This window comes from Pedobacter changchengzhani, assembly GCF_004354365.1.
In the GTDB taxonomy this organism is placed as follows: Bacteria; Bacteroidota; Bacteroidia; order Sphingobacteriales; family Sphingobacteriaceae; genus Pedobacter; species Pedobacter changchengzhani.
On the sequence record NZ_SJCY01000004.1, the window covers coordinates 288,357 to 346,027 of the forward strand.

Below are 57,671 nucleotides of genomic sequence, written 5' to 3' on the forward strand. Positions count from 1 at the left end.
TTTGTCTATATTTGCAACAACCAATATTTAAAAAGCATGCAGAATGAAAAATTTGATAACAACTCCATTGATGCTTCTGAACTTAGTTTTAACGATTTCAAATCTATTGTAATAAGCGATTATACAGTTGCTTACCAAAGTAGGCAAGCTAGTGTTTTGGGCAGGAGGGAAGTGTTAACAGGTAAAGCCAAATTCGGTATTTTTGGTGATGGGAAGGAAGTGCCACAAATTGCGATGGCCAAAGCTTTTAAAAAAGGAGATTGGCGATCGGGTTATTACCGCGATCAAACTTTTGCTTTTGCAACTGGCATATCGACTATTAAAGAGTTTTTCGCTCAATTGTATGCAAATCCTGCGCCTGATGCGGATCCGTTTTCTGGTGGTAGGCAAATGAATTGTCATTTTGCAACAAAATCTATTAACGAAGATGGAAGTTGGAATGATTTAACGCAAATTAAAAACTGTTCTTCAGATATTTCTCCAACTGGTGGTCAAATGGCTCGTTTGGTAGGTTTGGCTTATGCTTCAAAATTATTTAGAGAAAATAAGGAATTAGATTATTTAAAGCACTTTTCTGTTAATGGAGATGAGGTAGCTTTTGGTACTATTGGCAATGCTTCTACATCCGAAGGTGTTTTTTTCGAAGCCATAAACGCTGCGGGTGTGTTGCAAATTCCAATGGCTGTTTCTGTTTGGGATGATGCTTACGGCATTTCTGTACCGGCAAAGTATCAAACTACAAAGGAAGATATTTCAGAAATATTAAAGGGTTTTCAGCGTGATGAAAATAATGCTGGCTATGAAATTTATAAAGTTAAGGGTTGGGATTATCCATCGCTTTGCGAAGTTTATGAAAAAGCAATTAATGTTTGTAGAGATGAACATGTACCTGTTTTAATCCACGTAACCGAGCTTACTCAACCTCAAGGTCATTCAACTTCTGGCTCTCACGAGCGCTATAAATCTAAAGATAGATTAACTTGGGAAGCAGAACATGATTGTATTTTGAAGATGAGAACGTGGATGCTGGAATCTGCAATTGTATCAGAAGAGGAAATTATAGAATTAGAAAAAAGTTCAAAGATTATTGTTCGCAATGCGCAAAAAGAAGCATGGAATGAATTTTTAGACAGTATTAAACAGGAACAAAAATTAGTTGTAGATTTTATTTATGATTTGGCGAAACATCAACCCGAACTTAAAAAAATAGGCGATCAATTGGCTTCTACCGCAGATGCGCAACGTAAAGAAGTTTTTACTGCCGCTCGAAAAGCAATTCGTTTATCAGCTAATTTTGATAGTAAGGAAAGAAATAATTTTCTACATTGGTATAAAAATCAATCTGAATTAAATTTTGATCGATACAATTCTAAATTATTTACAGATGGAAAAGAATCTCCATTAAAGGTAAAAATTATTGATGCCGAATACGATCAACTTTCTAAAATGGTTGATGGTAGGGAGATTTTAAATGCTTGTTTCGATAATAATTTTAACAGAGATCCTCGGTTGGTAGCAATTGGGGAAGATTTAGGCAATATTGGCGATGTAAACCAAGGTTTTGCAGGTTTGCAGGCAAAATATGGTGAAATAAGAATTACCGATACTGGCATTAGAGAAATGACCATTATGGGGCAGGGTATTGGGATGGCAATGAGGGGTTTAAAACCTATTGCAGAAATTCAGTACTTAGATTATTTAATTTTCGCGCTAAATGTTTTAAGTGATGATTTATCGACTTTATCATACCGTACAAAAGGAATTCAGAAAGCACCAGTTATTGTTCGTACCCGCGGACATAGATTAGAGGGGATTTGGCACTCTGGGTCTCCAATTGGAATGTTGTTAGGGTCGTTGCGAGGGATGCATATTTGTGTACCAAGAGACATGACGCAGGCTGCAGGAATGTACAATACTTTATTTAGAGGTGATGAACCTGCGGTGGTTATAGAGTGTTTAAATGGTTATCGTTTAAAAGAAAAATTACCAATTAATGTTGGCGAGTTTACGGTTCCGTTAGGCATTGCAGAAGTTTTACAAGAAGGTACGGATATTACAGTGGTTTCCTACGGTTCTACGTTAAGGGTGGTAGAAGAAGCTGCCGAGGAATTGATTTCGATGGGTATTTCTCTCGAAATTATAGATACCCAAACGCTGTTGCCATTTGATACCACGAAAGTTTGTGCTTCATCCTTAAGCAAAACGAATAAATTACTTATCGTGGATGAAGATGTTCCAGGTGGTGCTTCGGCCTATATTTTGCAGAAAATTGTAGAGGAGCAAAAAGGATATCTTTTGTTAGATGGACAACCGAAAACATTAACATCAAAAGCACATCGTACACCTTTTGGTTCGGATGGTGATTATTTTACCAAGCCATCTGTTGATGATGTTATAGAAGCAGTTTATGCAATGATGAATGAAGCAAACCCAGAAAAGTTTCCTAAATTGTTTTAACTAAAACCTTTTTTGAATAATAGTTATTGCGCTAATTTGGTTTAGTAGTATTTTTTGGTTTTTACATCCATTTTCGAGTGTTTTCGATTGAAGTGCTATGGGATACGAAATTTTTTATTTAATCCGTTAGTGGAATTTAGAGATTTCTTTGCTATTTCTGTAAAAAAGAATTTATACTGTCTTCTGTCTGATCTGCATCGGCTTCGCTTTGATTTTTCTTAAGTTTATTAATCAAAAGGTTTTTAAATTTTGAATTCTGACTGGCGCTAAGAATAATCAAGTCTGTACATAATCTGAAAACGATAATCATAAATGCAGCAGCAATAGAACCTTTGATTAGCATCATAAAAAATACGGCGATAATGGTTACGAATTGCTGTATAAAAATGCGAACATAAGGTTGCATAAACAGTTTTGAAACTGTTGCTTCCTTATAAATGCCGGGTAAAAAGAAATCCTTTAAAGTGATAGCCACATTACTAAACACTAGTGCGAGAAAGGCCATTAAAACATCATGCTGAGCGAGCAAATAAGCGTAGTTGCCAAAAACATTAAATGGTGTACTACCTTTTGGCAGGATATCACTTATCATCAAAAAAATGAAAACCGACTGTATAAAAATGAAAAAGAAATAGTGGAAAATAAAGAAAGGAATTGCCGCAAAGCCAGTTATTGTATTGCCTGGGGTAGGCGTATCAAACCTTTGTGCGTTGCTGTAGAAAAGTACAATTAACATTTTGAAAACATGTATTACGCCAATGATAATTGTTTCTAGAAAATAAGCAACAACCACTACTTCGGGTTTCCACCCAAAATGAAAAACGCCAACCAGCATCACTATGGCATTTAACCAGATAAAAATGTTTTTGAAGCTGGGAATGAATGCCTGCAATAAACTATTTTTCATCAATTTATACTTTAAAATAAGTTATTAAATAATTGTCGATTTTTAATGTTTCTTTCCGCCTGTATAAATTTTCTCGCCAGCTGTAATGCTCATTTGTAAATTATTATCTTCAGGCGGAGCCGGACAATTATAGCCGCCACCGTAAGCACAGTAGGGGTTGTAAGCTTTATTAAAATCAATCTCAATTTTGTCGTTCTTAATTTCTTTTTCACTTAAATCAATATACCGGCCACCACCATAAGTTTCATTGCCATTTGTTTGATCGGTAAATGGTAAAAACAATAAATTTTTATACATTGGATTATTTGCCAATGCCACGCTCTTATATAAAGTCATGGTTATTGGCTGATCATTTAAAATAAAGTTTATCAACGCGCAACGATAAAAATTTTTACTCGTACCATTGTAAGTTGGCATTTTAAAAACTTTTTTGTTTTGTAAAATTTGCACTTTTGCAGAAACCTTATAGGTGCTATCAGCATCAAAAAAATTTAAATGTTGAAGATCTTTTTGTTTCAGGGGAGAATTATCCTCTTTTAGAAACGCCGCTTTGTATTCGGTTCTATGTTGTTCAATTTCAGCTTTAAAAGTTTGAGCAGTTGCTGAGGATGTGATTAATAATAAGATAATGATAAATTTCATAACATATAATTTAGCCAAGTGCAAATAAAACTATGATGAAGGTAATACTTTAGATGGAATGTTGGTTGCGCTAATTTCCCTGGGCCAATTAGCTCTAAATGCCTTTACGATGTAAAATAGCGAAAATGCAACTACGCATAATTTAATTACAACCATTGCCGAAGCGGAAAAAGCACCGATAAAACTAAGCGAAAAAATAATTGCTGCAATAATTAAAACCACTAAAATATGCTCCAATACAAATTTCCAAATAGGTTTGCCTGCATAAAATTTACAGTTTGGGTTTTGTTGGCTTACATTTAAGGCTAAATTTTTTATAAATTCATTATATTCAATCGCCTTATCTTCAAAATTTGCAAACGATACATAGCTTACAGAAGAGATTTTCATTTTTGAAGGTGGATTAAGAAAATCCATTTCGCAAACATAATTGTTGGTTTTCATCCGAGTTGGAAAATAAAATAACCGAACTGATTTTAAGTTTTGATATACACAAAGTGATTCATGAATACCATCGTAACTTATAGTTAATCCCTCTGAATTTGTTTTCCAGGTTTCGGGTTGTGTTAAAACACTTCGTCTAAAAGTAAAACTTGCCATTTATCATTTCTTTTAATGTAAAATTCGGCAAAATTATTTACCATAGAAATACCTTAAAATACTGATTTTTTAGGCAACTATTTTTTTGCAAATACTATAATCGATTGCTTCTTTGTCTCAATAAATGATCGGCTACCACCAATGCGGCCATTGCTTCTACAATAATAACGGCTCTTGGTACAACACAGGGATCGTGCCTACCTTTTCCCTTAATTTCTGCGGCCTCGCCCAACGAATTTATAGTTTGTTGATTGTGCATAATTGTAGCAACTGGCTTAAAGGCGGTTGTAAACGTAATGTCCATTCCGTTTGAAATGCCTCCTAAAATGCCCCCTGCAAAGTTTGTGGTTGTTTTAAAATTATTTTCATCCATCGCTTTTGGCTGTGGAATATCGTTATGTTGCGAACCTAATAATTCGCTACCAGCAAAGCCAGAGCCATACTCAAAGCCATGCACAGCATTTATACTTAGCATTGCCTTGCCTAAATCGGCATGTAATTTATCAAAAACAGGCTCTCCTAAACCAGCCGGACAACCCTTGACAATACAGCTAATTTTTCCACCTATGGTATCGCCATCTTTACGAACATTATCTATAAACTCAATCATTTCATCAGCAGATTGTGGATCTGCACAGCGTACAATATTTTGTTCTCTAATGTTTAGCAAAGCGGATAAATCATTAATTTGCAATTCAGGTGCATTTATTTTGCCTACTGAAGTTACATGGGCAAAAATTTCAATGCCCTGTTGTTTCAAAAATAATTTGGCGATTGCGCCAGATGCTACTCGTGCTGCAGTTTCTCTTGCAGATGATCTTCCGCCTCCACGATGATCGCGAATGCCATATTTTGCATCATATACATAATCTGCATGACTTGGGCGATACACATTTACATTATGGCCGTAATCCTTCGATCGCTGATCCTCATTCGGGATAAGTAATGAAATAGGCGTGCCCGTACTTTTCCCTTCGAAAATACCTGACAAAATTTGTACGGTATCACTTTCTTTTCTCTGCGTGGTAATTTTTGATTGCCCTGGTCTCCGTTTATCCAATTCCGACTGAATAAATTTCATGTCGATATCCAAATTTGCCGGACAGCCATCGATAATTACACCAATGGCTACGCCGTGAGATTCGCCAAATGTGGTTATGCGAAATAATTGTCCGAATGAGTTACCTGCCATTTTTGAGTTATGAGTTATGAGTGCTGAGTGATGAGTTTTTATTGAGTATCATCATTTCCACGCCTCGTCTTAAAGTATATTTATTCGTTGCTCTTTGTTTCTTTATTCTTGCTCTCTAACTGAGAATCCCGCCTTCTTCAAATCTTCCCAAAAATAGGGATATGATTTTTCTACAACTTGCATTTCTTCAATTTCAACTTCATCGATTAATAGCGCAAGCGGTGCAAATGCCATTGCCATACGGTGATCTTCGTAAGTTGAAATCTTTATTTTTTCGGGGAAGTGAAGTTTGTCGGTGTTTAAAGTATAAACTAGATTATCTTCGGTTAAAGTAACGCCAATTTTTGCCAATTCGGTTTGTAGGGCCAAAACTCTGTTGGTTTCTTTAATCTTTAAAGTCTCTAAACCTGTAAACGACATGTTTTTGCCTAAAGCAGCAGTAATAACTATAATGGTTTGAGCCAAATCAGGGCAAGTTTTTAAGTCTAATACACCTAAAAGTCCTGAAGGGGCTTTTGCTTTACTTAACGAGATTCCGGTATTGGTTTTAGTTGTTGCGATACCAAAAGCTGTCATTATTTGCTTAATCTGACTATCGCCCTGCAAACTTTTATCTTTTAATGCTGGTAAAGAAATTTCAGCATCATCGGCCAAAGCGGCTATGCTATACCAATAAGATGCAGCACTCCAATCGGGTTCTACGATTAATGTTCCCGATTTAAAATTTTGTGGTTTAATAGAGATTGAATTTCCATCCCACGCATTTGCAATACCAACTTCGGCCAGCATATCTAAAGTCATATCTACATACGGTTTAGAAGTAAGTTCGCCCTCTATTTCTAAAGTTAAACCTAACGGAAGTTTTGGTGCAATCATTAATAAAGCAGAAATATACTGACTGCTAACATCACCTTTAATTTTCACATGTCCATTTTGTTGATTTAATGGACCAACAATATTCAACGGAGGGAAGCCTTCATTTTCTGCATAAGAAATATTGGCGCCAATGGTTTTCAAAGCTTCTGCTAAAATCCCGATAGGGCGTTGTTTCATCCTTTCGGTTCCTGTTAGCAAGAAATTACCATTTTTGGCAGATAAGTATGCAGAAAGGAAACGCATGGCCGTTCCAGCAGGACCCACATCTACCGTTTTTGATTCCTGAATTTCTACGTCCAAATCATTTTCCAAGTGATTTAAAATTCCATCAAGCGTAACCGTATCTGCAGCGTTTGATAAGTTTTCTACCTTAACTAATTTCTTACTTAAAGCGCTAATAATCAAAGCTCTATTGCATTCGCTTTTTGAGCCAGTTAATTGTATTTCCGTATTAATATTCTTGGTTCCTTTAAAAGAAACTAAGGCATTTTTTGACATTTTATAGCCTCTCTCTAACCCTCTCCTTAATGGAGAGGGCACTTTAAGTTTTAAATTTAATTTTTATAAGATCCGTTACTTTGAACCTAAATCTTTCGCTTTTAAGCTTTGGACTTTCCGCTTTAAGCTTTTTACTTTAGGCTTTAAGCTCGCTATGTTGTTCAGCAGCAATTCCTTTATCGGCTTTGCCAGCGTTCATTATTTCTGTTTGCTTACGGATAGATTCGCTGTGAACCAATTCTAAAAACTTTTCGGTAAAGTTTAAATCCAACTTTAAAGCTTTAGCAAAAGCGTGTCCTTTCTGAAGGATAGAATCCCAACGGTTAACCTGTAAAATGGTAACTTGATTATCGCGTTTAAATTCACCAATTTTTTCAACGATAGACATACGTTCGCCTAATTTCTGCATTAAAATATCGTCAATTTTATCAATTGATTTACGCATTTCGGCTAATTTATCTGCAGAAACTTCATTTTGAACTTCAGGATCGCGGATGGTTAAACGGTCTGCTAATTCTGCCAAAGCAGCCGGCGTTAACTGTTGCTTAGCATCTGTCCAAGCAGTTGATGGATCAATGTGAGCCTCAATCATTAAGCCTTGCATATCTAAATCTAAAGCTTTTTGTGATATATATGGGATTAATTCGCGATTACCACAAATATGACTTGGATCGTTTAGAATTGGTAATTCAGGACATAAAGTTTTCAATTGAATAGCAAGTTCCCACATTGGTTCGTTACGGAAAGAACTCTTTTCGTATGATGAAAAGCCACGGTGAATGGCACCAATTTTAGTTATACCTGCACGGTTAATGCGCTCAATTGCACCAATCCATAATTGTAAATCAGGGTTAATTGGGTTTTTAATTAAAACAGGTACATCATGGCCTTGTAAAGCATCAGCAATTTCTTGTACTGTAAACGGATTCACGGTAGAGCGAGCACCAATCCATAAAATATCAACACCTGCAGCTAAAGCTTCTTCAACATGTTTTGCGTTGGCAACTTCAACAGCGATTGGTAAACCAGTTTCTGCTTTAGCACGCTTTAACCATTCTAAGCCTATACTTCCAATACCTTCAAACTCTCCCGGACGAGTACGTGGTTTCCAAATTCCAGCTCTTAAAACCGATACTTTACCAGTTGCTGCAAGCAAATGCGCTGTAGTTAATAATTGTTCTTCAGTTTCTGCACTGCATGGGCCAGAAATGATTAATGGTTCGTTTTTTACCGTTAACCAAGTGTTTAATGGCTGAATGTTTAAATTTAATTTCATGACGTTTTAGGTTGTTTTTAGTCCGAAAGTCCGATGTAAGAAGTCCGAAGTTATATTGTTTAATTGTCTATTTTTTTATGGTATTTCGTAATGCTAAAATCGTACTTTGCTTACACTTTATCATTTTTTTGATATTCTCCGAGGATGTTGAAATTGCTGGTGTATTTTAACGCTTTTCTCACTGCCTTATCGTACTTTTCGGTAGTTGGCCATTCTAAGTCAACATAAAAATAATATTCATTTCTTTTACCTAAAACTGGCATAGATTGTATTTTGGTTAGCGTAACATCTTGCTCTGCAAAGATGTTTAGAACGGTTGCCAATGAACCTGCTTTATGGCCAACTTGAAAACAGATGGAAGCTTTGTTGATTTTTTTTCCTTCGTCTGTTTTGTCTTTTTTTAGAATATGAAAACGGGTGTAGTTTTTTTTGTTAGATTCTACACGTCGTTCTAAAATATTTAAACCGTATAACTCTGCTGCTAAACTATTTGCAATAGCCATTGTGTCCGTTAATTTTTCTTCTTGAATCCGTTTTGCGCAAGCTGCAGTATCGTTGCTTTCTACAATTTTAATATGTGGGTAATCGTAAAAGAAATCAACACATTGGCGTATAGCGATGGGATGTGAGGTTACAATTTTAATATCTTCAAATTTAACACCGGGTAAGGCCATTAAATGTAGTTGAATAGGTAAATAAACTTCACCTACTACAGAAAAACCGTAATCTCTTATTAACGTGTAATTTGGTAATAAACTACCTGCAATTGAATTTTCGATCGCCATAATGACGAAGTCTGCTTCATTTTTATCGAGTTTATCGCAAGTTTCTTTAAAGGAATTGCATTCTAAAGTTTCGATATTTTTACCGAAATATTTAAAAGCTGCTTCTTCATGAAAAGAGGCTTTAATTCCTTGAATAGCTACACGTTTAATCGTTTCCATTTTTTATTTTTAAACAAAAAAGTCCCGGCCATTGGCCGGGACTTTTTATACATTTTAATATTTTATATTATTTTGCATATTAGCCCCGGCTCTCACTAAAATAGTAAAAGTAACCAAAGTAATATGTGTTAAAGTTTTTCATTTTTTTTTCGTTGAGCCAAATGTAGCAACAAAATTTAATTTGTCAATAGGAAAATGAAAATAAATTTAATTTTTTTTGAAATAGACCGTTTTCGGTACTGGTATGAATTGTATAAATTTGGGTAATAGGAATTGCATTTTTATAAACTATCAATAATTTTTTGAATATCTGCTTTTGTTATTGTCGCTTCTTCAGATTTGTCGTAAATATAAATTAAGTTCACCTGGTTTTCTGTTTGAAGATAAGTGATAACGCGATAACCCCCACTCTTACCCTTTCCTTTACTTTTAACGGCCAGTCTAATTTTAAAAACGCCATTTCCTAAATCTATGCCAAGTTTTAAATTTTTGGATAATTCAAGCTCTAGATGATGTAGTTCATTAACTAATGATGGATGCTTTTTCTTTAACTGCTTTGCTTTTTTTATAAAAACTTTTGAATATACAAAGCTTACATTTGACATTATATATCCTTTAAAGATAGAGGCTGCAGCTTTCCTTCGCTAATTTGTTTAGCTTCTTGTAGGCCTTTTTTTATGCCGTCTAATAAATTCTCTTTTTTTGAAGTTTTCACAATTTTGCCATTAATCCTTTTCAAAACCTGTAAGAGGAAATCGGTATCTTTATCATCTACCTGAATTGTAAGTGTTGTCATGTCGCAATAAATTGTTTATTCAAAAATACAAAATATTTACAAATTAGTTTTATTATCTATTTTTAAAGGTTCGTAAATTTGATGATTGTTTTATTTCAGTCGAAAATTGTCCGATGAAACACAATCTTTGTTCCTAAACCCGATTGCAACGGAAAGCCTCAATTTTTCATTGAGCTTGAAGTGTAAAGCGGGACTTTCGGCCGCCAAAAACCACTTACTTTCGTTTCCAAACCCGTCAAAAATATTGTTAAATTAATTTTCCAGACTTTCTTGTTCGAGTAATTCTTTCTGCATAATTTTTGCAATTTTTGTGCTTCCGTCATGGCTCCAGCCCGGTGGGTTTACAATATATTTAACCTTATCCATAAAAGTCGGTGCTTTTTTAACATCAGCGGTTAAAGCTATAAACTCGTGGAAAATAATATTTACTGCTCCAGTATCTGTTGGTTGTGTGGTTAAACCATATTTAATTTTATCTTCGGGCAATTCTGCTTGGAAAGTGCCAAACCACCTATCCCAAAGTATTAAAACCATGCCCATATTTTTATCTAAATAACGCACATTACTTGCATGATGAACGCGGTGGTGAGATGGTGTTACAAAAATATATTCGTACCATTTTGGTAACTTTATATTGTATTGCGTATGCACTAAGTTGCCGTAAATTTGGGTAACTAAATAGGCAAAAAGAATATCCATAGCGGTAAAACCCATAAACGCTAGGGGCAAGTAAAAAAATACGCGGTAAAAAGGTTCGAACACGGTAGAGCGGAAACCTGTTGTTAAATTAAAATGTTCTGACGAGTGGTGCGTTACGTGCATTGCCCAAAAAAAGCGTACATAATGACCAACACTATGCAAAAACCAATACAAAAAATCTTGTGCAAGGATTAAAACCAACCAGTAAAACCAAATATTAGAAATTTGAAACAAACGAAATTGATAGCAATAGGCTAACAAAAAGAATGTTGCGGTTTTCATGGTTAGGTTAATTACAATAGCCGAAACCATTAAATAAATGTTTGTCCAAGTATCGCGTTTGGTATATAATTTCCTGTCGTGGGCATAGCTAAAATACATTTCAACCAAGGTTAAAACGATAATAAAGCCAAATAATGCGCCTACAGAAAAATCACTTCCGGTGTATTTCATTTTATAAATTGTTATAATAATCTAAGCTGCTTAAAATATCGGCTTTGCTTACACGGCAGTTAAACGTGCATTTTCCTATTGTTTCTAATAAAGAGAATAAAATATTGCCATCTTCGTTCTTTTTATCGCTTTTCATTAATTCCAAAAGCGCATCAAAACTTCCTTTTTTGATTTCATATTTTGGGTATAATGATAAAATATAATTGCCGATATCTTTTAGTTCATCTTTTGTTAAGCCACTGTTTTTAATTGAAAGCGCAGCTTCGCATACAAAACCGATGGCAATTGCTTCACCATGGGTAAGTGGGTTTTTGTCGTTAGCTAAAGAATAACCTTCTATTGCATGACCAATCGTGTGACCGAAATTTAAGATTTTCCGTAGATTTTTTTCATGCGGATCAATCGTAACCACTTCGTTTTTAATTTCTACCGAGCGGTAAATATCTTGGGCAGATGGGGTTAAATAGTCAGTGGTTTTTAATTTTTCGTAATAAGCTTTATCGTAAATTAAACCATGTTTTATCATTTCGGCAAAGCCTGATAAAAGCTCGCGTTGAGGCAAGGTTTTTAAAAATTCGGTTTCGATAAAAACCATTTGGGGTAAAGTAAAAGTACCCACCATATTTTTAACGTTATCTATATCAATCCCAGTTTTGCCACCTACAGATGCATCAACCTGCGAAAGTAGGGTAGTAGGCACGTTTATAAAATCGATACCACGTTTGTAGGTTGATGCAATAAAGCCACCCATATCGGTAATTACACCACCGCCAAGGTTAATGATTAAACTTTTTCGGTCGGCTTCGAAATCTAGCAGTGTTTTCCAAATGCCAATGCAAAAATCTATATTTTTATTTTCCTCGCCTGCGGATGTTTCAATTAAATCGAAATCAGAAAAATCATCCATTAAGGATTGAAAAACCGGTAAGCAAATCTCGCTCGTGTTTTCATCAGCAAGGATAAAAACTTTACTGTATTTATTACTTTCTAAAAGTATTTTTAAGGCTTCTAAGTTGCTTTCGAAATAAAGCGAATGGCCTGCGCTTGTTAAAGTTTCCATTAAATTACTTCAATTTTATCTTGTTCAAAAGTGATAATGTCGCCAACCCTAACTTTATACCGCTTGCGAAACTCCACTTCGCCATTGCATTTTACCAGACCATCCATCACTACTGCCTGCGCATCGCCACCTGTGCCCACCATGCCCGTTGCCTTTAACAGTTGGATAAGGGGAATAAACTCGCCTTCTAATTTGAATTGTATCATTTGGTTGCAAAAATACAATTAATTAAATATTTTTATCTTCCAACAGCGAACGGAATTTATAATTTTGCACGCAAGTGACTTAATTTTTAAAAAATGAACGTTTCAACCCCAAATCAACCAAATTTTGACAATACAGAAATTGCTTTTAAGCAAAAAAGTAATGGCGAACTGAAGAAGGCATTTTGGCTTTTTAAAATAATTAGCAGTAATTTTTTAACCAAAGTTGGGCCAGCCATTACCAATTTTTTTTTAAACATTGGCTTACCCGTTCAAGGTGCAATTAAGGCTACTATATTTCAACAATTTTGTGGTGGCGAAACCATCGGCGAATGTGATAAAGCCATAACTCAGCTCGCAAATGGCGGTGTGGGTACTATTTTAGATTATTCTGTTGAGGGCGAAGATGAAGAAAAAGTTTTTGATGAAACGTGCCAAGAAATTATTCGCACTATTTTGCGTGCCGATGGCGATAAGAATATCCCGATTACGGTTTTTAAAATTACGGGTATAGCGAGGTTTGCCTTATTAGAAAAAATTGATGCGAAGCAAGAATTATCCATTGAGGAGCAAGCTGAATTTAGTAAAGTGCATTTTCGTTGTGAACTTATTTGTAGGAATGCCTACGAAAAGCAGGTGCCAATTATGATAGATGCGGAAGAAACTTGGATCCAAGCTACAATTGACGAATTGGCTTTTGAGATGATGCGCAAGTTTAACCGAGAGAGTATAATCGTTTACAACACCTATCAAATGTATCGACATGATAAATTTGCCGATATGAAAGCAGACCACTTGATTGCCAAAGCTGACGGTTACATTCTTGGTGTAAAAATTGTGCGTGGTGCTTATATGGAAAAGGAACGCAAACGTGCTGAAGAAAAAGGTTATCCATCGCCCATTCAACCCGATAAAGAAGCAACTGATCGGGATTACGATGAGTCATTGCGTTATTGTGTAGATCATATTGAGGAAATTGCAGTTGTAGCAGGAACGCACAACGAAGATAGTAGCAGGCTATTGACTTATCTTTTGGAAGAAAAAAAAGTAAGGCATAATCATCCGCATGTTTATTTTGCTCAGCTACTGGGAATGAGCGATAATTTAAGTTTCAATCTGGCCGATTCGCAATATAATGTTGCTAAATACGTACCTTACGGTCCAATTAAAGCAGTAATGCCTTATTTGTTTAGAAGGGCTCAAGAAAATACATCGGTTGCTGGCCAAACTGGCAGAGAATTGGCTTTAATAGAAAGAGAACTGAATAGAAGAAGAATTTAATTGCTTTTTATTTGGTTTATTTTAAGGTTGATGCAAATATTTGTTCGATTTTATGATATTGGCGAATATTTTAGGATTTATTTGAAGTTATTCGAATATTAATTAACCACTCGCTATTTTCTTTTTCAAAACACATGCAGCCTGCGTGTAGCCACCTTCGCCACCGTCAACAAAGTGGATGTGGTCATCGGCCAAGTCTCTAATATAGCAAGACATTACAGATTGCCCACTGATATGAACACCATAATATATTTCCTGTTCTTTTTCGAGTTCGTCCAACGCCGAAATAAGCTTTTCTCGCTGGATTTTAATTCCTGTAATTACTGTATTAATTTTTCCGTCGATAACCAGCGTATCAGACATTTCTACCAATCGCGTCAGGTAATTTTGACCATTTTCTGTCCGTAGATAAATTTTTCCATATAGGTTGATGATCCATTCTTTTAAAATTTGAAAGAAATTGATGTTATCAAATTTTGCCGTCATTTCCCTACGCATATTATGGAAACTGGTTTTAAAAATCAGCTTCTCTACCGATATAGGTTGGCGAGCTTCTGGTTCGCCGTAAATTTTATCAATTAAGGAAATTATTTTGCTAAACACCCTCGCCTGATCACTGCCATTCCGAGCGATTGCGATAATGGTTACAATTTCTTCGCTGTTTTGTGGTGGATCAATTTTATCCCACCTGCATTGCATTCCGCTTAAATCTAGGTCGTTATTTACTTTTACTTGCTCGTTAAAAATATAATCCGGACCTTTTATTATTTTCTCGGCATAACTCAGTCCTTCACCTAAAATAATCGGGATGGAAAAGGATTTTGAGCTGGTAAACTTACAAACTTTAAGTGCTTGGTTATTTGCGTAAATTTCTGCTACAGCAACAGCCCCGGTACGTAGTTCTAGTTGAAATTTTTGGAAAGTATTTTGTCTGTACAAATAAAGTGCGTTCATCACTTCATCGTAAATTTCTGGCGGAATAATAAACGTTGCGCCATCGCCACCAAAGAAAAATGGAATACTTATTTGTTTCGCAAATGCAATATTTAACACCGCAACTATGCTGCCTGTCGCTACAAAATTTACATCTTCATGCTTGCCACTTAAAACTGCATCAGTAGAATTCTTAACATCCGTAATAATTACGTGCCAATTTGAAGGTATTTTTTGAAACAAATAATCCTTTAGCAATAGCTTGCTTAAAGTGATTTTATTTTCGGGAAGGTTAGTGTAAAAATTTAGGTCCGGCACCATGCATACTTTCAATAGTTAACAAGATACATGCATTATTGTTGCAATTTATAATAAAATGATATTTTAATTTTTAACCTTAAAACTTTGTTTTCCTTTTAATAAATCGTAAAACAAAATAAAATCGCTAACGAAGCTATATCCGGGATATTTAAAGGTAGCTGGCTTATTTTTTTCGAAGAAGAAATGTCCAATCCAGGCAAAGCCATAACCAAAAAGTGGCATACCTATAAAAAATCTAAAATCGTGAAAGAGAAAGCCGGTAAAAAAACAGAGCACAACTAAGCCTGTACCAATAAAATGCAATACCCTTGATGTAGTATTTGTATGTTGACTTAAATAAAAAGGATAAAATTCTTGTATCGATTTAAATTGTTTTTCGGTCATGATTAATTTACAAAATATGGTTAGCAATTAAAAATGATTCTAATTGGTCTGGTTTTTCTGTCATCAGTAGGGTATTCAGTCCCACTTTTTTTGCCCCCTCAATATGTTGCGGGCTATCATCAATAAACAATGTTTCGGCAGGGTTAAGGTTATTTTCTTTTAAAACTTGTTCAAAAATATTGGTATTTGGTTTACGCAGTTTCATGTGTTGCGAAAAATAAGCTTTCTCAAAATACGCATCGTAATTGTTTATTTTAAAAGCTGTTTTTAAATAATTGATAATCCAATCGTAATGGATTTCATTGTTATTGCTCAATAAAAAAGTGCGGTAACGCTGCTTTGCTTTAAGCAATACATTATGATTATCGGAAGTTGTGCCAACCAATAAACTGTTCCAAGCATCGTCTATTTGTTGGTCGGTAAGCTGTAAATTATTAGCGGCTTTTCTAATGCCATTTCTAAATTCTGCTGGTGATATAGAACCTGTCTCAAAATCATCAAAAAGTGGATTATGGCCTAAGTGAGCAAAAAAAGTATCGATATTTAAAATGCCCAACTGTTTAAAAGCTTGTTGTGTTCTCTTAAAATCTATTTCGAAAATCACATTTCCGTAATCAAAAATTATATTTTTTATTCCTCGCATCTTAAAAACAAAATTATGTACAAATATTCAATATTATATCATTACAAGTTCAAAACAACATCAATATTCAATTTCTGTTATCACAAGGATTATCAAAAACAAATTCATTTTAAAATTGCTATTTATATTAGTATATTTGACTGTGCAAGAGCCAATTCCATATTCTAAACTGCAAGATGAATCCATTCATCAATTCAACGATATAGACGCATCGTTAAGTTATAGTTATGCAAATTATTTAAATTGGCTTTTTGATGATCGGATAGAACTCATAAAAGGGAAGATTTTTAAGATGAGTCCTGCGCCATCAAGAGTTCATCAAAAAATTTCCATTAGAATTCTCAATCCTCTGGTAAATTTTTTAAAAGGTGAAGTTTGCGAAGTGTATTCGGCTCCGTTTGATGTTCGTTTTCCTAAAGAGAGCAAAGCTGATAAAGATGTATTTACTGTTCTACAACCAGATATTTGCGTAGTCTGCGATAAAAATAAGCTTGATGATCGCGGTTGTATTGGCGCACCGGATATCGTTGTAGAAATTTTATCGCCTGGTAATACCAAAATGGAACTTTTGCATAAATATAAGGTTTACGAAGAGTTTGGTGTAAAAGAATATTGGGTGGTAAGTCAAAGCGACCAAAACATTTTAATTTATACACTTAATGGTTTAGGTAAATTTGAACCTTCTAAACAATTTACCCTGAGCGAGAAAATCACTTCATCGGTTTTACCAGGTTTTGAGTTAAAACTGGATGATGTTTTTGGGGATTTGAATTGATCTAAAAGCAAAGAAATTAAATTTTTCTTCGATAACATACTAAATTTTGTAAAAATAAATATATTTCTCGATGGTAAAACCTATTTTATATTCAGAATCGAACGATGAATCCATTCATCAATTCAACGATATAGACGCATCGTTAAGTTATAGCTATGCAAATTATTTAAATTGGCTTTTTGATGATCGGATAGAACTCATAAAAGGTAAGATTTTTAAGATGAGTCCTGCGCCATCAAGAGTTCATCAAAAAATTTCTTTTGCTATTTCATTGGCATTTGGTAAATTTTTAGAACAAAAAAAATGTGACGTTTATTGTGCCCCGTTCGATGTTCGTTTTCCTAAAGAGAGCAAAGCTGATAAAGATGTATTTACGGTTCTACAGCCAGATATTTGCGTAGTCTGCAATAAAAATAAGCTTGATGATCGTGGTTGTATTGGCGCTCCAGATATTATTGTCGAAATATTATCACCTGGCAATACCAAAATGGAACTTTTGCATAAATATAAGGTTTACGAAGAGTTTGGTGTGAAAGAGTATTGGGTGGTGAGTCAAAGCGACCAAAATATTTTAATTTATACACTTAATGGTTTAGGTAAATTTGAACCTTCTAAGCAATTTACCCTGAGCGAGAAAATCACTTCATCGGTTTTACCAGGTTTTGAGTTAAAACTGGATGATGTTTTTGGAAATTTGGACTAATTAGCTGACGAGAGGGTTTAAGCTCGTCAAATTTCACTTTTTAAAGTAAAGCTGAATTGACATATTTTCGAGTTATTTCTACTTCAGTTTTTCCACTGAAAAACGTATTTTTGCCACTCAAATTGATATTGAATAATTTTTCATGAGCATTTCCACAAAGTATAATCCTGCAGAAACAGAAGATAAATGGTATAGTTATTGGCTAGCCAAAAAGTTTTTCCATTCAGAACCTGACGAGCGCGAGCCTTATACCATCGTAATTCCGCCACCAAATGTTACGGGTGTACTGCACATGGGGCACATGTTAAACAACACTATTCAAGATGTTTTAATTCGTAAAGCACGCATGGAAGGCAAAAATGCTTGTTGGGTACCGGGTACCGATCACGCATCTATCGCTACAGAAGCAAAAGTTGTAGCGATGTTAAAAGAGCAAGGAATCAATAAAAAAGACCTTTCGCGCGAAGAGTTTTTGAAATATGCGTGGGAATGGAAAGAGAAATATGGTGGCATTATTTTAGAACAACTTAAAAAATTGGGTGCAAGTTGCGATTGGGATCGTACTCGTTTTACCATGGAGGATGATCTCTCTGATGCGGTAATTGATGCCTTTATCCACTTGCACAAAAAAGGGTTAATTTATCGCGGTATCCGAATGGTAAATTGGGATCCTGCAGGAAAAACCGCAGTTTCTGATGAAGAGGTGATTCGTAAGGAAGTGAACCAAAAGTTGTATTATATTAGGTACCAAGTATCTAGTAGCAATAATCAAGATGAAGCTGAATATTTAACTGTTGCCACAACTCGTCCGGAAACGATTATGGCAGACGCAGCGATTTGTGTAAATCCTAATGATGAGCGTTTTACACACTTAAAAGGTAAAACAGTTTTCGTGCCTTTGGTAAATAGAGAAATTCCGGTTATTGAAGATGAATATGTAGATATTGAGTTTGGTACTGGTTGTTTAAAAGTTACACCTGCACATGATTTAAACGATTATGAACTTGGCGTAAAACACAAATTACCTGTAATCGATATTTTAAATGATGATGGTACTTTAAATGAATTGGCTGTTATTTTAGTGGGCGAAGATAGATTTGTTGCCCGTAAAAAGATAGCCAAAATGTTAGATGAGGCTGGTCATTTAGAAAAAGTAGAGGATTATAAATCGCAAGTTGGTTTTTCTGAACGTACTGATGCAGCGATAGAACCTAAACTCTCGATGCAGTGGTTCGTTAAAATGAAAGAATTGGCAAAACCTGCTTTAGATGATGTTTTGAACGGTGAAGTTAATCTCATTCCAAATAAATTTGAAAATACTTACCGCCATTGGATGGAAAATGTGCGCGATTGGAATATCTCGCGTCAACTGTGGTGGGGACAACGCATTCCAGCTTGGTATTTACCCGATGGAACTTTTGTAATTGCTAAAACCAGAGAAGAAGCTTTTGAAGAAACTCAAGCCCTAAACCCTAAACCTGTAAACCTTAAACCATCTGATTTAAGGCAAGACGAAGACGTAATGGATACTTGGTTCTCTTCTTGGTTGTGGCCAATTTCTGTTTTTGATGGATTTAAAGACCCAAATAATAATGATATAAACTATTATTACCCCACAAATGATTTAGTTACTGCGCCAGAAATTTTATTCTTTTGGGTGGCGCGTATGATAATGGCAGGACACGAGTTTATGGGCAAAAAGCCATTTACAAATGTTTATTTAACGGGGATTGTTCGCGATAAGCAAGGCCGTAAAATGTCTAAATCGTTAGGCAATTCGCCTGATCCTATTGAGCTGATGGAGAAATATGGTGCCGATGCGGTTCGAGTTGGTATGTTAATGTCATCACCTGCGGGCAACGATTTAATGTTCGATGAAAGCTATTGCGAGCAGGGACGTAATTTTGCCTCAAAAATTTGGAACGCCTTCCGTTTGGTTAAAGGTTGGGAAGTAGATGAAAACTTAGCAAACCCTAATACACAAGCAATTTTATGGTTCGAAAACCGATTTAATGAAGCTTTGATGGAAATTGAAGCCAACTTTAAACAATATCGTTTATCGGAAGCTTTAATGATTACGTACAAACTTGTTTGGGATGATTTCTGTGCATGGTATTTAGAAATGGTTAAACCTGCTTACCAGCAACCAATTGATGCAGAGAGTTTTAAAGCCACCGTCGGCTTTTTCGAGCAAATTATTAAATTATTACATCCAAATATGCCTTTTCTTACCGAAGAACTATGGCACGATGATTTATTTGCAGAACGTGGAGAAATGGAATGTTGTATTGTCGCTGAGTTTCCGAAAGGAGGCGCAATTGATGAAAAAATATTGAAGGATGTAGAGGTTATTAAAACGGTTATTGCAGAAATTAGAAATGTGCGTAATCAAAAGCAAATTTCGCCAAAAGAAGCTTTGCCATTAGGCTTGAAAGTTAATTCTGACATCGATTATGAACAATGGCTAAATATTGTTTTCAAATTGGCTAATGTATCACAAGCAGAAATAGTAAACGAGAAGATTGCTGGCGCAACGGCATTTATGGCTGGTAAGGATGAGTTTTTCATCTCACTCTCTGAAAATATTGATGTAGATGCGGAGCGGATTCGCTTAAATGCTGATTTGATTTATCAACAAGGTTTTTTGAAATCTGTTGATGCAAAATTAAATAATGAGCGTTTTGTACAAAATGCAAAGCCCGAAATTATTACTAACGAACGAAATAAAAAAGCAGATGCCGAAGCGAAAATTAAGATAATTGAAGAGAATTTAGCATTGTTAGGATAAGTAAATAAATTGATTATTTTACCAAAAATAATTAATTTAAAGTTTTTATAAGCCTTTCGGATTAACTCCCGAAAGGCTTATTTTTTTATTTCAGCTCTAAAAATTTTACTTTCTCCAAAAAGAAAAACTCTTTTTTTCTCTAAAATTATGATGTGCTTTCGGGTTTTTTAATTTATGGATAAATGCTCCTCCATCTGGATGCAACATTTGCCAAACTTCATCCCAGCCTACAAAACCACCTAAATTTCGATCATCAATAAACAAATCGGCATTAAGTTTTCTGCTGTAACTAACTTCTTTAGATTCGCCAAGGTAACTCTCATTAACGGCGTAAAATACCAAACCATTCTCTGCACAATAATCAACAGCTTCTTGCAACAATTCGCCTTCCCTGTAAGTCCATAAAATTAAGTGATGCCCTTTTTCTTGCAATTCCTTTAACGTAGCAAACGCAAAAAGCATTTCTTTGCCAATATTTGGGTATTTATGCTCAACAATTGTCCCGTCAAAATCTACAGCTATTATTTTTGGATTCAAATTCATGGTTGCGTTTTACAGTATTTTGATAGTTTTATCAAACTTTGTTCCAAAATATTACTCCTAATTTAGTTCAACTTAACAAAATTTATAATGTGGGTAAAGAAAAAAGGGAACAACGTTAATTGCTGCAAATATAAACCTAACTAATGATTTATTACTGCATCTATATTAGATGAATGGACATAGAGATTTTAACAGCTAATGCTACAAATCTTCATAATTAGGCAAATTCTCGATAAATGAAAAATTTGCTTTTTTTAAGTCCATTTGCGCATAAACGTGTTTTAAGCCATTTGTAAGCACAATCCACTTCGCTTGATGGATGGAATTATACCTCGAAGCCTGCTCAAATACAGCGTTCGTTATTTTTATTTTCGGCGCTTTGCACTCAACCAGCATTAATTTTTCTCCAATTGCATTATAAACTAATATGTCGCTTCGTTTTTGTAACTGATTTAAAATAAGTCCTCCTTCAATTTGAATTAAACTTTTAGGAAATTTTTTCGTGTTAATAAGGTATTGAATAAAATGTTGTCTAACCCATTCTTCAGGTGTTAAAATCAAGTGTTTTTTTCTTAACTCATCAAAAATATAAATTACATTATCCTTCTCTGTTATTTTAAACGAATGTGGAGGCAAATTTAACGGTGTTGGAAAAAACATTTTTGGTAATCGGTTTAAACTTATTATTTACAGTACAAATAAAATAAATGCTTGGTGCAACTTAATACGCGTTGTAGGTTTTGATTGTCAAAGTTAGCATTTTGTGCATAAACAATTTGAGTAATTTCTCCAATCGTAAAACCTAAATCGTAATTTTGCTACGATGACTGCTGCCGAAATTATAAAAGATATTAAAGCCCGTAAGTTTAAGCCTGTGTATTTATTGCATGGCGAAGAAGCTTATTATATCGATCAAGTTACCGATTATATAGAAAGTAATGTTTTAAGTGATGCCGAAAAAGGCTTCAATCAAACGGTATTGTACGGAAAAGATACGGATATGGGAACAGTTTTAGGCGCAGCAAAACGTTACCCAATGATGTCTGAATTTCAGGTTGTTGTTGTTAAAGAAGCACAAGATTTAAAATGGGCGAAAGAGGAGGGGAATAGTAAAGAGGCTGAATTTGTTTTAAATTATTTTGAAAAGCCTTTGCCAAGTACCATTTTAGTTTTGGCGTTTAAGTATGCAAATTTCGATAAACGTAAAAAAATATATAAAGCAATAAACAAAAGTGGCTTAATATTTCAATCAGAATTGCTTCGCGATTATAAAATAGGGCCGTGGATTGAAGAATTTATTAAAGCTAAAGGCTACAAGATAGATCAACAGGCCACTGCTTTAATGGCGGAGTATTTGGGTACAGATCTTTCAAAAATAGCTAATGAGATAGAAAAGTTAATGCTGAATGTGCCTAAAGACCAATTGATTAACACAGATTTGGTGCAAAAAAATATTGGTATTAGTAAAGAATACAATGTTTTTGAGTTACAAAAAGCTTTAGCGACTAGAGATGTATTGAAATGCAATAAAATTATCAATTATTTCGCCAGCAATCCTAAAGCAAATCCGATGGTGATGGTTTTAGCAAATTTAGCATCGTATTTTACCAAAATTTTAAAATATCATTACGTGCCCAATAAAGCAGATGCTGCATCCGCATTAGGTATTTCTCCGTTTTTTGTGAAGGACTTCGAAATGGCTTCACGAAATTACAGCAATGGAAAAGTTTTTTCTGTAATTAGCCTTTTAAGAGAATATGATTTAAAAAGTAAGGGTTTAGATAGTACAGGCAATATAGATGATGGCGAACTTTTGAAAGAATTGGTTTTTAAAATTGTACATTAAGCGTTAATCTAGTTTCCTTAAGTTCACTTAAAATTTGTAAAAAGTTAAGCCTGCCTCTAAATGTGCTAAAGTTTAGTTTGTTGGCCCTACATTTAATAATAATAAAAGGCTACCAAAAAATTGGTAGCCTTTTAAAATTTCTCAACTTATAGCCGATAAATTTATTTTATGCTTTTGCATTTTTTAACAATGTAATTGCTGTTAAAGCGTCTTGAATGCCTGTTCTTTGCTTCGTTAGCAGTTCTAAATGATCGGCGTGAGTAGATGGATGGTTAAGTAATGCATCGTACTTTTCTATTGCTGCTTTTTCTCCAGTTTCTATTGCACCTAAAATAGCCACATCTTCTTTGCTACTTAAAGCTTCTTTAATATCAATCCAAGTTCTGTGTATTGCGCCTAAAATTCCACCTTCACTATTGTCTGATTCAGCACCATGTGTTGCCAAATGCGCTTTCAATTCCAGCTCGTAAATCTTACGTTCAGCAGCATATTTTAAAAAAATTCCTTTTAATTCTAAACTATCTGTTGTTTCTGCAGCCGATTCGTAACCCTCTTTACCATCATTAACAATTGAGATTAAACCTTTAAGATCGCTGATGATTTCATTATTATTTTCCATGATTCTTATATTAGTAAATGTTTAGTAAGAACTGGGAAAATAAAAAATTGTTTTGGAAAAATAGATTTTCAGAATTTTTAAAATATCTATTTCACTAAATTGCTACTTGTAATGATGTCTCAATACTACTAACGTGATGCTGCAATTGGAACAGTAATAATAGCAGCACCCAGCGCCAATACAGCACCGCCGATTAGAACTTGGTGGAAAATAGTTTTCCTTCTCTTTGTCTTTTTAAAGGCTGATTTTCTAAAAGTTTCAACATATAAAGAATCATTCAGCATTGATGTATTACTCGTTGTTTTGGCAGTAGGTTTGAATAAATCAGAATTTGGATTTCTACCGTCTGCTTTGAATGCTTTTAAGTCGGTTTTATCTAATTTGAATTTGAGAACATCTTTTAGAGCTATTTTTTTTACCGAATCAGTATTAATAACTTGTGCATTTAAAGCGCCAGAAATGCCGAAAATGATAAAAAAGACCAATGTAAACTTTATAAACTTCATAATGTTTGTATAACAATTTAAAGATTCTGCTTTCAATTTACTAATATAAGGTAAATCGACCATTTTATTTTTAGCAAAAAAATATTTTAGCCATAAATTTAAAGTTTAAAAGTTGATATTTTTATCCTTTTATAAACTTATATTTTTTGCCCTTTAAAAAAAAGATTGAAAATTTAGATCATAGTTAAAATGCTGTTCCAGATTTTTTCATCAACCGGAATACCCTTTTGTAAATTTTCCGCTCTGAGTTTTTTAACGTTTTGGCCTGGTAAATGCACTTGATTATCGTTACTAGAACTTAGGGTAAAAGCTCGTACCTTTTCGATTATATCTGCATAATTATAGTTTTCATTTTTTAAACTGAAACAAATAAAAATTTGTGAAACGTTTGTTTCAAGTGGCGCTGCAGAAATCTCTGCGGTTGTTCTACCTCCAGAAAGCAGACTGCACATCAAATCCAACATCAACGATAACCCAGTACCTTTCCAAAATCCGATTGATAATAGCCTGCTGGAAGCCACAATTTTCTCTGGGTCGTTGGTTATTGTGCCCATTTCGTCGTACCCTCCGTCAAAATCTAAGCGTTGGCCACTTGCTTTGTAATTTTTTACTTTACCCATCGAATATTGCGATAATGCCATATCTAAAACCAAAGGTCCATTTGTAGCATCAGGGATAGCAATGACCAGCGGATTATTGCCTAAACGAGCTTCTAAGCCGCCAAAGGGAACCATTAAAGCCGTTGCATTAGTAAAATTTATGGAGATAAAGCCTTTTTCGGCCGCCTGCCATCCATAAGTTCCACCCCGCATCCAATGGTTGGTGTTTTTAAGGGCAACGCAACCAATTCCGTGTGTCGTGGCCAAATCCATTGCCCTTGCCATACTCTTCTTCGCATTGCAAATGCCAGGTCCGGAGTGTCCATCCCATATCTCCAATGCTCCTAAACTGGTTTCGAGTTTTGGTGTCGCATTTTTATCTAATAAGCCTTCTTTACACAAATGAATAAAATCTGGAAATCTATTCAAACCATGTGATGGAACACCCTCCAAACTATTCTCTGCAAAAACAGTGGCAAGGTCATTGGCAACATTTTCAGTAAAACCATTGTTTAAAAGTATGCTTTCGAACGCCTCGAACATTTTTTGGTGTGGAATACGCATCATATTTTGGGGTTACAATAATTGGGTAGAGAGTACTTGTAGTTCAATTCTACTCGTTACGGCTAAATTGAACACAAAAATTGTTTTTTGCAAATGATAAGCAGAAATTCTCTGAAACGGCTTGAGTGTTTTAAGTGTTTTTTCTTAAATCTGATGGGCGGGAATTCGTAAATTCCAAAAAGGAATCGCTAAAAGAAGCAATTGAACTGTAGCCTAAGATGCTAGCAATTTCTCCGATGGATTTGGAACTCTTCAATATCATTTCAATCGCTTTAACCATCCTAATTGTTTTTAGGTATTGTAGAAAAGACATTTGGATACTTGATTGGAACAGCCTAGATAAGGACCTTTCGCTGGTATGAAATATTGCGCTTATTGTACTTAGCGTGTGGCGTTTATCAATATGCTGTTCTAAATAACTTAAAATTTGCTTAATTCTTTTATCATCTGTAATTGGGAGTACAATTGGCAGTGCTTTATTGCCTAACGTGGGCAGAACTTCTTTTAGGGCTGCCAAAAATAAATATCCATCACTTAGCGCATTTATGTGTTTGCCATCCCAACGTTCCGTATGGTTAATCATTTGGATTAATAATTCGTTAGCCGGATATATTCCCAATTTGGCGTAAAATTTATTCTTATAATCATCTGCTGATTGAAAATAAAGTGACCTTAATACCGTGGCAGAATTGCCAATTCGTAAAGTATGTGGCATTTCAGCAGGAATCCAAAAATAATGTTTGGCTGGTACAACATAAGTTCTGTCGGTAATAGTGATGTATGCAATGCCGCCTTCCACAAAACTTAATTGCCCTTTATTGTGGCTATGATGCGGTATTAAGCGTTCCGATTTTTCGTGCATAACGAAGGCAGATGTCGGTTGCTCATTTATTTCGGGTAGTGAGGCAATTAATCCCATTGTATTTTATATCATTTATTGAATGGTACAATGATAATCATTTTGGCTGGAATGATGTAAATAATGACTATTAATCGTAACGCTACCTGTTGCCGAAGTTATACTTTTGCACGAAATATGAATTGTAACAAAAATATGGTTTGTGTGCTCATTCTGTTGATGATTAACATCCCCATTTTAAGCGCTCAACAAAACAACACTAACGATACCTTAAGATTATCATTAAAAGAAACTTGGGAAAGAGCGGAGAAATTTAGTCGGGTTATAGCCATAAAAAATAAGGCTGTTTCCATCAGTAATGAAGAAATTAAAGACTCAAAAATGGAACGTTTGCCAGAGTTGGGCATAATGGGAAGTGCAGAAAAAGCAACTAACATACCTATTTACGAAAACGGATTATTTTCGCGTCCAACGCAACACGAAGTTATTCATACACTTTACAAAGTAGGTACCGATTTTGCGCTCAACATTTACAACGGAAATAAATTAAATCTAAAAATAGAGGAGCAAGGTATTCTCCATAAAATAGCATCATTAAAAAAAGACCAAAAAACATCGGATATCCACTATCAAACGGCATCATTCTATTTGGATCTTCAGCGCTCATTCATTTTCCAAACGCTAATAGTAAAAGATATTGCCGACCAGGAGAAGCAGCTTGCCGAAGTTAAAGCTTTTTACAAAAACGGCACTGTTTTGAAAAGTGATGTGTTACGCATTGAGTTAGAGCTCTCAAAAAGGAAGATGACCTTGGTGCAAATCCAGAATGACATCCTGATTGCAAACCAAAAGCTCAATATAATTATTGGCGAGCCTGATGATCGTTTAATTAAACCGATAGAAACTTTAAGTACAACGGATGAGAAAAGTTATGATGATTTTTTGAAAGAAGCTTTAGAATATTCTTTTCCTTATCAAATCTCAGAGAAAAAAACTGTAATCAGCGAAATTGGTGTAAAAAAAGTAAACGCCAATTTAAGACCTAAAATAAGCATGTACGGTGAGTTTTATTACGCAAATCCTCAAATATTCCTATATCCTTACAATCCGTATTGGTATTCTTTGGGCATTGCAGGTGTTAAAATTTCCTTTCCAATTTCTGCCACTTATCATAATGTACACAAGGTGCGCGCAGCAAAACTAGAGTTAGAGCAGGAAGAAATTGCGCATAAAGACCAGCAAGACATGGTTAGGCAACAGGTTAAAGAAGCTTATTTAAGATATCGCGAAGCACTCATTCAAATAGGCGTAGCAAAAATTGATGTGGTGCACGCAGTTGAAAATGCACGAATTATCAAAAACACTTATTTTAACCATACCACTTTAGTTACCGATTTGTTAGACGCAGATATACTCGTGCTGCGATCGCGGTTTGAGCTCGAAGGTGCGAAAATAGTTGCTCAAAACAAATACTACTTACTTAAAAATATTACTGGCGTTTTATAAAATGAAAAAAAAGTACACAGTTACAGATCAAGTTATTACAAAAATTACCGGTTGGATAGCTGTATTGGTAATTATTGCAATTTCTATATGGGGAATAGCCACACTTTACGGCTATTATAAGTTTGAACAAACCAACGATGCCCAGGTGCAAGAATATGTAAATCCCGTCATTTCTAGGGCCGGAGGCTTTATTGTTGCTGTAAAGTTCGAAGAAAATCAATATGTAAAAAAGGGAGATACGTTACTCATAATTGATAACCAGGAATACGATTTGCAACAACGCCAAACTGAGGCATCGCTTAGTCAAGCAACTGCTAAACTTGAAGTTTTGGGCATTAATGAGTTTACTTTAGAAAAAGATGCTGCAGCTGCCGAAGCCCAAATTGCAGCCAACAAAGCAAAGCTCTTGAAACAACAATTGGATTTCGACCGATACAAAAAACTCTTTGATGAAGAATCGGCTACGAAACAACAAATGGAAAATATACAAGCAACATTGGATGTTAATTCCAGCGAATATTTGGTTTCTAAAGAGAATTTTAGCGCATCTAAATCAAAAGTTAATGATGTTAGGGCGGAAAAAGTAGTTGCCATTGCCGAAATTAATAGGCTTAAAGCATTGCTTCTGCGCCACAAATTGGACTTAAGCTATACAGTATTAAGGGCGCCTTATAATGGTAGGATGGGAAGGAGAACTGTAGAAGTTGGACAAATGATTGACGCCGGTGCTGTATTGGCCTTTATTGTGAACAATGAAACCGATAAATGGGTAGTTGCCAATTATAAAGAGACGCAAATTGAACACATGCAACTTGGAGATTCTGTAGAGGTTATTGCAGATGCATATCCCGATCAAAAATTTAAAGGTACTATAATATCGCTCTCTCCTGCAACTGGATCAAGCTTTTCTTTATTGCCACCAGATAATTCTACCGGCAATTATGTTAAAATTGTGCAGCGTGTTCCGGTTCGTATTAAACTAACGGATGCCAAAACAGAAACTGAAAAGCTGAAGGTGGGTATGAATGTAAATGTTTTTATCCCTCGTAAAAGACATGGATAAAGCCATACCAATATTTAGAGATTGGGTGCCAGATTGGTTAGTGAAGGTATTTCTATTTTTATTGATTTTACCAAGTACCGTACTTTTTTTTCTACCAATGGCTAATGTTGCGGCTGCGGCCGGCTACTATGGCGCAGAACCAGCAGATATACAATTTTCGGTGGCCTTATTTTATGCAGGGTATGTTGGTTTTTATAGCTTAGAAAGACGGTTTTTTAGATTTGTAGCGACCAAAGAATATTTCATAATATTTACTTTTTTGCAAATTATTACCACCTTAATTTGTTATAAAACTAATGAGCTTTACGTTTTCTTTCCTGTAAGGTTTTTCCAAGGAATGTTGTTTTCTAGCTCGGTTAATTTGTCGCTTTCGTTAATGTTTTCTCGCTTAAAAAGCGAAAGGGCCAGAGAAGTAAGTTTCTCGGTTTTTTTTGGTTTATTACTCTGCGCATTACCTTTTAATAACTTGGTAACCGCAAATTTAATCGATTCTTTTAATTTTAATATTGTTTATAAAGGTGCAGTTTTTTCTTACTTACCCTGCTTGGTATTGCTTTTAATTTCTATGAACAATACAAGGTTAAATGTACGTTTTCCATTATCGAAATTAGATTGGCAGAGTTTTACAATGTACAGCATAATGCTCTGTATTGTAGGCTACATCTGCATCTATGGGCAGGAATATTATTGGCTAAATGATTTGAGAATTAGGTATGCAGTAATTGTTTTATTTGGTTTGATGCTTGTGTTTTTGGTTAGGCAAAAATCGATGAAAAGACCGTATATTGATTTAAACATATTTCGATTTAGGAATTTTTATGTTGGATTAATTGTACTATTCGTGATGTACATTTCGAGATTTGCGTCTGGCATAACCAATAATTTTTTTTCGGGAGTGCTCGGTTTTGATCCGATGCACGTGTCGTATATAAATGTGACCAACCTGTTAGGGTTAATTTTAGGGGTGATAATTGCCTGTTGTTTAACCATTCAAAAGCAAAGTGTGCGAATGATCTGGTTTCCTGGATTTTCCCTTTTGCTCATTTATTACTGCATCATGTTTTTTCTTTTTGATATTCAGGCAGATGAACAAAACTATCTTTTGCCACTTTTTATCCAAGGCTTGGGTATTGGGTTAATCATGGTGCCCGCAATAGTTTATGCCATCTCGTCTGTGCCCGCAATTATCGGTAGTTCTGCTTCGGCAGTTTGTTTGGCTATTCGTTTTGTAGGCTTCTGTGCCAGCATTGCAATTATTAATTATGCAGAACTTTATGGTAAAAGTAAACACTTCAATTCCTTTCAAGATCGAATTTCTATTGACGATCCAATTGTAAAAGCTTCATTAAAAACACATTCAACAGGTTTAATGTCCAAAGGTTTTTTAAATCAATCCGGTGCGATAAAGGCATCAGGAAAACTATTGATTAAACGAGTAGAGAAGCAGGGAACTTTAAGGTTTGCAATGGATTATTATGAATTTATGGCAATTATGTTAATCGTAATCCTTTTATTGATTGCTGTATTTCCGCATTTAAATAAAACGGTACTGTACTTGCGTTCCAAACGCTTGGCACCTGCATAACAATTTTACTTGGTCTTCATCAATATAAACTTAATCAATAACCTTTCAATTCTGTATCATTTTGCTAATTTTGAAATGATTTAAATATTGAAGCGGAAAATGATTTGTCTCAATGTTTCGAAAAATTAATCAATTTAATAAAATACCCTTAATCACGAACTACAATGAACCATTGGTTAGTAAAATCAGAACCTTTTAAATACAGCTGGGATCAATTTAATGAAGATGGGCGTACCTTTTGGGATGGCGTTAGAAATTATCAAGCTAGAAACAACCTAAAAGCCATGCAAGAAGGCGATTTGGTGCTTTTTTATCATAGCAATGAAGGTAAAAACGTGGTTGGTATTGCAAAAGTGGTACGAGCGTTTTATCAAGATCCAACAACCGAAGATGCAAATTGGGTTGTGGTAGATTTAGTTCCTGTAGAATCGTTAAAAAATCCTGTGAGTTTAGAGCAGGTTAAATCAGAACCGAGTTTGGCCGATATTTCGTTGGTAAAACAAGGCCGATTGTCAGTAATGCCTTTAAAAGCGACAGAATTTGATAAAATTTTAGAAATGGGAAGCTGACCAATTTGCGTTTACTGGTTGGTAGTTGCCCGATACAGTTTGATAATTGCGTTTTTCGATAATATTTTGCTTTAAGTCCGTTATTCTATTAATAAATTGTTAGCTAAATAATCATGAAAAGTATCTACTTAATGCTCTCGTTGTGCTTTGCAGTTCTAATTGTAGCTGCACAGAATGTTAAACCATACCTTGCTATCGTCAGATCGAGTAATTCGGTAAATAGGGGAGTGCTGTATAAATTGGCTTCTACTGGCATCATTATTTCAGTTGGTAATGAATTCCTGTCGATCCCATACACCGAATTAAAATCGATTAAGATTAGAGTTCCAAAAAAAGATTATGAAATAACTCAATTTGTAACTTACGATCCGTGGTCTGATAACAACTTTGAACTCAATGCAAATGGTATAAAAGTTAGAAAATGGGGCGCAAAAGACCCTACTTTAGGCGAGGAAATTGGAGTCCATGTGATTTCTACCTTAGTTAACACAACAGCGAATGTACTTGCAATTCCAATTCATGCTATTAACCCTAAAATAGCAAATTTTAAAATAAACGGTAAATTAACTCGGTTTAATCAATTTTTTAATGAATTGAATTATTTTTCAATTTACTACCAATCGACCCCAAATAACAACGATTTAGGGAAATTCAAGGCAATTTCTGCCGACTTTAAACCGTAGCTACCTCTTCCTTCTTTCCTTTGCTAAGGGTAATGCCTAAAGTCATAATAATACTTGTACCCAAAACAACCAAAAATAAAAATGATGGGCCAATTTGTTCCATTTTAAGAGATTCGGGAAGGTTGAAATAGAGCAAAATGCTGATTAACCCTCGTGGCGCAATGTAAAGTATCGGTGTTAAGGCACCTTTCTTTAACGCTTTCAAAAGCCCAAACCTAATTGCGAAAATTGCAACCAAAATGAAAACTCCATTTGCAATGATGATAGGATCATTTAGCTTGGTAATGTCCATTGTAAACCCAAATATCACAAAGAAAAAAGTACGCAATATAAATGCACTCTCTGCTGATAGCTGGTAAAGTTGTGATAAATCTGTTGATAAATTTTTATAAATAAACACACTTCTAAACCAGGCATTCTTAATATTATCAACATTATTTAAAAATAAGCCAGTACTTAAAATTAAAACTAATGAGGAGAGGTGGTAAGATTGCCCTATTGCATAAACTAATATTAAAATCGAAATAATTAAAAAGAATTTGATGTTATGCACCAATTTTCCCATAATAAAAATTAGAATAATACAAGCTACCGCAGAAAGTATGAGAATGAGCGAAGTACTAAATGCCAAACCAAGAAATGAAGATGGTGTTAGCGTGCTATTAGTGATAACGAAATTGAAAGTTACAATGCCAAGAATATCAGAAAAAGAGGATTCGTAAATCACAAACTCTTTATCATCTTTGTTTAATGCTGCTGCCGAGGGTATTGCAATTGCAGAACTAATTACGCTGAAAGGAATGGCATTTGCAATGCACGTATATAAATCTTTGTGCGAGATTTGATAAATTACAAAGGTAATAACGGTTGTTGTGGCGATTAAAATTAATAGCGCACTTAAAAAAGCCGTTTTTATCAACTTATTCTTCTCCTTATCGTATTTCAGCTCTAACGATCCTTCAAAAACAATCATGATTAAGCCAACAGTGCCTAAAGTGGGTAATATTGCTAAAAAGTTGATGGTTGGTATTTTTAAATAATCAACTAAAAAATGCAAACCTATACCCAGCAGTAGCAACAGCAAAACTGAAGGTATTTTCGTTTTAGTTGCAACCAAATCGAATAGGTATGAGAAAATTACTAGCCCACTTAAAATGATCAGAATGGTGTAAGTTGTCATGTTTTTTAAAAAAGATTAAGTTTTAAAATTGCATAAACATTTTTAAAAATTATGTTTTTATTTATAATTCCGATTTTAGAAATAGTGCTTTAAGTTCATTAGCGTCTTGGGGGCGCATTTTTCCGCCCAAAACTAAGCGCAATTGTCGCCTGCGTAAAGCACCATCAAAAAGATCAGTTTCTTCTTTCGATTCTGGTATTACTTCAGGCACTGGAATGGTTTTTCCGTTTTCATCCAAAGCTACAAAAGTATAATAAGCCTCGTTGCTTTTCTGGCGTTCGCCACTTGGAATGTTCTCTGCCCAAACATCCAACCGAACCTCTACGGAGGTGTTAAAAGCCCTGGTCACTTTTGCTTCAATGGTAATTACATCACCAAGTTTAATGGGTTGCTTAAAAGAAACATTATCTACAGAAGCAGTCACCACGATTCTGTTGCAATGCTTTTGAGCGGAAATAGCTGCTGCGATATCCATCCAATGCAATAACCGCCCGCCCATTAAATTATTGAGTGTATTGGTATCGTTTGGCAAAACCAATTCGTTCATAATGGTTGCACTCTCTTTAGCAAATTTCTTTTTCAAAATCATAATTATGCGCAAATTAATCAAAAGTTTTAGTACTGGGTTTCATTATTGGTTTAAAAATAAGTTTGTAGCATTCATTTTATACAAAAAATTAAAATATTAAAAATAGTTGTAAATCTTTCCTGTTAAAAATTAGGTACTTAGCTAAATGTTTTGGTTTTTTTTAAATAAAAAGTTAAAAATAGGTGCATTACTTTTTGATAATTGATTCTAAGTTCTATCTTTGCAATCCAATTTAAATCCTAACTGCGGATGTGGCGTAATTGGTAGCCGCACCAGACTTAGGATCTGGCGCTTCACGGCGTGGGGGTTCGAGTCCCTTCATCCGCACAATTATGAAGCCGTTTCGATTTTAATCGAAACGGTTTTGTTTTTAAAAGACGTTGATAAAAAATTAATATAAATCGATGTGCCGTTTGGGATCAGTCTCAAATCTCATGTCTCATATCTTATAGCTAAAATGAATATTACACAGGAAAAAACCGGCAACTTAACTGCTGTTGTAAAAATCAAAATCGCACCTACAGATTATTCCGAAAAAATCGAAAAGGCAATTAAGGATCAAGCTAAAAAAGCACAACTACCCGGCTTTCGTAAAGGAATGGTGCCTGCTGCACACATTAAAAGAATGTATGGTAAAAGTATTTTGGTTGAAGAAATCAACACGTTATTGAGTGATTCTTTATCTAACTACATCGCCGAACAAAAATTAGAAATTTTAGGTCAGCCCTTACCGTTGTTGGATAACGCAAAAGATTTTAAGTGGGACAATACCGATGAATTTGAATTTGATTACGAACTTGGTTTAGCACCATCGTTTGATGTAAATATATCTTCTAAAGATAAGTTTACGCAATATGTAATTAAGGCAGATGAGGAAACTTTAGATAAAAGAATAAAAAGCATTCGCCGCAGTTACGGTAAAATGAGTAATCCAGAAGTATCTGAAGAAAGTGATGTGCTTTACGCATCAGCTACCCAAGTTAATGCAGATGGTACCGACGTGGAAGGTGGTATTTCGAGCACTGCTACGCTCCGTTTAGATTTAGTAAAAGATAAAGCGATTGCAAAAACCTTAACGGGATTAAAGAAAGACGACGAAGTTACCATAGATATTAAAAAGGCTTTTGATGATGTAGCGGTGGTGGCGAAAGCATTAAATATTCCTGAAGAGGATGTTGCTGCAATAACTGATCAATTTAAGGTTGTGGTTAAAAATGTAAATCGCTTAGAAGAGTCAGACCTAAACCAAGAATTTTACGATAAAATTTTTAGAGCAGGTTTAGTAACTGACGAAGCTGGTTTTAAAGCAAAAATTACGGAAGAAGTAGAAGATATTTTTACGCAAGATGCAGATCGTAAGCTATCAAATGATATTTATGAGCAGTTGCTGAGCAATCATAAATTAGAGTTGCCTGATGAATTTTTACGCCGTTGGTTAAAAGCAACAAACGAAAAATTATCGGATGAAGAATTGGCAGAAGGTTATGATGATTTTGCTAAAAACCTTAAATGGACTTTGATTGAGAATAAAATTATGAAAGACAACAACATTGAAATAAAATATGAAGATGTTGTAAAGGCTGCTAAAGCAAAATTAGACGCACAGTTTAAAATGTACAGCCCTAGTCCGCTTCCCGAAGATCAGTTGGCACAGTATGCTGGCCAATTTTTACAAGAGAAAGAAAATGCTAACCGTATGTTTGAAGAAGTAAAAGCACTTAAAACTTTCGAGCAAATCAAATCTGTTGTTACTTTAGATCAGAAAGATATCGATTACGATAAGTTTGTAGCCTTAACAACTGGGTAATCTCCACTGACCAATTGTCAGTTTATTAAAGAAACCTTTAAAAGAGCAACTTATTAAGTTGCTCTTTTTTTATTCTTCCGTATGTAAATTTTATGACTCTTATGTCTATAATTTGCTCATTAATTGAGTATTGGCTTTTTTTTAGTGTTGAATTATGGAAAATTGCATTATATATCTAAATATTTCAATAAATTGGCACGGAAATTAACCATCATATCATAAAATTTTATTAAAATTATAGCTTGGTAATCCCGAAAAAGCTTACCATTCCTAATCAGAATATAACATGAATATAGATTCACAAGAGTTCAGAAAGTTTGCAGTTAAACATCAAGGTATTGGTGGCTTACACGTAGATAAATTTATTGCACAGGCGAATGTTAATCCACAAAGCATGACGCCCTATATTATTGAAGAGCGCCAGTTAAATGTGGCTCAAATGGATGTGTTTTCAAGGTTGATGATGGACCGTATCATTTTTTTAGGTGATGCTATTTACGATCAAAATGCTAACATTATCCAAGCACAATTGCTGTTTTTACAATCTGCAGATGCAGAAAGAGATATCCAAATTTATATTAATTCTCCGGGTGGCTCTGTTTACGCAGGTTTGGGAATTTATGACACCATGCAGTACATTCAGCCAGATGTGGCTACAATTTGTACTGGTATTGCCGCATCTATGGGCGCTGTTTTATTGGTAGCTGGTGCAAAAGGCAAACGTGCTGCATTGCCTCACTCTCGCGTAATGATTCACCAACCTTCTGGTGGCGCGCAAGGTGTTGCCTCTGATATGGAGATCAACTTGAGAGAAATGTTGAAATTGAAAAAAGAATTATACGATATCATTTCAGAGCATTCTGGTCAAACTTACGACTGGGTAGAGAAAGCCTCTGATCGCGATTACTGGATGACTGCTGGAGAAGCGAAGGGTTTTGGTATGGTTGATGAAGTTTTATCGAGAAACGCAAAAAAAGATGGCGAAGCAAAATAAAGAATCCCGCTGTTCATTCTGTCATTCTGGCAAGCATGAAACGCTGATGTTAATTGAGGGTATGGACGCATTTATCTGTGATAAGTGTGTTACCCAAGCCAATTTGTTGCTTGCCCAGGAATTGGGTTCAAAGAACACCAAAAATATACACGATGCAATTACATTGTTAAAACCACTTGAAATAAAAAATCATTTGGATCAATATGTAATCGGTCAAGATGACGCTAAAAAGGTTTTGTCAGTAGCGGTTTACAATCACTACAAGCGTCTAAATCAAAAAATTGATAAGGACGAAATTGAGATTGAAAAATCGAACATTATGCTGGTTGGCGAAACAGGCACGGGTAAAACGCTTTTGGCAAAAACCATTGCGAAAATTTTGCATGTTCCTTTTTGTATTTGTGACGCTACGGTTTTAACAGAAGCTGGTTATGTTGGCGAAGATGTAGAAAGTATTTTAACGCGTTTATTGCAGGCTGCCGATTATGATGTAAGTGCTGCGGAACGCGGAATTGTATATATTGATGAAGTGGATAAAGTAGCGCGTAAGAGCGATAATCCATCCATTACACGTGATGTTTCTGGCGAAGGTGTGCAACAGGCTTTACTTAAAATATTAGAAGGCACAGTGGTTAACGTTCCACCTCAGGGAGGTCGTAAACACCCTGATCAAAAAATGATACCTGTAAACACCAACAATATTTTATTTATTTGTGGTGGTGCATTTGATGGTATTGAACGTAAAATAGCCAATCGTTTACGTACCCAAGCGGTAGGATATAAGGTAAAGAAAGACGAAACGGTGTTAGATTTGAAAAATCTATACAAATACATTACTCCTCAAGATTTAAAATCATTCGGACTAATTCCCGAGTTAATTGGCCGTATTCCGGTATTGTCACACTTAACGCCACTAAATAAAGAATCGCTGAGAAACATTTTAACAGAACCTAAAAATTCATTGGTAAAACAGTATATAAAACTGTTCGCTTATGAAGATGTTAAACTGGTATTTGATGATGATGTTTTAGATTATATTGTGGATAAAGCAATGGAATATAAGCTCGGTGCCCGTGGATTAAGGTCTATTTGCGAAGCCATTATGCTAGATGCCATGTTTGATACGCCTACACAAACTGATGTAAAAGAATTGCATATCACTTTAGATTATGCAGTTCAAAAATTTGATAAGGCCAATTTTAAACAATTACAAGTGGCTTAAAAAAAACCTCTCGCTAATAACGAGAGGTTTTTTTTTGACTTACTCTTTTTACATCTAGTGCGCTGGAAAGATGTGAAAACTATGAAAGTCGTAATTATAAACCTTATATATAGCATTTTGTGCATTAAAATTTGGTTAGGTCATAAATTTTTCTTAACTTATTTCAAGATTACAAATATATGAACGAGGAAAAAGACGTAAAAAAAGATGAAAAGCTTGCAGAGAAATCTAAAAAAAATAAAGAAGTTAATTCGGCTGTAAAGTCAGGTTTAAAATCAAAACAAGACATTGTTAATAATTGGTTGCCAAGGTATACCGGCAGATCGTTAGATCAATTTGGAGCGTATATTTTGTTAACTAACTTTAGTAAATATGTAACCATGTTTTCGCAGTGGAATGATGATGCACCAATCATGGGGTTAGATAAACCGATGCAGAGCGTATCCGCAAACGGCATTACAATTATAAATTTTGGAATGGGAAGCCCACTTGCCGCTACCATGATGGATTTATTAACTGCTATTAAACCGAAAGCTGTATTGTTTTTAGGTAAATGTGGTGGCTTAAAAAAGAAAAACCAATTGGGCGATTTAATTTTGCCAATAGCCGCAATTAGGGGAGAGGGAACATCAAACGATTACCTCCCTGCAGAAGTACCTGCACTGCCTGCCTTTGCTTTACAGAAAGCAATTTCTACAACGATTAGAGATCATGGTAGAGATTATTGGACAGGCACTTGTTATACCACAAATCGTAGAGTTTGGGAACACGATAAGGATTTTAAAAAATACTTAAAAACATTGCGCGCAATGGCTGTTGATATGGAAACAGCAACTATTTTTACAACGGGTTTTGCCAATAAAATTCCAACAGGCGCATTATTACTAGTTTCTGATCAACCTATGATACCCGAAGGCGTAAAAACCGCGGAAAGTGATAGTGCGATTACTGAGAAATATGTTGAAACACATTTAAGAATTGGAATAGACTCTTTAAAGCAGTTGATTAATAATGGATTAACAGTTAAACATTTGTTGTTTTAATCATTAGGTAGAGATTATAAGTCAGTAAACGGCAATTACATCCACTGTAATTGCCGTTTTTTTATAATTGAAATTTTAATTGGCTCGTTGAGCTGAATTGTAATTTAGTGGTCTTTCTGTCGATTACGATTCCCGCCTGCGCGGGAAGGACGGCTACAGATAATATTATGCTGCTGTTAAGTGTCAGAATCAACCATAAGATAGACTCTTTTTTAATTCACGTTAAGGTACTTCGAAAATCCAGCATAATGGATAGTCGATCTTTTTTATTAATAATTATCGAATGATGATTAATAATAAGTTAACCTCACTACGTCAGCGAGTTTTTTGGCCAACCGAATTACTTGTCTAGTATAGCCATATTCATTATCGTACCATGCGTACAGAACTACTGTTTTCCCATCTTTAGATAAAATTGTTGCAGGCCCATCGATAATAGAGGCATGTGTATTGCCGATTAAATCGCTACTCACCAATTCGTTTGAGATGGAATATTCAATCTGTTCTGATAAATCTCCAAAAAGGGAAGCGTTTTTTAAAATATCCTTGATCGTTGCTAAATCTGTTTTTTTCTTAAGTGTTAAGTTTAAAATGGCTAAAGATACGTTTGGTGTGGGTACTCTAACCGCATTTCCTGTTAATTTGCCCGCTAATTTTGGTAAAACCGTAGAAACAGCTTTATCGGCTCCTGTTTCTGTAATTACTAAATTTAAGGCAGCCGAACGTCCACGACGATATTTTTTGTGGTAATTATCTAATAAATTTTGATCGTTTGTGTAGGAATGAATGGTTTCAATATGTCCTTTTTCAATTTCAAAAGCATCATCAATAAGTTTTAAAACCGGCGTAATCGCATTTGTGGTACACGAAGCATTTGAAAATATATTTTCTTTTTTGAAATCGAAATTATGCTCGTTAATGCCGGCCACAATATTCGGTACATCGCCTTTGGCTGGTGCAGTTAATAATACTTTTTGTGCGCCTTTGGCCTTTAAGTGCTTACTCAAAGTCTCTCGATCTCTATAAATACCCGTGTTGTCAATAATTAAGGCATCGTTAATATCGAAGGCAGTGTAATCAATATCTTCAGGATGATTTGCTTGGATAATGTAAACCGTTTGACCGTTAATAATCAATGCTTTATTCTCGAAGTCTTCTATAATTGTACCATTGAAGTTTCCATGTACAGAGTCTGTTCGTAAAAGTTCTGCTCGTTTAGTAAGTTCGTGATCGCTGTACGATCTCGTTACGATTGCACGTAGCCTCAACTGTTCGCCTTTTCCGGCCTGTGCAACCAATTCTCGGGCTGCTAATCTGCCAATGCGACCAAAACCATACAACACAACATCTTTTGCTTTTAACTGCTTCTTGTCTTTGCCAATATGAGCAGATAATTTTGTGATTACAAAGTCGGACATTGATGCGAAAGTATTATTTTCGTCAAGCCACTCGGAAGTTAGTCTTCCAATATCTATTCTGGACGGCGCAAAATTGCATTTGGCAATAGTGTTCGCTAATTCTAAAGTTTCATAAATAGAAATGTCTTTACCGCTGATGGATCTTGCATATTGGTGGTGAGCCAAAATCTCACTGCTTCCAATATCGAACAAGGGTTTTCTAAATAAAACGAGTTCAACAGAGCGATTAAACCAGAGATTACCGACTACATTGATAAGTTCAATAGCCTTTTTCTCTTTTTCAATCCAGCTCTGAAACTCAGTCTGGTATTTGTTTAACATGAAATGAATAATTTGGTTAGAAATTGGGGCAAAAGTAAAAAAAAAGATCGGATGCTATGTCCGATCTTTCATTTATTAAAACAAATATGTTCTATAATTTTATCCTAAATAAGATTTTAAGATTTTGCTTCTTGAAGTGTGACGTAAGCGTTGTAACGCTTTATCCTTGATTTGTCTAACACGTTCGCGTGTTAAATTAAATTTCTCTCCAATTTCCTCTAGCGATAATGGATGGTTTGAGCCTAAACCGAAAAATAAGACTATAATTTCTCTTTCTCTTTCTGTTAAAGTAGATAAAGAACGTTTAATTTCCTCTGATAGCGATTCGTTGATTAATGAGCTATCGGTATTTGGTTCGTGGTTTTCCAATACATCTAACAATGTATTTTCTTCACCTTGAACGAAAGGCGCATCCATAGATACGTGGCGGCCAGAATTACTCAAAGTATCGGAAATTTTTTCAACCGTAGTTTCTAAAATTTCTGCCAATTCTTCAGGAGATGGCTCACGTTCAAATTCCTGCTCTAATTTAGAAAAAGCTTTACTGATTTTGCTTAATGAACCAACTTGGTTTAAAGGTAAACGTACAATACGACTTTGCTCGGCAATTGCTTGTAGTATAGACTGACGGATCCACCAAACTGCATAAGATATAAATTTGAAACCTTTAGTTTCATCAAAACGTTTTGCGGCTTTAATTAATCCTAAGTTACCTTCGTTAATTAAATCGCCTAAAGTTAAGCCTTGATTTTGATATTGTTTTGCAACTGATACAACGAAGCGTAAATTTGTTTTTGTTAAACGCTCTAATGCAGCTTGATCGCCCTCACGAATTTTTCTTGCTAAAATTACTTCTTCTTCGGCTGTTATTAAATCTACTTTACCAATTTCGTGCAAGTACTTGTCTAAAGACTGACTTTCGCGGTTGGTAATGGATTGAGTTATCTTGAGTTGTCTCATTTATACTTACGGTGTGCTCTTAAATTATTTGAGTCTGCAAAGCTACTAAAAAAACAGCAATCTGAAAAGATAAACTGCTGAAAATATAAGTGTTTGCAATGAATTATACAATATAATTTACTAACAAAAATCATTCCAAATTATATTTGGCAGATTTTAAGGGATGAGAACCTAAAACATTGAAAAATAATATTTATTTATTGATTATCAATAAATAAATTATGAATTACAATAATTAAATAATTATGTTTGTGAAATAAATAATTAAATAATTGCAGAATCAAGTTATTTTGTGTCAAAACCCAACTGAATTTGAAAAAAGAAAAGGACTTAACAATATAAATATGAACACTAAAAATCAAATCAAGCTAATTAAGGTTATTTATATTGTGATTTTGTTGAGCGGCTTAATCATTTCTACATTTGGTGACGGAATTGAGGGTTTTAAAAAAGGGATGGAAGATGCAAACAATGGTGTGAGTTTATCTTTTAATCTTCTCTCGTTTCTGCAAGGCATTTTATTGATCATAATTCTATTCTTATCACTCAGAGTGTTTTTATACTTGTACCGTTTTATGGATGCTGTTGAAAGAGGCGAGGTTTTTAGTGTCGAAAACATTGAACGGTTAACTACGATGGGTTGGTACTGTGTAATGCTTTCGTTTGGTACATTTCTATTTAATTGTTTAGAATTAACACGTTTTACTTTGAGTGCGATTATGAATGTAGGATTTGAGTTTTGGCTTTTAGTACTGGGCATTACATTATTAACAATTGCTTTTGTTTTTAAAAAGGGGATTGAGCTTAAACAAGAAAACGATTTAACCATTTAAATTACACCTAAACTATGCCTATAATTATAAACTTAGATGTAATGCTTGCCCGGCGTAAAATGTCACTGACCGAATTAAGTGAGCAGGTGGGTATTACGATGTCTAATTTATCGATACTAAAAACTGGTAAAGCAAAGGCCGTGCGGTTAGAAACTTTAGAAAGCATTTGCAGGGTTTTAGATTGCCAACCTGGCGATATTTTAGAATTTAGATCTGAATAAACAAAATGATCAAGCTACCCGAGAGGGAAGAATTTAATGATTTCATTTATTTGGGCGATGAATTGGTTTAGTTAAATGCACAGTACTTTGTTAAATAAACCCGATTGGATGGATGCCGTTTTTCTCGGCAGGAAGGAAAGCGGGGCTACAACAACCGAAGAATTACCGAGCCCTGATTTTTCAAAAAAAAAACATTATATTTTCATCAGAAAGATTGCCACAGCAGAATTAGAATTAGCTTCGTAATGACAAAAAGTATAAACAGAATTGGTTAAAAAGATTGCCACAGCCCAAGAAAAATTAGCTTCGCAATGATCAACTTCTGAGCATAAAAAAAACCTTCCAGTTTGCACCGAAAGGTTTTTATAGTTTATTATGTTGCTTTAAGCTTTGTATTTTCAGCTCTAGTGTTTCAGCTTTAGTCTTTAGTCTTTCAGCTTTAGTCTTTTTACGCTTGCTCAGCCAATACTTTACTTACTAAATCTGCAGCTTCTTTAAGCGCAATTGCAGAGTAAACTTTAAGTCCAGATTCGTCAATTAATTTCTTAGCTTCTTCTGCATTTGTACCTTGTAAACGACAGATAATTGGCACAGGAATATCGCCGATTTCTTTATATGCATCGATAACACCTTGCGCAACACGGTCACAACGTACAATACCGCCAAAAATGTTAATTAAAATTGCTTTAACGTTTTTATCTTTCAAAATGATATTAAAAGCCGCTTTCACAGTTTGTGCGTTTGCAGTTCCACCAACATCTAAAAAGTTAGCAGGATCGCCACCAGCTAATTTAATAATATCCATGGTTGCCATTGCTAAACCAGCGCCGTTAACCATACAACCTACGTTACCATCAAGGTTAACAAAGTTTAAGTTACTTGCACTTGCTTCAACTTCCATTGGATCTTCTTCCATGGTATCGCGCATTGCTGCATAATCTGGGTGACGATACAATGCATTTTCATCGATGTCAACTTTGGCATCAACAGCGATAACTTTATCATCAGATGTTTTTAAAACCGGGTTAATTTCGAACATCGAAGAATCTGTCGTATCGTAAGCTTTATACAAAGCAGTTACAAATTTAACCATTTCTTTATGCGCGCCACCAGTTAAACCTAATTTGAAAGCTATTTTACGGGCTTGGAAACCTTGTAAACCAACTTTAGGATCAATTTCTTCTTTAAAAATAAGATGTGGCGTATGTTCGGCAACTTCCTCAATATCCATACCGCCTTCGGTACTGTACATAATAATGTTGCGACCTTTTGCACGATCCAACAATACAGAAATGTAATATTCTTTAGTTTCAGAAGCACCTGGATAATAAACATCCTGCGCAACCAAAATTTTGCTTACCAATTTACCTTCTGGTCCGGTTTGAGGCGTAATCAACTGCATACCAAGAATATCGGTAGCGCGTTGTTTAACTTCTTCGAGGTTTTTGGCTAATTTAACACCACCACCTTTACCGCGACCACCAGCGTGGATTTGCGCTTTAATAACAACCCAATCAGAATTGTAATCGATTTTTAATTGCTTAGCAGCTTCAACAGCTTGCTCAGGCGTATCGGCAACGATTCCTTCTTGAACGTTAACACCGAAACTTTTTAATATTTGTTTACCCTGGTATTCGTGAATATTCATTTGCTACAAAATTTGCTCAAAGCTACAATTTCAAAGGCGCTAATCAAACAAAAGATGGCTAATTTTTTAGAAAATGAACGTTTTGTGAGGTTTGGGAATTAAATAACCATTAAAAGTCATCTGATGAATATTTGCATCATGCAGTTATGTCATTCGATGGCTAATAGAAGATCTCGTTGACTTTATATCATCGCTCTATCTTCGCTTCCATCTAAAAACTTTATTTAAAATCTGCTTCGGTTAGTTGGTAAACTAAAAATCTCGTCTGTGATGTTCGCTAGTATAAACCAAGCTAAACTGGCAACCGCCAAAATCATCGCAAAAATTTTATGTCTTCTTTTCATCGTTTGTTAAAACCAAAATGTGTTGCCACTCTCCAATCTTGTAAATTCCACGATAACCAGCTTACTTCTTTATATCGCTCTTTAAAAAAGCCTATTCGCTGGTCGAGTTGGTTTTGATAATAACTTAAATTTTCGGGCATGGCATACGTTCTATCTGCTAAATCTGTGCCCTCTGTAAAGTGTAAAATCTGTCTATTCTCATCCAAAACAACCAAAGTTTTATCCGATAGGGAAAGCAAATAATCAACATCCAAAGAGATTTTATCACGATGTGCTAAATTGTATTTGGCAATAAAAACATCCCAATTAATGGTGCTAAATATTAATAATAATGCAAACCATATATTACCGTTTACTTTAAATAAATAGAACAATGTTTTCTGCTTTCCTACTTTAAAATAAACAGTTGCCAATCCGATAATACAGAGCAGTGCAAATACCGAAACGCCAATTCTTTTATGTGTTAAACCGTAAAATTCTATGTAATACCCATCGCGAATGAATACCGAAATAATTAAGATTAAATTTTGGATAATCCATGCGTAAGCTAGAAAACGAAGCGTTTTACTTTTGCTGTAAAAGTTTAAATTTTTTCTGAAGAAATATAAAATCACCGCCATTGCTAAAAGGATACTGAAAATTAGCGAGTTGGTTCCGTTGTGCAAATCGGCCGAAAAATTACCTGATGGTTTGTAGCCGAACCAAAGCGTAGAAATATCTATGAAGTTTACCATGAGCAGTAAAATGTTTAGTGCAATAAACGATATAACACCGATAACATATTCGGTTTTAAGCGCCATGTTTTTAGAAACGATTGTACTTGTAAACGTGTTTGCAATTTCAAACCATAAACTCTTTCTATCTTTATCCCGTCGGTTTCTGATCAAATCTTCTGTACAATTGCTTTCTAATTTTTCTATACTTCTGTTGTAAAATGTAATGATTAAACCACCACTTATTAAGATGCCTAAACAGATGTGTAGAAAGCGAGCAATACTTAAATCTTGAAAAATGAAACTAAATATTCGACTTATAAATAGGGAGATGCTATGACTAATTGATATTAGGTAATGTGCGAAAACTTCGTTGGCACTACTGTAAATACTGGCAAAAATAACCACAATAATTATAGGCAGTAGGATATATTTTGTGAGCTTAAAAATCGGTTTTAGATTGAATCTTCCAACTTTGAATTGATAAAGATGGCGAAGTATGCTTGCCGGAACAGCCATGATTTGCAAAAGGCTTGCTAAACCAGCCGAAAATATATTGCGAATGGTTTGATAGTGTGCAAAACCAACGAAAAGGATTAGGCTAATGTAATAGGTTGCAAGTGTAAGGTCAGAATTGTTGATGACAACTAAAACCGCTGCAAATAGATTCGCAATTGCATAAATTATAAATTTTTTGCTTTTAATAATTTCAGAATTAAAAAAGCTAATTGCTATGATGAAAACGCTGTAAATTAATAGGTTGATGGCTAGGCGTTCCATCCAAAAAAGACAGGTAAATAATAGCCCACCAAATAATGTTGATAGGAGTAGAAAGTTGGATCTTGTTCTCATTTTTTAAGTTTTAGAATTTTAAATTTAAGGCGATGTAACAGTAGAAAATGCTTAATGGGATATTTACAAGCATGAAAATTATTGTTGCGATATATTTTCTCCAATGGATTAAATTACTTAAGCATTCGATAACTAATAAGAGTGCGAAAACACCATTTATAACTATGGCTATTAATATATAGCATAGTCCAAACGGCATCAACAAATCAGCCTTAGTGATTAAAAAGGCAAGTAATATTAATGTGCCAATCCCTGTAGAGCATACCGCAACTTTCTTTGAGATTTGAATAATTTTAGATTCTTCAGGTTTCTTCATTTTATATTTTCGATTTTAAAAGTGCTTTGTATTTCAAAGTATATAATCAAAAAAAAATACTTACAATTTTTTTATCATTTTTTCAAGCGCGTCTAAATGTGATTTAAAAGCTTGTCGGCCCAAAGTTGTGATAGAGTAGGTGGTGCTTGTTTTACGCCCAATGAAACCTTTGTGCACTTTAATAAATGTTGCTTGCTCTAAAGTATTTAAATGCGACGCCAAGTTTCCGTCTGTTAACTCCAGCAGTTGTTTCAAATCGTTAAAGCCAATTTCATCGTTAACCACAAGCATAGACATTACGCCCAGCCTAATTCGGCTGTCGAATATTTTATTTAAATTGGCGATTGGATTATTCATTTATTTGGCCTCTCTCGTATTTAAAATACATTAAAAGACCATAAACAATATGCAACACGCCAAAACCAAAAGCCCAGAAAAGTATTCCGTAGCCTGTGTAAAACATACAGATTAAGCCTAAAATAACTTCGCAATAGCCCAGATAACGAATATCGCTATAGGTATATTTGCTTGCATTAATTAAAGCTAAACCATAAAATATTAAACAGGCAGGAGCGATGATAAAGTAAGTATTTTCATGGCGTATCAAGAGTGCAATAATGAATAAGCCGCCAGCAACCAGTGGGATTAATAGATTGATTAAAAGTGCTTTTGAGGTTTTATCCCAAATTGGTAAATTGTTCCTTTGACTTTTTCTGTATGTAAATAGAATACCGCCTGCTAACGAAACAATAAGGATGATTACAGCTAATTTAATTAAGTTGTACTGTATATCAAATACTCCTTGGTAACCAGAAGAATAGCCTCTTTTCTCGATAAACTTATTAATTTCTTCGTAAGCAAAATAAGCGCCCATCAAGGCAATTGCACCAGCAAAAACACCAGATAAACCACTTAAAGAGATAAACCTCGATGATCTATCCATCATCTGCCTAATATCTTTTAAGGTATTTAATTGTTCTTCTTGATTATCCATTTTAAAAGTGCTTTGTATTTCAAAGTTAGGTAAATTATTTATAGTTGCAAATTTATTTTTGGGAAAATAAATTTGGTTTAATGTTTTTAGTTAAAATTCACCGGTTTGGGTGCTTACACCCAAACTCCAAAGGGGCTTTTAAAAACATGTAGGCTTTTCTATTGCTTTAGTTTTGTCGTCATCTTTTCCCAGCCGGATGCCTTTGACACGGCTTTGGTTTTTAAGCTTTTATCATTATCTTTTCCGAAATGGATGCCTTTTCCACAGCTTCGGTCTTTAGGCTTTCAGCTTTAGTCTTTAGTCTTTCAGCTTTAGTCTTTCAGCTTTAGGCTTTCAGCTTTAGTCTTTCAGCTTTTAACCCCCTCGGTCTTTATTCTTTTATCTTTGTTCTCTCATTCTTTGCTCTTTAAACTTTTAACTATTTTTGCCCCATGCTTAAAGCCACTGGAATAAAAAAATCGTATGGTAAATTGCCTATTTTAAAAGGGGTTAATTTTGAAGTGGCGCAAGGCGAGATTGTAAGTATTATCGGGGCTTCTGGTGCTGGTAAAAGTACGCTTCTGCATATTTTAGGCACGTTAGATAAACCTGACAGTGGTGAGGTGGAACTAAAAGGCACAATTGTAAATAAACTCAGCGGGAATTTATTAAGTAATTTCCGGAATCAAAATATTGGTTTTGTTTTTCAGTTTCATCATTTATTGCCCGAATTTTCTGCTTTAGAAAACATCTGTATTCCGGCTTTTATTGCGAACAAAAGCAAAAAACAAACTGAAGTAAGAGCAATAGAACTTTTAGATTTATTTGGCTTAAAAGATCGTGCTTTCCATAAACCGAACCAACTTTCGGGTGGCGAACAGCAACGTATAGCCATTGCAAGGGCTTTAATAAATAACCCAGCAATTGTATTGGCTGATGAACCTTCGGGAAATTTAGATTCAGAAAATGCCACAGCGCTTCATCAACTATTTGTAAGCTTACGCGATAATTTTAAGCAAACTTTTGTAATTGCAACGCATAACGAACATTTAGCTAAAACCAGCGATAGGGTTGTAGTAATGAAAGATGGTTTGATTGTTTAGTCGTTTGGTTGGTTTTTTGGTTGTTTAGCTAGTTGGTTTTTTAGTTGGTTAGGTTTTGGTTTTTTAGTTAGTTGGTTTTTTAGTTGGTTAGGTTTTTTAGTTGGTTAGGTTTTTGGTTTTTTAGTTGGTTAGGCTCGTGGTTGCTCATAACTCATAACTCATAACTCATAACTCATAACTCAACACTCATATCTCATCACTCATATCTCATCACTCAAAACTAAATTAACATTGTTTTAAAAAAAATATAAAGTGAAAATACTTATTACAGGTGCTAATAGCGCAAAAGCATTAAAATTATTAAAAGCGTTTCCTAATCATTTTGTGCTATTGGCAGATTATGGAGAGGTTCCGGGTATATCGACAGCAAATTATGCTTTTCAATCTTTAGGCATTTTGAATAAAGAAAGTATTGCACACATTCTGCTTAATTTTTGTATTACCAATAGCATAGATAGTGTTATCCCAATGCACGAATTTGAAGTTGAACCTATGGCTAAATCTTCGGTTTTATTTAATGAGTACGGCATACACGTGCTTTTACCGAGCGATAACCAGCTTTTTAAATATATTAGTAACGAAAAAAACACCTATCAAAACTTTGCTGTTTTTGTGCATGGTGAATGTGTTTTTGCGAGCGGTAATGAAATATTTATCAAAAGAGAAGAAGAGTTGAATGGTGTTTTTGGCTATAATACCGCTGATGATGATTTTAAACTTTTTACTTTATAACGATGCGCAACGAAGATTTTCTCAAAAATAAACAAATTGCTATTTTAGAACTCGACGATGTTCTATTTCCGAATAAAGACTATTTGTTACAGGTTTATTATCTTTTTGCCCAATTTATAGAATATACCGAACATCAAAACGCACAAGAAATTTTAGCATTTGCAAAAACAGAATTTCTGCAAAATGGTGCAGATGGATTATTTGATGAGGTTGCGGGGAAGTTTAAAATCGATGATAAATACCGCTATAATTTCGAACTATTGCATGAAAATGCCCGACTACCTTTAAAGTTACTGTTATTTGAGAAAATGCTCAAACTTATGCAGGATTTAGTTGTAGAACGGAAAAAAATTTACATCGTAACCAAAGGTAAACCAGAACAGCAACTAAATAAAATTAAACAAGTTGAATGGAATGGTTTAGAAAAATATTTAACAGTTTTTTTTAGCGATGAGCTCAATCAGGAAAAATCAGAAACATTTCAAAAAATACTCAATACCAATGGTTTAACTGCTAGTGAGGCTTTTGTAGTCGGTGCGAATAATTCGGATAAAAAACAATCTGAAATACTGAATTTACCGTATATTAGTATTGAAAATATCTAGCTAAATTCTATGTTAAATAAATCTACAACCAATAATTTTCTGTTTTTTGGATTATTAGTCTTAATTGCAATTACTTCATCGTGCAAAAAATCTGAAACGTCTCAAAATTTGAGCAGAGAAGATTTGACGAAAGATTCTATTTATCTGTATGCGCAACAAACTTATTTTTGGAATGTGGGAATGCCATCTTATGACGCTTTTAATCCGAGAAAATACAGTTCTAATAATGCCGTACTTGCTGCCTTAAAAGCTTTGCCAAGTACAGGCGGAAAAGATAAATATTCTTTTATTGATAATGGTTCTGTTGCAGAGCAACTAAGCGGGGTGAGTGGCGATTACGGTTTTTCAGCTAATTATGACGCTTCAAACTTATTGCGGGTAAAATTTGTTTACGGCACTTCGCCGGCTGCAACTGCAGGTTTACAACGTGGTTACCAAATAACGAAAGTAAATGGCCGGACAACCCTTCGCACTAGTCAGGCTGATATTGACAATTTAAACAACGGTATTTTTGGCAATAACCCAAGCGTTTCTTTAACGGTTGTAAAACCAGATGGTAACCAGCAAGATTTAGTTATTTATCGTGGAAAGTACAATATTAATCCAATTTTATATTCAAATACTTACACCGTTAGTGGTGGTAAAAAGGTAGGATACATCGTCTTTAACAGTTTTACAACCAATTCTGCATCATTATTAGATGCTGCTTTTAATAAATTTGCTACTGATGGGATTACGGAGTTAGTGGTTGATTTGCGGTATAACGGGGGAGGCTCTGTCGCAACTTCGCAAGTGCTTACAAATTTAATCGCGCCAGCCGTTCAAAATGGCAATATAATGTACACAACCTATTGGACTAAAACCATGCAGGATAATCAAGCTACTATTTTGCAGAATCAGAAATTTTACGATACCGATGCGAACGGCGTACGTAAATTATACTCTTATTTCGATTATGATTACAGACCAACCCAAGCTGCCGGTAACCAAGAAATTTTTGTAAAACGAGGAAGTGTGAATGCTTTAACAAGAGTTTATTTTTTAGTGTCTGGTGGAACTGCCTCTGCAAGCGAATTGCTTATTAACAATTTAAAACCAATAATGGATGTAAAATTAATTGGCAAAAAAACTTATGGTAAGCCAGTTGGATTCTTCTCTATCCGTATTGATAAAAGCGATTTATACATTCCGCAATTTCAAACGAAAAATTCGGCCAATTTTGGCGATTATTTTGATGGAATGCCCGTTGATAAGGATGTTTCCGATGATTTGACTAAGAACTTTGGTGATGTTACTGAAAGTTTACTTGCTCAAGCGCTAAATTATTCGGCTAATGGTGCTTTCACATCCTATTTGAGAGATAGTAGTGTAAGTAGTTTATCTGGTTCGGCCAGGCAACAGATTGATCAAGCAAATGATCAGCTCGACCATGAGTTTAAAGGCATGGTAGAAAGTAAAAGACCCAATTTTAAATAGTCTTATCATTATAACTTTCGCTGTTTAACTCAAATTAATCTATTTTTGCATCAAATTTTAGATTAATTAATTTTTTGGTTGCTTTTGTACTCAAAAATTAATAAGCTTGTTTAACATTAATCGTTTAAAAGAAACCATGTCAGTAGAACTTATAGAAAAAGAACACTTAAGCTATTTAAATATTATTCCGTCAACCGAAGATCATACTGAACAATTAACCACTAAACTTGCAGATGCACAGCGTTTGGGTAACGAATTTAAATCGAAAGCCACAATCACTTTCAATACAACCATAGGCCCTAAGAAAGTAGAAACTACGGTTTGGTCGGTTACAGAAAAATATCTTCAATTAAAAAACAACATTCATATTCCGTTAAAAAGTTTAATTGATATTGATTTTTAGGCTTTTTTTAAGGACATAAATCATCCCAAAGTATTTATAACCCTTAGCTTAAAAACAATGAGCACGCTCCACAAAATTGCATTAACCTTTATAAAATCGATAGGGCCTGTAAACGCTAAAAATTTATTAGCGTACTGTGGCAGCGCCGAAAATGTTTTTTCGGCTACTAAAGCACAGCTTTTACAAATTCCTGGCATTGGACAAAAAACAGTTGAAGCAATTTTGAATACAAATGCCTTAAAGAGGGCAGAAGAAGAGCTGCTTTTTGTGGAGAAACATGGTATCGAAGTGCTGTTTTTCTCGGACGAAAATTACCCAAAAAGATTAAAAAACTGTATTGATTCGCCAGTTTTACTTTATTTTAAAGGCAAAGCCGATTTAAACCACACCCGGATTTTAAGTATTGTGGGTACACGAAATGCAACGGAATACGGAAAAAACTTGTGTAAACAACTGTGCGAGGTTTTGGCGCCTTACAACGTTTTAATTATAAGTGGTTTAGCTTATGGAATAGATGTTACGGCTCATAAAGAGTGTATTGCAAATGATATTACTAATATTGGCGTTTTAGGCCATGGATTGGATCGACTTTACCCCCAGTTGCACAAATCAGTTTCGCAAAAAATGGTTTTAAATGGTGGTCTTTTAACCGAATATCCAACGCAAACCAATCCCGATCGGCAAAATTTTCCTCAACGCAATCGGATAATCGCAGGTATTGCCGATGCGACAATAGTTGTGGAAGCATCAATAAAAGGTGGTGCATTAATTACCGCAGAAATCGCCAATTCTTATAATAAAGACGTTTATGCATTTCCAGGCAGAACCACTGATGTGTTTTCTGAAGGCTGTAATTTTTTAATTAAAACCAATAGGGCAGGGTTAATTAATAATGCAAAAGATTTAATTTATTATTTGGGTTGGGATGATGAGGTTAAACAACAAAAAATTAGTGCGCAAACTACGCTGAAATTAAATTTAACCGCAAATGAACAAAAGGTTGTAGATACACTCCAAAATGGTCAGTTGGCAATTGATGAACTCGCAATAGCATTAAATATTCAGCAAAGTAAACTGGCGATTGTTATATTAACTTTAGAAATGCAGGGAATTATCGTTTCTCTCCCCGGGAAAGTTTATAAGTTAGCTTAAGTGTTATATTTTTAATAAATCGATATTACTTTTTACAGAATAATCAAACGCTAACGCCGATCAGAATTGTAGATTATAAAATAATATTCTTATAATTTCTTCTTTTCAGAATTATGTTTCAAATTAAATATTGTTTGTAAAATACTTAATGCCTTTGCTTATTTTTGATGCATGTGGTATAATAATATTCTAGAAACTGTTGGCAACACGCCATTGGTTAAATTAAATACAATAACAAAAAATGTTCCCGGTACAATCCTTGCAAAAATTGAAACCACCAATCCTGGTAACTCAATTAAGGATCGTATGGCGATCAAAATGATTGAAGAAGCAGAAAAGTCTGGAGCGCTTAAGCCAGGCGGAACCATAATTGAAGGCACATCGGGCAATACGGGAATGGGTTTAGCGATGGTAGCCATTGTAAAAGGTTACAAGTGTATTTTTACAACTACCGATAAACAATCAAAAGAAAAGGTAGATGCATTACGAGCTTTTGGAGCCGAAGTAATTGTTTGTCCAACCAATGTTGAGCCAGAAGATCCTCGCTCGTACTATTCAGTTTCTTCTCGTTTAGAGCGTGAAGTGCCTAACTCTTGGAAACCAAATCAATACGATAATTTAGCAAATTCAAAAGCGCATTACGAACAAACCGGACCTGAAATTTGGGAACAAACTGAAGGAAAAATTACGCATTTATTGGTTGGTGTGGGTACTGGTGGCACAATCTCTGGAACAGGAAAGTATTTAAAAGAAAAAAATCCGAATATCAAAGTTTGGGGCATCGATACTTATGGTTCTGTTTTTAAAAAATATAAAGAGACAGGTGTTTTTGATAAGGATGAAATATATCCATATATAACAGAAGGAATTGGTGAAGATTTTTTGCCAGCCAATGTTAATTTTGATGTGATTGATTTATTTGAAAAAGTGACGGATAAAGATGCTGCCTTGATGACACGCGAAATCGCCCGTAGAGAGGGTATTTTTGTTGGTAATTCGGCTGGTGCTGCGGTTGCGGGATTAATTCAACTAAAAGATAAATTGAAGCCAGAAGATGTTGTGGTTATTATTTTCCACGACCATGGAAGCCGTTATATGGGCAAAATGTACAACGAAGATTGGCTTCGCGAACGTGGCTTTTTAAAAGATGAGAAACTAACTGCAAAATCTATTTTAGCTAAAAAAGGAGATTCGGAAATTTTAACTATCGATGCAAGAAAGTCAGTTTTTGAAGCCATAAATACGATAAAATCGATGAATATTTCACAAATTCCAGTTACCCAACAAGGAATGATTGTAGGTAAAATAGCTGAAAGTGATATTTTATCGGCCTTATTAGAAAATCCAGCGCTGAAATCGGCACCGATAGAAGACATTATGACCGCAACTTTCCCTTTTGTAGATTTGAATACGTCTATTGATAAAATTTCATCTATGATTAACAGAGAAAATTCTGCAGTTTTGGTGGAAGACGAGCAGGGAAAAATTAATATTATTACGCAGTACGATATTATACATGCAATTTCGGGGTAGGAAATTAAAATTTATTTGTAGAAGTTTTGTAAGTTATTGATGCACATAATTTTACCAATTTGTCATTCTGAGCTTGTCGAAGAACGCGTTAAATTATTATTAGGGCATTTCGACAGGCTCAATGTGACAGACTCATAATAATTCGATTAACAAACTAACCGTGTGTAAAAAATTTTATCTAGTCGAAAATTTTCTTCGAAAATTCCATCGCTTCATCCCATTTCTCCATGTTAAGATTTAATTTTTCTCCTTTGGAGGTTAAAAATCGAATAATATCTTCAGTTGGGATATTTCCAGTTAGGTCGTCGGTAGCCATAGGGCAGCCCCCAAAACCTTTCAACGCACCATCAATCCTCTTACAGCCAGAATGATAAATGGCTTCAATTTTTTCTAACCTTTGTTCGGGGGTCGAATGTAAGTGAATTCCAATTTCTGTGTGGTTGTACCGAGCAATTAATTTTGGTAAAATATGTTCTATTTTTTCCACGGTAGAAATGCCAACCGTATCTGCGAGGGATAAAATTTCAACGCCTTTATTTGTTAATTCATCGGCCCATTTATCAATAATTTCGTAGTTCCATTCATCACCGTAAGGGTTACCAAAACCCATGGATAGATAGACTACGGCTTTTTTATTGTTTTTGGCACAAATGGAAAGCATTTCTTCAACAACACTTAACGATTGTTTTATACTAGAATGGGTATTGCGTTGCTGAAAAGTTTCGGATATTGAGAAAGGAAAACCTAAATAGCTGATTTCTGTATGTTTTACAGCAACCTCAACACCACGTAAATTGGCAACAATTGCCAAAAGTTTAGTGTTGGTGTTACCTAAATCTAAGTTTGCTAAAACTTCGGCAGTATCGGCCATCTGCGGAATCGCTTTTGGCGAAACAAAACTCCCAAAATCAAGTGTGTCAAAACCAACCTGAAGCAATAAATTCAAATATGCTGTTTTTAGTTGAGTCGGAATAAAATGATGCAAACCTTGCATGGCATCTCTTGGGCACTCAACTAGTTTAAAATCGCTCATTTTATAGAGTTTTAACCTCTTTTACGCTCGCTACATCATCTGTTTGGTAATCTATACTTCTATCTTTTGCAAAAGTTCTGATGATTAATCTCGCACCACGATCATAACTAAAATAGCTCCAAACCCAGTTGATAAACACAATGATTTTGTTTCTGAACCCAACTAAAGTCATTAAGTGTACAAACATCCATGTAAACCATGCAAATACGCCTTGGAAACGTATTTTACCAATATCTACAACAGCTTTATTACGGCCAACGGTAGCCATAGAGCCTTTGTCGAAATATTTAAAGTTCTCCAATGGCTTATTCGAAACGAGATTTACTAAATTTTTTGCTAATAAATTTCCCTGTTGTATGGCTGCGGGTGCAACACCGGGATGTCCGTTTGGCGTAGCCTCGGTAATAATTGCGGCAACATCGCCAATGGCATATATATTTGGATAGCCAACAATTAAATTTTGTTGATCTGTTTTTAATCTGCCACCTCTCACAATTTCTGCAAGATCTAATCCGGGAATAACTTCACCCTTAACACCTGCACTCCAAATAACAGACGATGTCAAAATAATCGGCTTATCTTGTAAAGTAAGGGTGTGGCCGTCATAGCCTAAAACTCTGGTGCTGTTCATTACGTTCACACCCATTTCAACCAAAAAGTCTTTTGCTTTGGTTTGTGCCTGAACAGACATTACGCCCAGCAATTCTGGCGAATTTTCGATTAAATAAATATGTACTTTATTTAAATCAAGTTCGGGGTAATCATTTGGAACAACATGTCTTTTCAATTCGGCAATTGCGCCTGCTGTTTCAACGCCGGTTGGTCCGCCACCCACAACAACAAAATTTAATAAAGCACTTTTTTTATCAGCATCTTTTTCGATCAACGATTTTTCGAAATTTTGCAAAATCATACTCCGCAAATCCAAAGCCTCAGGAATAGATTTCATAGGCATAGAATTTTCTTCAATTTCTTTGTTGCCGAAGAAATTACTGGTAGATCCTGTTGCGATAACTAAATAATCATAATTTATTTTTCCAATATCGGTAAGTAAAGCGTTTTCTGATGCAAGTACATCAGTTACTTTAGTTACCCTAAAAATAAAATTCTTTTGGGCTCTAAATATTTTACGCAGTGGAAAGGCGATAGAATCCGGTTCTAATCCGCCTGTTGCCACTTGATAAAGCAATGGTTGGAAAGTGTGATAATTATGCTTATCCAACATCACCACCTGAAAAGGTTTATTTTTTAATCTTTTTGCGAGTTCGATCCCACCAAACCCACCACCAATAATTACTACTCTAGGGTATTCACTTTTAGGAAGTTGTAAATCCATTTTTCCTTATATTTATCTAATATGCAATTAACAAAAAGCTAAGTAAATGGTTTGAAAAACAGCATTAAACTGCCTCATTAAAATATTTATCTTTTGTTGTGATGAAAAATACATAGGCAAGATCTAATTAAAATTTGCCTAATACTTCGTAGCTTTTTGCATCGTAAAGTTTAATTTTTTGTTGTTTTTTAATCTGATAAGAAACATTTGGAATGTAAGTTAAGGTATCATTAGATACATATAAAATGTTTTTATCTTGAATAATGATTACTATTTTTTTAAGCTGATTATTTGTTTCCTCTACTGAAATCTGTTTAACGGAAATTTTTTTGTTATCAGTAACATACTGCGTTACATTACCCATTTTTTTTACGCTGAAACTTCCTCGCCATGCAGCTTTATTAATATCTGCAGCAGTAAAAATTTTTAATTCATTTTCCCAGTCTGCAATTTTTAAAGTTTCGTGTTCAACGCTTCCGTCAACACTTACCAGCTTTTCTATCGTGGGGTTTAATTTCGTTAACCTTTGGGTTTCCTTATCAAAAAAACCCTTTAAATCGAAGTATAATAAAGTAGTATTGGTGTTGTCTGCTTTCGGTTTACACGAGAAACAACACAACACCAATACGAATAAAATGTATTTTTTTTGCATTACACCAAGCAGTTTCCAGTCATTTCTTTAGGTGCATCAATACCCATTAGTTTTAAAATTGTAGGTGCAATATCGCCCAATTTTCCATCTTTAATTGTTTTATAATCGCTATCAATTAAAATGCACGGCACTAAATTTGTGGTGTGTGCGGTATTTGCAGAGCCATCTTTATTTACCATAAATTCTGAATTGCCATGATCGGCAAGTAAAATAAATGAATAACCGTTTTCTAAACCTTTTTTAACTACTATTTCAGCGCATTTATCGGCCGTTTCTACTGCTTTAATCACTGCAGAGAAAACACCTGTATGACCAACCATATCTGGATTTGCAAAGTTTAAACAAATAAAGTCTGCCCAACCAGTTTCCAATTCTTTAGTTATAGCATCAGTGATTCCTGCAGCGCTCATTTCTGGTTGCAAATCGTAAGTAGCAACTTTTGGCGAAGGGATTAAAATTCTTTTCTCATTTTCAAATTCTGCTTCTCTTCCTCCAGAAAAGAAAAAAGTAACATGTGGGTATTTTTCTGTTTCGGCAATGCGGATTTGATTTTTATGGTTTGTGGCTAAAACTTCACCCAAGGTTTGTATTAAATCATCTTTTGTAAAAACAACTTTAATATTTTTGAAATTTTCATCGTAGGTAGTCATCGTTACATAGTACAATGGCAATTTCTGCATACCAAAATCTGGGTAATCTTTTTGCGTTAGCGCAGCTGTAATTTCTCTGCCTCTATCGGTGCGGTAATTAAAGCAAATTACTACATCATCTGCTTCAATTTTAGCAATTGGAATTCCATTTCCATCAGTTGCTACAATTGGTTTCAAAAACTCATCGGT

59 protein-coding genes and 1 tRNA gene (1 of these 60 only partly in view) are annotated in these 57,671 nt (G+C 34.8%); 26 read left to right on the forward strand and 34 right to left on the reverse strand.

Annotation, left to right across the window (positions count from 1 at the left end; all coding sequences use genetic code 11):
* Positions 1-36: 36 nt before the first annotated feature.
* Complete coding sequence (locus tag EZJ43_RS08425) at positions 37-2,457, forward strand: alpha-ketoacid dehydrogenase subunit alpha/beta (RefSeq protein ID WP_133262261.1); 2,421 nt, start codon at positions 37-39, stop codon at positions 2,455-2,457.
* Between the two features lie 151 nt (positions 2,458-2,608).
* On the opposite strand, the gene EZJ43_RS08430 is transcribed toward EZJ43_RS08425, so the two are convergent.
* From EZJ43_RS08430 to EZJ43_RS08485, 12 genes are all read right to left on the reverse strand, one after another.
* The gene (locus EZJ43_RS08430) at positions 2,609-3,364 is read right to left on the reverse strand and encodes a DUF6498-containing protein (protein WP_133262262.1); all 756 of its coding nucleotides are present in this window, start codon (positions 3,362-3,364) and stop codon (positions 2,609-2,611) included.
* Positions 3,365-3,406: 42 nt separating this feature from the next.
* Positions 3,407-4,006 carry a DUF1684 domain-containing protein gene (locus EZJ43_RS08435; protein WP_133262263.1) on the reverse strand — a complete coding sequence of 200 codons (600 nt, stop codon included), beginning with the start codon at positions 4,004-4,006 and terminating at the stop codon, positions 3,407-3,409.
* Between the two features lie 30 nt (positions 4,007-4,036).
* On the reverse strand, positions 4,037-4,606 hold the full coding sequence (locus EZJ43_RS08440) for a hypothetical protein (RefSeq protein WP_133262264.1): 570 nt from the start codon (positions 4,604-4,606) through the stop codon (positions 4,037-4,039).
* A gap of 94 nt (positions 4,607-4,700) precedes the next feature.
* Positions 4,701-5,798, reverse strand: coding sequence for a chorismate synthase (gene aroC / locus EZJ43_RS08445; protein WP_133262265.1), 1,098 nt, complete (start codon positions 5,796-5,798; stop codon positions 4,701-4,703).
* A gap of 102 nt (positions 5,799-5,900) precedes the next feature.
* Positions 5,901-7,172, reverse strand: a complete 1,272-nt coding sequence (gene aroA, locus EZJ43_RS08450) for a 3-phosphoshikimate 1-carboxyvinyltransferase (RefSeq protein WP_133262266.1) — start codon at positions 7,170-7,172, stop codon at positions 5,901-5,903.
* Between the two features lie 136 nt (positions 7,173-7,308).
* Positions 7,309-8,448, reverse strand: a complete 1,140-nt coding sequence (locus tag EZJ43_RS08455) for a chorismate mutase (protein ID WP_133262267.1) — start codon at positions 8,446-8,448, stop codon at positions 7,309-7,311.
* A 110-nt stretch (positions 8,449-8,558) separates the two neighbouring features.
* Positions 8,559-9,392: a prephenate dehydratase gene (locus tag EZJ43_RS08460; protein WP_133262268.1), complete on the reverse strand. Its 834-nt coding sequence runs from the start codon at positions 9,390-9,392 to the stop codon at positions 8,559-8,561.
* Between the two features lie 281 nt (positions 9,393-9,673).
* Positions 9,674-9,997, reverse strand: coding sequence for a type II toxin-antitoxin system RelE/ParE family toxin (locus EZJ43_RS08465; RefSeq protein WP_133262269.1), 324 nt, complete (start codon positions 9,995-9,997; stop codon positions 9,674-9,676).
* Positions 9,997-10,188, reverse strand: coding sequence for a hypothetical protein (locus EZJ43_RS08470; protein WP_133262270.1), 192 nt, complete (start codon positions 10,186-10,188; stop codon positions 9,997-9,999). The genes EZJ43_RS08465 and EZJ43_RS08470 overlap by 1 nt, the downstream gene beginning before the upstream one ends.
* A 252-nt stretch (positions 10,189-10,440) precedes the next feature.
* Positions 10,441-11,340: a sterol desaturase family protein gene (locus EZJ43_RS08475; protein WP_133262271.1), complete on the reverse strand. Its 900-nt coding sequence runs from the start codon at positions 11,338-11,340 to the stop codon at positions 10,441-10,443.
* A gap of 1 nt (position 11,341) precedes the next feature.
* On the reverse strand, positions 11,342-12,400 hold the full coding sequence (gene aroB, locus EZJ43_RS08480) for a 3-dehydroquinate synthase (RefSeq protein ID WP_133262272.1): 1,059 nt from the start codon (positions 12,398-12,400) through the stop codon (positions 11,342-11,344).
* Complete coding sequence (locus EZJ43_RS08485; protein WP_133262273.1) at positions 12,400-12,606, reverse strand: RNA-binding S4 domain-containing protein; 207 nt, start codon at positions 12,604-12,606, stop codon at positions 12,400-12,402. Before EZJ43_RS08485 ends, aroB begins: the two co-directional genes overlap by 1 nt.
* Positions 12,607-12,699: 93 nt before the next feature.
* Between EZJ43_RS08485 and EZJ43_RS08490 the strand changes: the two genes are divergently transcribed.
* On the forward strand, positions 12,700-13,884 hold the full coding sequence (locus tag EZJ43_RS08490) for a proline dehydrogenase family protein (RefSeq protein WP_133262274.1): 1,185 nt from the start codon (positions 12,700-12,702) through the stop codon (positions 13,882-13,884).
* Positions 13,885-13,986: 102 nt separating this feature from the next.
* Here EZJ43_RS08490 and EZJ43_RS08495 read toward each other — a convergent pair whose 3' ends face one another.
* The 3 genes from EZJ43_RS08495 to EZJ43_RS08505 all read right to left on the reverse strand — a co-directional run bounded on the left by EZJ43_RS08495 (position 13,987) and on the right by EZJ43_RS08505 (position 16,165).
* A complete protein-coding gene (locus EZJ43_RS08495) occupies positions 13,987-15,138 on the reverse strand; it encodes a DUF3095 family protein (RefSeq protein ID WP_133262275.1) in 1,152 nt (383 codons plus the stop codon).
* A 63-nt stretch (positions 15,139-15,201) separates the two neighbouring features.
* Positions 15,202-15,522, reverse strand: coding sequence for a DUF962 domain-containing protein (locus tag EZJ43_RS08500; RefSeq protein WP_133262276.1), 321 nt, complete (start codon positions 15,520-15,522; stop codon positions 15,202-15,204).
* Positions 15,523-15,529: 7 nt separating this feature from the next.
* Positions 15,530-16,165, reverse strand: a complete 636-nt coding sequence (locus EZJ43_RS08505) for an HAD family hydrolase (protein WP_133262277.1) — start codon at positions 16,163-16,165, stop codon at positions 15,530-15,532.
* A 142-nt stretch (positions 16,166-16,307) separates the two neighbouring features.
* Between EZJ43_RS08505 and EZJ43_RS08510 the strand changes: the two genes are divergently transcribed.
* From EZJ43_RS08510 to EZJ43_RS08520, 3 genes are all read left to right on the forward strand, one after another.
* Positions 16,308-16,940: a Uma2 family endonuclease gene (locus tag EZJ43_RS08510; RefSeq protein ID WP_243718065.1), complete on the forward strand. Its 633-nt coding sequence runs from the start codon at positions 16,308-16,310 to the stop codon at positions 16,938-16,940.
* A 70-nt stretch (positions 16,941-17,010) separates the two neighbouring features.
* Positions 17,011-17,643 carry a Uma2 family endonuclease gene (locus tag EZJ43_RS08515; RefSeq protein ID WP_133262278.1) on the forward strand — a complete coding sequence of 211 codons (633 nt, stop codon included), beginning with the start codon at positions 17,011-17,013 and terminating at the stop codon, positions 17,641-17,643.
* A gap of 142 nt (positions 17,644-17,785) precedes the next feature.
* Positions 17,786-20,431: a valine--tRNA ligase gene (locus tag EZJ43_RS08520; protein ID WP_133262279.1), complete on the forward strand. Its 2,646-nt coding sequence runs from the start codon at positions 17,786-17,788 to the stop codon at positions 20,429-20,431.
* A gap of 105 nt (positions 20,432-20,536) precedes the next feature.
* Here the strand turns inward: EZJ43_RS08520 and EZJ43_RS08525 are convergent, their stop codons facing one another.
* Positions 20,537-20,974 (reverse strand): BT0820 family HAD-type phosphatase, encoded by a 438-nt coding sequence (locus tag EZJ43_RS08525; RefSeq protein WP_133262280.1) that lies wholly within the window; start codon positions 20,972-20,974, stop codon positions 20,537-20,539.
* A 201-nt stretch (positions 20,975-21,175) separates the two neighbouring features.
* On the reverse strand, positions 21,176-21,634 hold the full coding sequence (locus EZJ43_RS08530) for a type I restriction enzyme HsdR N-terminal domain-containing protein (RefSeq protein WP_133262281.1): 459 nt from the start codon (positions 21,632-21,634) through the stop codon (positions 21,176-21,178).
* Positions 21,635-21,797: 163 nt separating this feature from the next.
* Here EZJ43_RS08530 and holA point away from each other — a divergent pair, with 163 nt between their 5' ends.
* Positions 21,798-22,820: a DNA polymerase III subunit delta gene (gene holA / locus EZJ43_RS08535; protein WP_133262282.1), complete on the forward strand. Its 1,023-nt coding sequence runs from the start codon at positions 21,798-21,800 to the stop codon at positions 22,818-22,820.
* A gap of 166 nt (positions 22,821-22,986) precedes the next feature.
* Here holA and EZJ43_RS08540 read toward each other — a convergent pair whose 3' ends face one another.
* The 4 genes from EZJ43_RS08540 to EZJ43_RS08555 form a co-directional block, all read right to left on the reverse strand.
* The gene (locus EZJ43_RS08540; RefSeq protein ID WP_133262283.1) at positions 22,987-23,439 is read right to left on the reverse strand and encodes a PA2169 family four-helix-bundle protein; all 453 of its coding nucleotides are present in this window, start codon (positions 23,437-23,439) and stop codon (positions 22,987-22,989) included.
* 128 nt (positions 23,440-23,567) lie between these two features.
* Complete coding sequence (locus EZJ43_RS08545) at positions 23,568-23,981, reverse strand: hypothetical protein (protein ID WP_165953113.1); 414 nt, start codon at positions 23,979-23,981, stop codon at positions 23,568-23,570.
* 137 nt (positions 23,982-24,118) lie between these two features.
* The gene (gene yiaK, locus EZJ43_RS08550) at positions 24,119-25,111 is read right to left on the reverse strand and encodes a 3-dehydro-L-gulonate 2-dehydrogenase (RefSeq protein WP_243718066.1); all 993 of its coding nucleotides are present in this window, start codon (positions 25,109-25,111) and stop codon (positions 24,119-24,121) included.
* 127 nt (positions 25,112-25,238) lie between these two features.
* Positions 25,239-26,027 (reverse strand): AraC family transcriptional regulator, encoded by a 789-nt coding sequence (locus tag EZJ43_RS08555; RefSeq protein WP_133262285.1) that lies wholly within the window; start codon positions 26,025-26,027, stop codon positions 25,239-25,241.
* 117 nt (positions 26,028-26,144) lie between these two features.
* Between EZJ43_RS08555 and EZJ43_RS08560 the strand changes: the two genes are divergently transcribed.
* The 5 genes from EZJ43_RS08560 (at position 26,145) to EZJ43_RS08580 (ending at position 31,373) form a co-directional block, all read left to right on the forward strand.
* Positions 26,145-27,473, forward strand: a complete 1,329-nt coding sequence (locus tag EZJ43_RS08560; RefSeq protein WP_207924596.1) for a TolC family protein — start codon at positions 26,145-26,147, stop codon at positions 27,471-27,473.
* A 1-nt stretch (position 27,474) separates the two neighbouring features.
* Positions 27,475-28,536, forward strand: coding sequence for an HlyD family secretion protein (locus EZJ43_RS08565; RefSeq protein ID WP_133262286.1), 1,062 nt, complete (start codon positions 27,475-27,477; stop codon positions 28,534-28,536).
* Positions 28,529-30,121: an MFS transporter gene (locus EZJ43_RS08570; protein WP_133262287.1), complete on the forward strand. Its 1,593-nt coding sequence runs from the start codon at positions 28,529-28,531 to the stop codon at positions 30,119-30,121. Before EZJ43_RS08565 ends, EZJ43_RS08570 begins: the two co-directional genes overlap by 8 nt.
* 164 nt (positions 30,122-30,285) lie before the next feature.
* On the forward strand, positions 30,286-30,690 hold the full coding sequence (locus EZJ43_RS08575) for an EVE domain-containing protein (RefSeq protein ID WP_133262288.1): 405 nt from the start codon (positions 30,286-30,288) through the stop codon (positions 30,688-30,690).
* A gap of 113 nt (positions 30,691-30,803) precedes the next feature.
* Positions 30,804-31,373 (forward strand): hypothetical protein, encoded by a 570-nt coding sequence (locus EZJ43_RS08580; RefSeq protein WP_133262289.1) that lies wholly within the window; start codon positions 30,804-30,806, stop codon positions 31,371-31,373.
* On the opposite strand, the gene EZJ43_RS08585 is transcribed toward EZJ43_RS08580, so the two are convergent.
* Complete coding sequence (locus EZJ43_RS08585) at positions 31,363-32,553, reverse strand: cation:proton antiporter domain-containing protein (protein ID WP_133262290.1); 1,191 nt, start codon at positions 32,551-32,553, stop codon at positions 31,363-31,365. The two genes, EZJ43_RS08580 and EZJ43_RS08585, sit on opposite strands and share 11 nt — an antisense overlap.
* Positions 32,554-32,614: 61 nt before the next feature.
* A complete protein-coding gene (locus tag EZJ43_RS08590; protein ID WP_133262291.1) occupies positions 32,615-33,142 on the reverse strand; it encodes an acyl-CoA thioesterase in 528 nt (175 codons plus the stop codon).
* A gap of 245 nt (positions 33,143-33,387) precedes the next feature.
* Here EZJ43_RS08590 and EZJ43_RS08595 point away from each other — a divergent pair.
* The 5 genes from EZJ43_RS08595 (at position 33,388) to EZJ43_RS08615 (ending at position 38,208) form a co-directional block, all read left to right on the forward strand.
* A tRNA-Leu gene (locus EZJ43_RS08595) sits at positions 33,388-33,469 on the forward strand.
* 130 nt (positions 33,470-33,599) lie between these two features.
* Positions 33,600-34,949 carry a trigger factor gene (gene tig, locus EZJ43_RS08600; protein ID WP_133262292.1) on the forward strand — a complete coding sequence of 450 codons (1,350 nt, stop codon included), beginning with the start codon at positions 33,600-33,602 and terminating at the stop codon, positions 34,947-34,949.
* A gap of 286 nt (positions 34,950-35,235) precedes the next feature.
* Positions 35,236-35,943 (forward strand): ATP-dependent Clp endopeptidase proteolytic subunit ClpP, encoded by a 708-nt coding sequence (gene clpP, locus EZJ43_RS08605; protein WP_133262293.1) that lies wholly within the window; start codon positions 35,236-35,238, stop codon positions 35,941-35,943.
* A complete protein-coding gene (clpX, locus tag EZJ43_RS08610; protein ID WP_133262294.1) occupies positions 35,927-37,165 on the forward strand; it encodes an ATP-dependent Clp protease ATP-binding subunit ClpX in 1,239 nt (412 codons plus the stop codon). The genes clpP and clpX overlap by 17 nt, the downstream gene beginning before the upstream one ends.
* A gap of 179 nt (positions 37,166-37,344) precedes the next feature.
* A complete protein-coding gene (locus tag EZJ43_RS08615) occupies positions 37,345-38,208 on the forward strand; it encodes an AMP nucleosidase (protein ID WP_133262295.1) in 864 nt (287 codons plus the stop codon).
* 290 nt (positions 38,209-38,498) lie between these two features.
* On the opposite strand, the gene EZJ43_RS08620 is transcribed toward EZJ43_RS08615, so the two are convergent.
* Positions 38,499-39,947 carry a glyceraldehyde-3-phosphate dehydrogenase gene (locus tag EZJ43_RS08620; protein ID WP_133262296.1) on the reverse strand — a complete coding sequence of 483 codons (1,449 nt, stop codon included), beginning with the start codon at positions 39,945-39,947 and terminating at the stop codon, positions 38,499-38,501.
* Between the two features lie 99 nt (positions 39,948-40,046).
* Positions 40,047-40,907, reverse strand: a complete 861-nt coding sequence (locus EZJ43_RS08625) for a sigma-70 family RNA polymerase sigma factor (protein ID WP_133262297.1) — start codon at positions 40,905-40,907, stop codon at positions 40,047-40,049.
* 344 nt (positions 40,908-41,251) lie between these two features.
* On the opposite strand from EZJ43_RS08625, the gene EZJ43_RS08630 reads away from it, so the two are divergent.
* From EZJ43_RS08630 to EZJ43_RS17095, 3 genes are all read left to right on the forward strand, one after another.
* Complete coding sequence (locus EZJ43_RS08630) at positions 41,252-41,740, forward strand: DUF2975 domain-containing protein (protein WP_133262298.1); 489 nt, start codon at positions 41,252-41,254, stop codon at positions 41,738-41,740.
* Between the two features lie 14 nt (positions 41,741-41,754).
* Positions 41,755-41,961, forward strand: coding sequence for a helix-turn-helix domain-containing protein (locus EZJ43_RS08635; RefSeq protein WP_133262299.1), 207 nt, complete (start codon positions 41,755-41,757; stop codon positions 41,959-41,961).
* 75 nt (positions 41,962-42,036) lie between these two features.
* On the forward strand, positions 42,037-42,207 hold the full coding sequence (locus tag EZJ43_RS17095; protein WP_165953114.1) for a hypothetical protein: 171 nt from the start codon (positions 42,037-42,039) through the stop codon (positions 42,205-42,207).
* A 202-nt stretch (positions 42,208-42,409) separates the two neighbouring features.
* Here the strand turns inward: EZJ43_RS17095 and sucC are convergent, their stop codons facing one another.
* The 5 genes from sucC to EZJ43_RS08660 all read right to left on the reverse strand — a co-directional run bounded on the left by sucC (position 42,410) and on the right by EZJ43_RS08660 (position 46,828).
* Entirely contained in the window at positions 42,410-43,609 is a 1,200-nt protein-coding gene (gene sucC, locus EZJ43_RS08640; RefSeq protein WP_133262300.1) for an ADP-forming succinate--CoA ligase subunit beta, read from the reverse strand.
* Positions 43,610-43,949: 340 nt separating this feature from the next.
* Positions 43,950-45,518 (reverse strand): DUF4153 domain-containing protein, encoded by a 1,569-nt coding sequence (locus EZJ43_RS08645; protein WP_133262301.1) that lies wholly within the window; start codon positions 45,516-45,518, stop codon positions 43,950-43,952.
* A 10-nt stretch (positions 45,519-45,528) separates the two neighbouring features.
* Positions 45,529-45,834 carry a hypothetical protein gene (locus tag EZJ43_RS08650; protein ID WP_133262302.1) on the reverse strand — a complete coding sequence of 102 codons (306 nt, stop codon included), beginning with the start codon at positions 45,832-45,834 and terminating at the stop codon, positions 45,529-45,531.
* Positions 45,835-45,894: 60 nt separating this feature from the next.
* On the reverse strand, positions 45,895-46,191 hold the full coding sequence (locus EZJ43_RS08655; protein ID WP_133262303.1) for a winged helix-turn-helix domain-containing protein: 297 nt from the start codon (positions 46,189-46,191) through the stop codon (positions 45,895-45,897).
* Positions 46,184-46,828, reverse strand: a complete 645-nt coding sequence (locus tag EZJ43_RS08660) for a hypothetical protein (RefSeq protein WP_207924597.1) — start codon at positions 46,826-46,828, stop codon at positions 46,184-46,186. Before EZJ43_RS08660 ends, EZJ43_RS08655 begins: the two co-directional genes overlap by 8 nt.
* A 431-nt stretch (positions 46,829-47,259) precedes the next feature.
* Here EZJ43_RS08660 and EZJ43_RS08665 point away from each other — a divergent pair, with 431 nt between their 5' ends.
* From EZJ43_RS08665 to EZJ43_RS08695, 7 genes are all read left to right on the forward strand, one after another.
* Positions 47,260-47,910 (forward strand): ABC transporter ATP-binding protein, encoded by a 651-nt coding sequence (locus EZJ43_RS08665; protein WP_133262305.1) that lies wholly within the window; start codon positions 47,260-47,262, stop codon positions 47,908-47,910.
* 252 nt (positions 47,911-48,162) lie between these two features.
* Positions 48,163-48,642, forward strand: a complete 480-nt coding sequence (locus tag EZJ43_RS08670; protein ID WP_133262306.1) for an ATP-grasp domain-containing protein — start codon at positions 48,163-48,165, stop codon at positions 48,640-48,642.
* A gap of 2 nt (positions 48,643-48,644) precedes the next feature.
* On the forward strand, positions 48,645-49,247 hold the full coding sequence (locus EZJ43_RS08675) for an HAD hydrolase-like protein (protein ID WP_133262307.1): 603 nt from the start codon (positions 48,645-48,647) through the stop codon (positions 49,245-49,247).
* Between the two features lie 9 nt (positions 49,248-49,256).
* Positions 49,257-50,723 carry a S41 family peptidase gene (locus EZJ43_RS08680; protein WP_133262308.1) on the forward strand — a complete coding sequence of 489 codons (1,467 nt, stop codon included), beginning with the start codon at positions 49,257-49,259 and terminating at the stop codon, positions 50,721-50,723.
* 136 nt (positions 50,724-50,859) lie between these two features.
* On the forward strand, positions 50,860-51,126 hold the full coding sequence (locus EZJ43_RS08685) for a hypothetical protein (RefSeq protein WP_133262309.1): 267 nt from the start codon (positions 50,860-50,862) through the stop codon (positions 51,124-51,126).
* 57 nt (positions 51,127-51,183) lie between these two features.
* A complete protein-coding gene (dprA, locus tag EZJ43_RS08690; RefSeq protein WP_133262310.1) occupies positions 51,184-52,278 on the forward strand; it encodes a DNA-processing protein DprA in 1,095 nt (364 codons plus the stop codon).
* A gap of 171 nt (positions 52,279-52,449) precedes the next feature.
* Entirely contained in the window at positions 52,450-53,811 is a 1,362-nt protein-coding gene (locus tag EZJ43_RS08695) for a pyridoxal-phosphate dependent enzyme (RefSeq protein WP_133262311.1), read from the forward strand.
* Between the two features lie 178 nt (positions 53,812-53,989).
* On the opposite strand, the gene EZJ43_RS08700 is transcribed toward EZJ43_RS08695, so the two are convergent.
* From EZJ43_RS08700 to gpmI, 4 genes are all read right to left on the reverse strand, one after another.
* Positions 53,990-54,844 (reverse strand): hydroxymethylglutaryl-CoA lyase, encoded by an 855-nt coding sequence (locus EZJ43_RS08700; protein ID WP_133262312.1) that lies wholly within the window; start codon positions 54,842-54,844, stop codon positions 53,990-53,992.
* 1 nt (position 54,845) lies between these two features.
* Positions 54,846-56,180 (reverse strand): NAD(P)/FAD-dependent oxidoreductase, encoded by a 1,335-nt coding sequence (locus EZJ43_RS08705; RefSeq protein WP_133262313.1) that lies wholly within the window; start codon positions 56,178-56,180, stop codon positions 54,846-54,848.
* A 127-nt stretch (positions 56,181-56,307) separates the two neighbouring features.
* Positions 56,308-56,832 (reverse strand): hypothetical protein, encoded by a 525-nt coding sequence (locus EZJ43_RS08710; RefSeq protein WP_133262314.1) that lies wholly within the window; start codon positions 56,830-56,832, stop codon positions 56,308-56,310.
* A protein-coding gene (gene gpmI / locus EZJ43_RS08715) for a 2,3-bisphosphoglycerate-independent phosphoglycerate mutase (RefSeq protein WP_243718067.1) crosses the window boundary here: on the reverse strand, positions 56,832-57,671 show its 3' portion. It continues 684 nt past the right edge of the window; the window shows 840 of its 1,524 coding nt (coding positions 685-1,524); its start codon lies off the right edge, out of view — the gene reads right to left on this strand; it ends in the stop codon at positions 56,832-56,834. The genes EZJ43_RS08710 and gpmI overlap by 1 nt, the downstream gene beginning before the upstream one ends.

Excerpts from the sequence above, each read along its gene's own strand:
- EZJ43_RS08620 (WP_133262296.1), bottom strand. The coding sequence starts at position 39,947 with ATGTTAAACAAATACCAGACTGAGTTTCAGAGCTGGATTGAAAAAGAG.
- EZJ43_RS08490 (WP_133262274.1), top strand. The coding sequence starts at position 12,700 with ATGAACGTTTCAACCCCAAATCAACCAAATTTTGACAATACAGAAATT.
- EZJ43_RS08655 (WP_133262303.1), bottom strand. The coding sequence starts at position 46,191 with ATGAATAATCCAATCGCCAATTTAAATAAAATATTCGACAGCCGAATT.
- tig (WP_133262292.1), top strand. The coding sequence starts at position 33,600 with ATGAATATTACACAGGAAAAAACCGGCAACTTAACTGCTGTTGTAAAA.
- EZJ43_RS08440 (WP_133262264.1), bottom strand. The coding sequence starts at position 4,606 with ATGGCAAGTTTTACTTTTAGACGAAGTGTTTTAACACAACCCGAAACC.
- EZJ43_RS08660 (WP_207924597.1), bottom strand. The coding sequence starts at position 46,828 with ATGGATAATCAAGAAGAACAATTAAATACCTTAAAAGATATTAGGCAG.
- EZJ43_RS08625 (WP_133262297.1), bottom strand. The coding sequence starts at position 40,907 with ATGAGACAACTCAAGATAACTCAATCCATTACCAACCGCGAAAGTCAG.
- EZJ43_RS08430 (WP_133262262.1), bottom strand. The coding sequence starts at position 3,364 with ATGAAAAATAGTTTATTGCAGGCATTCATTCCCAGCTTCAAAAACATT.
- EZJ43_RS08585 (WP_133262290.1), bottom strand. The coding sequence starts at position 32,553 with ATGACAACTTACACCATTCTGATCATTTTAAGTGGGCTAGTAATTTTC.
- EZJ43_RS08560 (WP_207924596.1), top strand. The coding sequence starts at position 26,145 with ATGAATTGTAACAAAAATATGGTTTGTGTGCTCATTCTGTTGATGATT.
- EZJ43_RS08530 (WP_133262281.1), bottom strand. The coding sequence starts at position 21,634 with ATGTTTTTTCCAACACCGTTAAATTTGCCTCCACATTCGTTTAAAATA.
- sucC (WP_133262300.1), bottom strand. The coding sequence starts at position 43,609 with ATGAATATTCACGAATACCAGGGTAAACAAATATTAAAAAGTTTCGGT.
- aroB (WP_133262272.1), bottom strand. The coding sequence starts at position 12,400 with ATGGAAACTTTAACAAGCGCAGGCCATTCGCTTTATTTCGAAAGCAAC.
- EZJ43_RS17095 (WP_165953114.1), top strand. The coding sequence starts at position 42,037 with ATGCACAGTACTTTGTTAAATAAACCCGATTGGATGGATGCCGTTTTT.
- dprA (WP_133262310.1), top strand. The coding sequence starts at position 51,184 with ATGAGCACGCTCCACAAAATTGCATTAACCTTTATAAAATCGATAGGG.
- EZJ43_RS08680 (WP_133262308.1), top strand. The coding sequence starts at position 49,257 with ATGTTAAATAAATCTACAACCAATAATTTTCTGTTTTTTGGATTATTA.
- EZJ43_RS08665 (WP_133262305.1), top strand. The coding sequence starts at position 47,260 with ATGCTTAAAGCCACTGGAATAAAAAAATCGTATGGTAAATTGCCTATT.
- EZJ43_RS08500 (WP_133262276.1), bottom strand. The coding sequence starts at position 15,522 with ATGACCGAAAAACAATTTAAATCGATACAAGAATTTTATCCTTTTTAT.
- EZJ43_RS08465 (WP_133262269.1), bottom strand. The coding sequence starts at position 9,997 with ATGTCAAATGTAAGCTTTGTATATTCAAAAGTTTTTATAAAAAAAGCA.
- EZJ43_RS08650 (WP_133262302.1), bottom strand. The coding sequence starts at position 45,834 with ATGAAGAAACCTGAAGAATCTAAAATTATTCAAATCTCAAAGAAAGTT.
- EZJ43_RS08685 (WP_133262309.1), top strand. The coding sequence starts at position 50,860 with ATGTCAGTAGAACTTATAGAAAAAGAACACTTAAGCTATTTAAATATT.
- EZJ43_RS08570 (WP_133262287.1), top strand. The coding sequence starts at position 28,529 with ATGGATAAAGCCATACCAATATTTAGAGATTGGGTGCCAGATTGGTTA.
- EZJ43_RS08590 (WP_133262291.1), bottom strand. The coding sequence starts at position 33,142 with ATGATTTTGAAAAAGAAATTTGCTAAAGAGAGTGCAACCATTATGAAC.
- clpX (WP_133262294.1), top strand. The coding sequence starts at position 35,927 with ATGGCGAAGCAAAATAAAGAATCCCGCTGTTCATTCTGTCATTCTGGC.
- EZJ43_RS08705 (WP_133262313.1), bottom strand. The coding sequence starts at position 56,180 with ATGGATTTACAACTTCCTAAAAGTGAATACCCTAGAGTAGTAATTATT.
- EZJ43_RS08615 (WP_133262295.1), top strand. The coding sequence starts at position 37,345 with ATGAACGAGGAAAAAGACGTAAAAAAAGATGAAAAGCTTGCAGAGAAA.
- EZJ43_RS08580 (WP_133262289.1), top strand. The coding sequence starts at position 30,804 with ATGAAAAGTATCTACTTAATGCTCTCGTTGTGCTTTGCAGTTCTAATT.
- EZJ43_RS08700 (WP_133262312.1), bottom strand. The coding sequence starts at position 54,844 with ATGAGCGATTTTAAACTAGTTGAGTGCCCAAGAGATGCCATGCAAGGT.
- EZJ43_RS08675 (WP_133262307.1), top strand. The coding sequence starts at position 48,645 with ATGCGCAACGAAGATTTTCTCAAAAATAAACAAATTGCTATTTTAGAA.
- EZJ43_RS08645 (WP_133262301.1), bottom strand. The coding sequence starts at position 45,518 with ATGAGAACAAGATCCAACTTTCTACTCCTATCAACATTATTTGGTGGG.
- EZJ43_RS08425 (WP_133262261.1), top strand. The coding sequence starts at position 37 with ATGCAGAATGAAAAATTTGATAACAACTCCATTGATGCTTCTGAACTT.
- EZJ43_RS08710 (WP_133262314.1), bottom strand. The coding sequence starts at position 56,832 with ATGCAAAAAAAATACATTTTATTCGTATTGGTGTTGTGTTGTTTCTCG.
- aroA (WP_133262266.1), bottom strand. The coding sequence starts at position 7,172 with ATGTCAAAAAATGCCTTAGTTTCTTTTAAAGGAACCAAGAATATTAAT.
- EZJ43_RS08455 (WP_133262267.1), bottom strand. The coding sequence starts at position 8,448 with ATGAAATTAAATTTAAACATTCAGCCATTAAACACTTGGTTAACGGTA.
- yiaK (WP_243718066.1), bottom strand. The coding sequence starts at position 25,111 with ATGATGCGTATTCCACACCAAAAAATGTTCGAGGCGTTCGAAAGCATA.
- EZJ43_RS08555 (WP_133262285.1), bottom strand. The coding sequence starts at position 26,027 with ATGGGATTAATTGCCTCACTACCCGAAATAAATGAGCAACCGACATCT.
- EZJ43_RS08525 (WP_133262280.1), bottom strand. The coding sequence starts at position 20,974 with ATGAATTTGAATCCAAAAATAATAGCTGTAGATTTTGACGGGACAATT.
- EZJ43_RS08505 (WP_133262277.1), bottom strand. The coding sequence starts at position 16,165 with ATGCGAGGAATAAAAAATATAATTTTTGATTACGGAAATGTGATTTTC.
- EZJ43_RS08520 (WP_133262279.1), top strand. The coding sequence starts at position 17,786 with ATGAGCATTTCCACAAAGTATAATCCTGCAGAAACAGAAGATAAATGG.
- holA (WP_133262282.1), top strand. The coding sequence starts at position 21,798 with ATGACTGCTGCCGAAATTATAAAAGATATTAAAGCCCGTAAGTTTAAG.
- aroC (WP_133262265.1), bottom strand. The coding sequence starts at position 5,798 with ATGGCAGGTAACTCATTCGGACAATTATTTCGCATAACCACATTTGGC.
- EZJ43_RS08485 (WP_133262273.1), bottom strand. The coding sequence starts at position 12,606 with ATGATACAATTCAAATTAGAAGGCGAGTTTATTCCCCTTATCCAACTG.
- EZJ43_RS08495 (WP_133262275.1), bottom strand. The coding sequence starts at position 15,138 with ATGGTGCCGGACCTAAATTTTTACACTAACCTTCCCGAAAATAAAATC.
- EZJ43_RS08635 (WP_133262299.1), top strand. The coding sequence starts at position 41,755 with ATGCCTATAATTATAAACTTAGATGTAATGCTTGCCCGGCGTAAAATG.
- EZJ43_RS08630 (WP_133262298.1), top strand. The coding sequence starts at position 41,252 with ATGAACACTAAAAATCAAATCAAGCTAATTAAGGTTATTTATATTGTG.
- EZJ43_RS08475 (WP_133262271.1), bottom strand. The coding sequence starts at position 11,340 with ATGAAATACACCGGAAGTGATTTTTCTGTAGGCGCATTATTTGGCTTT.
- EZJ43_RS08515 (WP_133262278.1), top strand. The coding sequence starts at position 17,011 with ATGGTAAAACCTATTTTATATTCAGAATCGAACGATGAATCCATTCAT.
- EZJ43_RS08695 (WP_133262311.1), top strand. The coding sequence starts at position 52,450 with ATGTGGTATAATAATATTCTAGAAACTGTTGGCAACACGCCATTGGTT.
- EZJ43_RS08470 (WP_133262270.1), bottom strand. The coding sequence starts at position 10,188 with ATGACAACACTTACAATTCAGGTAGATGATAAAGATACCGATTTCCTC.
- EZJ43_RS08540 (WP_133262283.1), bottom strand. The coding sequence starts at position 23,439 with ATGGAAAATAATAATGAAATCATCAGCGATCTTAAAGGTTTAATCTCA.
- EZJ43_RS08575 (WP_133262288.1), top strand. The coding sequence starts at position 30,286 with ATGAACCATTGGTTAGTAAAATCAGAACCTTTTAAATACAGCTGGGAT.
- clpP (WP_133262293.1), top strand. The coding sequence starts at position 35,236 with ATGAATATAGATTCACAAGAGTTCAGAAAGTTTGCAGTTAAACATCAA.
- EZJ43_RS08460 (WP_133262268.1), bottom strand. The coding sequence starts at position 9,392 with ATGGAAACGATTAAACGTGTAGCTATTCAAGGAATTAAAGCCTCTTTT.
- EZJ43_RS08565 (WP_133262286.1), top strand. The coding sequence starts at position 27,475 with ATGAAAAAAAAGTACACAGTTACAGATCAAGTTATTACAAAAATTACC.
- EZJ43_RS08435 (WP_133262263.1), bottom strand. The coding sequence starts at position 4,006 with ATGAAATTTATCATTATCTTATTATTAATCACATCCTCAGCAACTGCT.